The organism is Bdellovibrio bacteriovorus (genome assembly GCF_041888015.1).
Taxonomy (GTDB): domain Bacteria; phylum Bdellovibrionota; class Bdellovibrionia; order Bdellovibrionales; family Bdellovibrionaceae; genus Bdellovibrio.
In genome coordinates, this window is record NZ_CP168968.1 from 567,298 (window position 1) to 623,925 (window position 56,628).

The following is a 56,628-nucleotide window of genomic DNA, read 5'->3' on the forward strand; positions in this document are numbered from 1 at the left end:
CATCAAGCCAAATGTTTTGGGCCCAGACAGAATTCTGTAAGGGCCCATCAGTGAGTACCAGATTCCCGTGAACCGACTTAACGTCTTTAAGCTCTTCAAGAAGTTCTGGCAGAAATTTTTCAGGGGCAAGATACGCGATCATGCCGCCCTAGTTGCCACAGCCGGAGTCAGAAGTCCACGGTTGTCCCAGACTGTCATGCAGTCGGCCCAGAACTTCTCTTTAATTTTGATATCGCCAGGGCCCATTTTAACTTTTGGGAAATCCTGTTTGTCGAAATGCTCTGTAAACTGACTTTCGTTGCAGGCACGAACCACTTTCAACATCAGATTGAAGTGCGCCTCTGTGAAAGGCTTGTTGTCCACGAGCATTTTTCTGAGACCGCCCTCTGGAGTGTGCAGCAGGAAATTATAGAGGTTCGGTACATCATATTTTTGACTCATAGTGAGACTCCCTTTTTATGTTGGTTACCTCTCTATTATCGGATGCCCTTGAAGAGTTCTTAAACTCGGATCTGCGACTATGGTCGGGGAGATGACTGAACAATAATTTTTCAGTTTTCCCAGACTTTACCAAGATCCTGAAAACTAGACCTCAAAATGGTCTAGGACGTCTTTAGTCGCGCGACCTAGCTCCGATCTAGGAGGCATGAAAACACAAAAAAGCACAACCAACATCTTGCTAGGCCTTATCGTTACGACAACCCTTATTTCTCCGGCGGCACTCGCGATGGCGAAGAAACCGATCGACACCGGCAGCAACTCTGGCTCTTCCGGTTCCACGAAGCCACCGACTACGACTCCGCCAACAACACCGGCACCAGGTCCAGCCCCGACGCCTGCTCCAGGTCGTGAGCCTGCAGCGATCTCTGATTCCATAACTCCGGAAAACTTCGATGTGTTCACGGAAGTTTCTTACCCAGTGGGTGGTGTCGTGGATAACAACTATAAAAACTACCGCGAGCTTCTGCCAGTGCGTAACGCCCAGGAGGCTCACGCGACAGACGGTGCAGATCCACAACTGGATGGCAAAGATCGTTTCGCAGATCGTATCGCTTATGCTGTTGAATTGAAAATGCAGCCATCCAAAGCACAACTGGGTTATGTGGCGTCCTATTTCAATCTGAATAAAGATGTGAATACGTACCTGCCGAACAGTTTGATTTCACATCCATTGTGTAATGTGACTTCAGATACTTTGAACACGACTTTATCTGGTAAGAATATTCCTTCTGCGGCAACGATTAAAAAAATCAACACGTTCGCAGACATGATGAACGGCTATCGCCGTGAGGCTTTGTCCGGCAACCGTGAAGGCTACGTCAAAGCTTCCAAGTTGTGGTCCAAGTTCATGATGTGCTTGTCTTACATGGAGTCTTTGACAACAGCGGATACACAGAAGGCGAAAAATGTGGCAGCGAAATATGCTCCATCGGGCTATCGCCGTCCCGCAGGTGTGAACTTCTATGAAGATCCGTACCAGCCGGCAGAATCCCGCTTGAACATCGGTTTGTTCCAGTTCACTCCGGATGCGGGTGGTAATATCCAAGCTTGTATCCGTGAATGGAATCAGTTGTATCCAAGAAACACGATCAAAACGAATGCGTCCCAAGCAGATCTAATCCGCATTTTGGGAAGCTCCCTGCAGACTTTCAACGCCTTCTGTGCGGCAGCGAAAGTGACTGGCAGTTTTGCAGTGCAAGTGAATGCGACAAGCTCCAAGAACACGCATCCTTATAACGTAAAATCCAATGGTGCTTTGAAAGCTCCGGCAGAGCGTTGTGTGAGCCCGCACATGTCCGTAGGCCGCTCTTACAATCACTTCGGTCCATTCCAGAACACTTCTGGTTATACACTGGACACAATCGTCAGCTGCTCTTTGGCGGGTGACTAAGAATAAAGTTTGAAGATATGTGAAAAAAGAAAAAGCCCGCTTCTCAGCGGGCTTTTTTATTTTAGGCTTCCGTGGATTTCTGTCCGATCTCTTTCATCTGCTTGATCAGGCGCGTGAAGAAATCGTTGATCGAGTTCTTTTCGTCAGAACCGAACTCGGCCCAGAAGTTGTTGATGCGGCTTTGATACTCGGGAAGGATCGTCTGGGTTTGTGCCTTGCCTTTTTCCGTCAGCTTGATCACATATGAACGACCATCTTTTTCGTGCGTGGTTCTTTGTGCGATCTCGGCTTTTTCCAAGCTGTTGATCAGTCCGGAAATCGTGGCCTGAGTCACACCCACCATCTGCGCCAATTCGGATGGCATCAGTCCATCCGTGTACTTATTGAGCAGGATCATCAGCGTGAAGCGGCCGGAAGACAGGCTGTACTGGGAAAAGAATTTATCCAGATTGATTTCAAATTCCGTGGTGATTTTGCGCAAAAGAATGTGCGAATACCAAGCGTCAGGATTTACCTGAGGATACAAAACACCGGCTTCTTCCTGGATTGCTTCGCGGGAGGGAATCTCGGTTAAAAAAAGCTTGGCCATAAAACCTCCTAGAACTGTCAGCAAGCATATTCAAGTTACCTTATCAGTTTAATTAGGGGGCTCAGGCCAAGCAAGCAAAAGGACGCACGAAAAGCATAAGTTATCTCGCCTTTCTCCTCTGAAAAGGCGTTTATTTGCAGTTGAGAAGAAATAAAAAAAGGAAGAAGTGTGGAGCACTTCTTCCTCGGAAAAACAGGTGATATGTGAAGATCTCTTACTCTAGAGTGTAGACGATCACTTTTACGAAATCCTTGTCGTTCAAAGCTCTTTCCAAGCAAGCGCGGGAAGTGTCGAAAGAAGATGGAGCTTTAGGGCCAGAGAAAGTGATGAACACAACACCGTTCACAGCTTCGCCGTGAACTTGGCAACGCTCGTCCATCAATTTCAACAGACGGCCTTTGCTTACTGGGATTTCGCCATCCTTGACATACTTAATCGCACAAGAGAAGAAGCTTTGAGGTTTGTCAGTGGGACCTTCAACAGCTTTCAAGCAGGTGTTGTAAAGATCAGAGATTTCTCTTTCAACAGCGATAACATTTCCAACCTTGCGGTCAGCAGCTTGAGCAGAGAAAGCGACGAACAAAGACGCGATTGCAAAAAACATTTTCATAATAAGTCCTCCGTGATTAATGAAACATCAATAGCCTTTCACCTTTTATTCCGCTCTAAAAGCCTTTAGGCAGTGTGTCTAGGGCCTTTTTCGTGCGGAATCTGGTGGACTAGTTGCCTATTCGGTCTTTGATTTTATCAATTCCAGCTTGAGCGCACTGGTCGTCCAAAGGACCGCCTGGAGCACCGCCCACACCAATAGCACCAATGACGATACTGCCAGCTCGTATGGGAAGTCCCCCGCCGAGCAGAAGGAATCCGTCAATCTGCCCCAGATTTTGGGCGGCAGGATTGCTTTGAGATGTTGCAAGCATTGCCGAGGTGCCATTCTTGGCAGAGGCTGCTGTGTAGGCTTTGCGGCGACTGGCATCAATAGTGTGCGGACCTGCTCCATCGGCGCGAAAGAGCGCTTTGATGTCGCCTGCCTTATCGACGACGGTGGCGGCCACTTGGTAGCCCTTGGTGGCGCAATTAGCTACGGCCTCGCGAGCAGCTTCTTCGGCCAATGCCATTGAGATGGTGGCTTCAAACTTGAGGCCGGCTGTCGGTGTGGGGGCCGCAAAAGCAGAAGTGTTTGCAATAAAGAGTGAAACAAAAAGCAGAGAGGGCGAGATGTTCATAAGGTCTCCTAAGGTTGAAAGAAGATCTTAGAACTGGAAAACGGCCTGTCGCAAAGACAGGCGTGATGTTTTTAAACAGGATCAGGAATGGTGACGATCAGAGCGCGGTCTTTCATGACCACCATGGTGTGTTCAAACTGAGCAGTGCGATGATTTTTGCCGGAAACCAAAGTCCAATTGTCAGACTCTTCGTCGACAAAACGAGCTCCGGTAGAAACAAAGGGCTCAATCGTAATGACGTGACCTTCTTTAAGCTTGCGACGGTCGTCTTTGTCATAATAGCTCGCGATGAACTTGGGCTCTTCATGCAGACTGCGGCCGACACCGTGGCTGCCCAGATTTTCAATGACGGTGTAGCCGTGCGCTTTTGCAACCTTTTCGATGTTGTAGCCGATCACACTGATCAATTCGCCCGCTTTGACCGCTTTGATGGCTGTGTCCAGTGCCAGACGTGTGATCTTAAGAAGTTCTTCGTCTGCCTTCTTCCCAGGAGGAACTGTGAACGACCCCCCGTTATCGGCAAAATAGCCGCCGAGTTCGGCAGAGACGTCGATATTGATCAGGTCACCCTTCTGAATCTTCTTGGTGTCAGAAGGCACACCGTGGGCGACTTCATGATTCAGACTGATGCAGTTGTAGCCTGGGAAGTTGTAAACGGCCATGGGTCCGGACTTAGCACCATGCAGTTCCAAATATTTTCCACCCAGATTGTCGAGCTCTTTGGTGCTCATTCCAGGTTCGATTTTGCCCGCCATGTACTGAAGGCAGTTGGCGACAATCTTTCCGATTTTTTTAAGACCTTCCAGGTCGGCTTCCGTCTTTACGATCATGGTTCTGGGTTATACACTCATCCTTATGGAAAAAGCCAACGATCCCGTGCGTATTCTGAAAAAATCATCTGCGAGGAAACTTTTACCCGCTGTTTCCGAAAAAGATAATAAGGCCACTCGTGGTCGCAGTCTTCTGTTGGCGGGAAGCTCTGATTATCCCGGTGCGGGGGTGCTTGCTGCACATGGGGCTTTGCGCATGGGAAGCGGCTATGTGACTCTGGCGCAGAAAAATATTGCGGTGTCCTCGTTGAAGAATCCGGATTTTCTTCTGTTGGATTTGGCGAAGAAAGAATGGCAGTCACAAAAGTTTGATGCTGTTTTATGCGGCCCGGGTTTTGGCGTGAACTCTTTCACGGCGCAGATCATTCGTGAATTGAAAGAGCGAGGCATCAGTCATGTGATTCTGGATGCCGATGCCATCACGGTTTGTGCCGAAGAAAACTTGTTCCCTTTACCCCGCACCTGGATTGTCACGCCTCATGCCGGGGAGCTTGCCCGTTGTTTGGACGTATCTGCCGAAGAGATCTCAGCACATCGATATGAGTTTATTAAACTGGCGCAGGAGCTGTTTCAGTGTGTGGTTCTTTTAAAAGGGCATGGCACATTGGTAGCCAATGGTCGCCGGGTTTATGGGATTTCAACGGGAAATGCAGCCTTGGCGAAATCAGGGACCGGGGATGTGCTTTCAGGGGTTATTACGGCTTTAAGGGCTCAAGGGCTTTCTCCGACCCGGGCGGCTTTATTGGGGGCATATGTGCATGGCGCCACGGCGAACCTTTGGAAGGCCCAAAAAAAGGACCTTTTATCCATGATGGCCTCGGATGTAGTCGAAATGTTGCCTCAAGTCCTCTATAAGCTTCGTCAGGGCGGTTGAAAAATCTACTTGGCGCATTACATAACAAAAGCATGACTTTTCTTTTGGCTCCGGGGCGGGTACAAACTCTCGAAACTTTTGGGGGTTTTCATGGTTAAAGGGCTTTTGATCGGGTTTATTATGGGGATTTCTTTGGCATCCAATGCACAGACTTCTTCCACCACACTTTCCACTCCTTCTGTGGAATCCGGAACTCAAAAAACAACCACTTCTGTGGGGGATGTTCTAAAAAACAAAAAATTCGAAGACGATAAAGACATCACGGACTCTAAACTGAAAGCTGAATCCGGTTCCTTGTCCCGTTACTCTCTGAAGTTCTCTCTTTCTTACTTCGGCCCTCCAGTGGGAGATCTTTCCAGCAAAATGCAACCGAACCCAGATGGTTCTATTGGTGTGAATCAGGTTTCTTTGAGTGGCTCCATCAGCGGTCGTTACCGTTTGGATTCCAAAAGCGCGATCAGCGCCGGAACAGGTATCAATGCATTGACTCCATTCCACGGTGTTGAACGTACCGACGTAAAAACTCCATTTATCAGCTATGATCGCAATAATCGCATGGGTGATCTGCAAGTCAGAAACTCTTACGGAGCTTCCTGGACAACGGTTCCAAACTTCCGTGATGTGGGTCAGTACGCTTCTTTGTCTTACGATAACTCTTTGGTTTACAACCTTGGGAATTCCGGTTTCGCAGCGGGCTTGGACACAGGCTTGAGCGTTTTCCTTTATGAGCGTGGTTATGAGCCGAAAGACGGCAAAGCCTCCCGTTACCACCTGGGCTTCTATCCGCAGGTAAAGTACAACGTTTCTGACAAAATGAACGTTTACACTTCTGTGGCTATGAATTTCTGGAATCCACGCGCGCGTGATGGCGAGTGGGATCTTTTGAACAAAACTCTGAGCGGTCGCTTGGGGATGGGGTACGCTTTCAGCCGCGACATTTACTTCGCGCCGTACTTGAATTTCTATCCGAAAGATTTGAAAGCAGATTCTACAACTTTGAGCTTCTCGACAATCTTCTCTATTCTTTAAGAGTTGTCTCAAACTGAAAATTAAAAAAACCAGGGCGCCTTTTCGTCCTGGTTTTTTTATTTAATCACCAATTTAAAATCTACTGGCGTTATGGTGGCCCCGTACCGGTCAGGAGAGCCAATTCACGAATCTCCCTGTTCCAGATATACTCTTTACGTACTGTCTTGTTAGCCATTGAAGGCTCCTTTCGTGCAAGGTGAACCTCATTGGGTTCATAAGACTTATCGGCTGGACCTTGGGATAGTTGAGCACTTTTAATGGAAAAGTTTAAAAATATAGAACTGTGCAGATTTGAAACGGAAAATCTGTTTCTGATCGCGACGAAATTACTTTTGCAAGGCCTGAAGGCGCGTAAAAAGATTGAGTGTCATCATGTATGACAGTCCCCAAAGCGGGGGTTCGCGATCCAGGTACACGGCAGGAAGCTCAATGGACATGTTTTCGCGTTGTACTTTATAGATTGTTTGTCTTTGTGGATCTTGAATGTGTTTTAAAGGCACCCAAAAATAGTCGGCGACTTCGTTGGCATCCAGGGTGACGTTGAAACTTTGTTCGGTATAGAACACAAAAGGACGGATATAAAAATCCAGCAGTGTTCCGGCTTTGCGGGCTTGAACGTCATCCAGGCGGCCCAGCAGTTCTTGCGATTTTAGGTGGACGCCGATTTCTTCCATGGTTTCCCGGAAAGCGGCATCCAGATCGGTGACATCGAAGGCTTCGCGTTTGCCACCGGGAAATGCCAGTTGTCCTGACCAGCGGTCTTCGGGACGAATAGCTCTTTGGATAAAGCCCAGCTCCAGATTTTCTTCAGACTGTCCACGCAGGATCAGGGCAACGCACGCATGCGGGTCCATTTGCGGGGCCAGATCCAAAGGCTGATGGGCCGTGATGGCAGTTTGCAGAAGAGATCTTATAGAATCCATGGTCTTTTAAGGATACTCCCGGCAGGCCGGCCCAGCAAGGCCAGCCCGGGATCAGGAAGCTTTTCTGCGGGCCATAATAGCCCAGGAAATCATACAGATAATCGCCGCAAAGAAATAAGGTGCTCCCGGAATAGAAGGCACGCCTTCGGGTGGTGCTGAAAAGTGAGCAAACAACTTAGTTGTGACCAAAGGAGTGATGATGGCAGCCAGACTTGCCAGGCTGACCAGAGATCCTTGCAGTTCGCCTTGTTCCTGAGGAGGCGTGTTGTGACTGATCAAAGATTGCAAGGCGGGAGGTGCCACCCAGAAAATGGCAGAGCCCACCAGAATGACATACATCATCCATCCTTCGGTTGCTAAACCAAACAAAGCGAATGACACCGCATAACCAAAAGCGCCGATAACAACCGTGCGGTGTTCACCCAACTTCGGGATTACCAGACGTGTCAGCCAACCTTGCGCGATCGCAGAAAGAAGCCCGACGGCGGCCAGTGACAGCCCCACTTGAGAAGTCGTCCAATGGAAGCGGGTTTCGGTATATAAAGTCCAGATCGACGGATGTGTTTGCCCGCCTAACTGGAAGAAGAAGTAAACCAGCAATAGTGCCAGCAAATGTTTGGAACGGAAGACGGTCATCAGTGAGTGCAAGGGATTGGTTTTGCGTAAATCAATTTTACGGCGCATTTCCTGAGGCAGGGATTCTGGCAGGATGAAAAGTCCAAACAGGAAGTTCAGAAGATTCAATCCAGCCGCAGCCAGGAAGGGATACTGAGGGCCGAAATGACCCAGTAAACCTCCGATGGCGGGACCGATGATGAATCCCAAGCCGAAGGCAGCACCCACCATACCAAAGTTGGCAGAGCGGTTTTTATCGTCGCTGACGTCAGCAATATAGGCCATGGCCACGGTGATATTAGCCCCTGTCAGTCCGGCAATCACACGTCCGGCAAAAAGAATTCCCAATGTCGGGGCAAAGGCCATCAGGATATAGTCCAAGCCGGCCACCAGCAGCGATACCAAAAGAATGGATCGGCGACCAAAGCGGTCCGACAAGGCCCCCAGTAAAGGAGATGCCAAAAACTGCATCAGGGCATAGACCGAAATAAAATAACCGAAGTATTCTGAAACAGAAGTTTCACTGGAAACGAAACGGCGCATGATATCTGGCAAGGATGGAATCACCAATCCCAAGCCAATCATATCCAATGTTACCGTGATAAAAATAAACCAGATACCTGCTTTAGAGTTCTTCATAGCGCTCAGGCTAGAAGAGCGACATGAAATTGTCAGCAGCTCTTTTTTGCAGATTAATAAAAATTTACCTCTGTTCGTTACGAGGTATCCCATTGCGCAGCCGATCTGCTCTTGATAGCGTTGTGAGCATGGTTTTACACGAGCAGCTTCTTCAGATTTTGGCGTTTTTGGGTTTTTCTGTGGTTCTGGTGTCCTTGTTTCAAAAGCTGGGACTGGGAACTATCTTGGGCTATTTGGCAGCAGGTATTTTGATTGGCCCTCTGGGCTGGGGACTGATTTCTGATTTTCAGTTTGTTCAGAATATTGCAGAGTTCGGTGTCGTGTTTCTGCTGTTCCTGATCGGTCTGGAACTTCAACCCCGTAAGCTGTGGTCTTTGCGCAAAACCTTGATCGGCTTTGGTGGCTTGCAGATTCTTTTCTGTACGGTTGTCTTCACCATCATTGGATATCAGCTGGGTATCGCATGGGCCAGCGCTGCAGTTGTCGGCTTTGCCTTGTCTTTGTCCTCGACGGCATTTGCGTTGCAGTCTTTGGCGGAAAGAAAAGTTCTGAATACAGAATTTGGTCGTGCTTCTTTTGCGATCCTGCTGATGCAAGACGTGGTCGCCATTCCGGCCTTGGCGGTAATTCCAAGTTTGGGGTTGGTGGCGGCCAACACGCATTCGGTTAACTGGGGCGGAGCTATCGCCATCTTTATCGGCCTGGCCATTGGCAGTCGTGTTTTGATGGGCAGGTTTTTGCAGCTGGTTGCTGAAACACGCAGTCGTGAACTGTTTACTGGTGTCACCTTGTTGATTGTGATCGGGGTGGCCTTCTTGATGGAAAGCGTAGGCCTTTCGATGGCTTTAGGCGCTTTCTTGGCCGGGGTTCTTTTGTCTGAGTCAGAATATCGTCATGAACTTGAAGCCGATCTGGAGCCCTTCAAAGGCTTGCTGATGGGTCTGTTCTTTGTTTCTGTCGGTATGTCCGTGAAATTGTCTTTGCTGGTGCAGTTCCCGCTAATGATCCTGTCGCTGGTTGTGGGCTACATGGTCCTCAAAGGTCTTTTGATCTATGCTGTAGGTCGGATCATGAAGCTTCATTCGCAAGCTTCCAATAATTTGTCCGTGTATCTGGTGCAAGGCGGGGAGTTCGCGTTCGTTATTTTCGGAGTCGGACAAAGTGCACAAGTGATTTCGGCTGACTGGACACAGAGATTCACTTTGGTTGTGACACTGTCCATGATTGCCAGTCCGATTATCATTGTTCTGAATGAAAAGATCCAAGCCTGGATTGCCTGCAAGGCGCCTGCTCAAGGGGTCAAAGAGTACGACAAGTTTGAAGAAACCACCAATCCCGTTATTATTGCGGGCTTCGGCCGTTTTGGTCAGATCTTTGGTCGTATTCTTAGAACTCAGGACATTCCGTTTACGGCGATTGAGCACGATACCGAGCAGATCGAGTTGCTTCGCCGCTTTGGCAATAAAGTTTACTATGGCGATGCCGCCCGTAAAGAGATTTTGGAGGCGGCCGGGATCCGCAATGCCAAGTTTTTCATCTTGGCCGTGGATGATGTTGAAACTTCCAATCGCATCGCGCAGATTCTGAAAGAGGACTATCCGCATGTGCAGGTGTTTGCCCGTGCCCGCAATCGTCAGCACACATTTGATTTACTGGAGGCAGGCATCAAGTTCGTTCGCCGTGAAACTTTGGATTCCAGCATCAATCTGAGCGGTCAGCTTCTGGTTGCCATGGGGACTCCAGAAGCTCGGGCGCGCGCCATTATTGAACGCTTCCGTCGTCATGATGAGCTGATGTTATTAGAACAATATAAAGTCCGCCACGATCAGAAGAGCTTTATCGACGTGTCAAGACAGGCAGTTCAACAGTTGGCACAGGTTCTCAAGGAAGATGCAGAAAAAACCTATATCGAACCTCAGGTTGGGACCGAAGAACCACCTCATCTTTAGAATGAGCTAGTATTTGGGATTCATCAGCTTTAGTACATTTCCGTCGGGGTCCTCAAAAACAAGCATGTGACCCCAGTCTTCATCGGCCTCTCCAAGAATCCTTGCCCCTAATGATTCCAGCTTCTTTCTGTCTTCCGGGATGTTGTTGGATCTTAAAGTCAGTGTGGCACCTGCGTGAGCTCCGTGGCTGTCTCGGGGAACGGTGGGAATGGGATGGTCTTCCGGGTGCAGGCCAATACGAATACCGTGGCAATCCAAGGCGATCCAATATTCGCTTTCTTCAAGAAGTTTCATACCCAATCCTTCTGTATAAAACTTAGTGGCTCGTTTGGGTTGTGTGACACTGTAATAGACGTCCTGGATACCAGTAATCATCGAAAATCTCCCTGTCATGAAATCTTAGGTTGCCAGGAGTTGGCAGTCATCAAAGAATTGTTTCGGTCTGGTCAGAGTCTGAAAGTAAATAGGGAGCGGGAAGCGAATTTTTTAACCTTTTGAGGTCGTTATAGGGTCTTTCTAATAGGAATGGTTAGGAGGGCACGGATGCGCTTCTTGGTGGTTATGACGATTTTATTGTGGGCGGCTTTTTCCAAGGCCGAGGTTCAGAACTTTAACGGGATGATTCAGGAGGCTTCGTTGAGTGAGAAGATTTTGCGCAAGAGGCTTTTACGAATTTTAAATTCTCAGCAAGTGGCAGTGGCCGCTAACGAGCAAACCCCGGAGCAACTTCAAACAGAAAGCCCCTCCCAGGACTTTGAAGTTCGCTTGGTGCAGGCTCGACACTAGTTAAGAAAAATTGATAATATTTCCCCCAAACACCGCTGTCCCCCGGCGGTGTCTTTTTATTATCTGAAGATGTCTTTGTAAAAGGCGCGGTGGGGATTGATCTCGCTCACCTTGGTGACATCGAAATAAATCCGGCCAATTTCTCGTCCGTCGGTGGTCTCTACACTGATGCGCCAGCGGCCTTCTGAATAGTTCTGCTTTGATGCAAATCCTCGATATCCACCCTCGCGACCCCCTGCAATTGTCATGGGGATCTTGTCCGTGGTCTGCCAGCCTTGAACCGGGTCCTTGTAATACCAGTGCAGGATCACGGAATCACTAAAGCGAGCGGGGGAAAAGATCTGCGCAAAGAAGTAGATCTTGTCTTGAGGCTCAGCTTTGAAGTTCTGATCACCGCGCTGCCAAAACTGCCAGGATGGAGTTTCATAGGACAACACATAGGCTCCCTCGACCTTCTCAACGCTGTGATAAATGCCCATGTTCTGAATTGATAACGGCACTGGCGGAATCCAGCCCAGCAGATAGAACACCAAAAATAGAGCCAAGACTGTTCCCGAGGGAATGACCAGACTTTTTCTTAAGATGACCTCGTTCTGCACTTTCTTTTTTAGTAGCACATAGATTCCATACAGGGCACCTCCGGTCAGAGTCAGCGACAGGATGAAAGGCACCAGACCGACAAACCCTAAAGCGGTCGGAACCATCATGGAAAAGAAAGAAAACAGGCAGATGACGAACAAGCCGATTTTCAGATTGATCTCGCTTTCGCGAACTCGCTTGAGTTCGTTGGCGACCATCAGCCCCAGCAACAGCAGAATAAAGATCAAGGATGAAAAGAGCGAAGCACTTTTCAGGAAGAACAGGGAATAGACACTGAGCAGACTTCCCAGCAGGAAATGAACAGCCAGTTGACGGTACTCCCAGATTCGTTCCAGCTTACGGTGAATTGAAATAAAGCCATGGGACTTTAAGAAATCAAAATACAGGATGCTTCCCAGAATCAGCAGATAGACCACCTGCTGGGTAATGGCAACAGGGTCGTCGATATCAGAAAGTGTCCAGACATCAAAAAAGAAACCACCAAGGAAGAAGGCAATGTCGACCTTGATTTCATTTTCTTCGTAAAGCTTTAGCAGACGTTCTTTGAGCTGTGTCATGGGTCTAAGGGTAGCAGACTCTTGCCTATTGGCAAGGCTCCCTGATGACAGAGCTTTCATGAAGGGATCGTCATTTGTCTTCTTACAGAGATGGGCATATTTATGGCAGCTCATAAAAACAGGAGTCATTAATGAAAGCGTGGATCGGTCTGTGTATCCTTGGTATTGCGTGCGTGTCTCAAGCGGAAGAATCTCGTTCTTTTGAAAGAGTTGCTGCCGAAAGAGCTGTCATCAGTGTTGTTGTGGAGGATGCGCAATCAGTGCAGGCTCACGACTATGTTGACGGAAAAGAGAATGAAAAGTTCCTTAAGATGCTTTTAGACGATCCGCAATCCCGCCTGACAGATCTGCGTAAGTCCCTTGAAAACGAAAACTGCGAAGCTTCAGATCAAAGAAGCGATGGATGGGTGGAAGATTGTGGCGGCATTGAGCTTTCTTCTGGAGCACAGACCGCATTCGGCCGTGCAGGCTGGTTTGCGGCAGGGGCCCAATACACTTATTTTGTGGGCTTCCGTCACGTGGGCAACGGGGAATTCCTTAATTCGACCTATATGATTGTTCTTCATGAGGATGTTCAGGTCGAGATGCCAGAAGGACAGGTTACCGGGTCGGCAAAGGTGGTGAAGTCTTTGTCCCTGGGCCGGATCTTGCGCATCCCTGATCAGATTCGTATTTTGCCAATTAAATAGCAAATAAAGAAAGGCTCCCTCGGGAGCCTTTTCTATTTATACTTTTTTTACAAATTCGGACTTCAGGTTCATGGCGCCAAAGCCATCAATTTTGCAGGCGATATCATGGCCATCGCCGCCATCGACCAGTCGGATGTTTTTCACCTTGGTTCCAACTTTTACAACGGACGAAGATCCTTTCACTTTCAGATCTTTGATAACGGTGACAGTATCACCATCTTGAAGAACATTGCCGTTGGCATCCTTGATCACATTGGAAGTTTCTTCTGCAACTTCTTCTGCGTTCGCAGCGTGCGGGCTCCATTCGTGGGCGCACTCGGGGCAGACCCATAAATTGCCGTCTTGATAGATGTGTTCTGAATTGCATTTGGGACAGTTTGTTTGAGTACTCATGGGTATATCTAAAGCATATCAAGGTCGTTTTGGCCATCAATAACGGGACTCGTTACGCCGAGGTGGCGGCAAGATTTAGGAGCTTAAGTGTTCGATTTATCTCGATAAACCCCACTCTGGCGGCGACAATTTCGGGCTTTTTTTATGGCAGTTTAGGCAGTTGAGAGACTCCTTTGCATTTTAAGCCCTCCTGGGGTTGGCCGGATTCTTGGATAAATAAAGCATTACAGAGGTGCTATATGAAGCGTTTGGGAATCTTAGTCGGTTCGGTTCTTTTGGTGTCCGTGTCTGTGGCTGCTGCTCAGAGCAACACGCCGTCAGCTTCTACCTACGAAGAAGATATGGATCGCGCCTTCCAGGAAGAGGCCGCCCGTCGGGAAGCTGCTTACCAGGAAAAGCTTCGTAATTCCTCCAAAGGAACGCCTCAGAAGGCCAAGTACTTCGATTCCTATTTTTATTATAATACTGCTAAAACCGGGGCGAATCTGGATGTCTCTGCCTTTAGCATCAACGATGTCTTCAAAAACAGACCCGAGGATTACCGGGCGGCTGTTGAACTTTATAAGGCCGCTTCAGGCATGGACAATTCCATCTATTCCAAAGCTCTGTCTTATGAAGGCAGTCTTAGCCTTCTGTCTCGCGAAGCCATTGTATTAAGTCGTGATCAGAAGCTCTTGATTCTGTCCTTGTCGGGGTCCCATCTTTCCAAGTTCTATTCAGTGACAACTGAAAATCGTAATACGTCAGAAGAGATTTTCCGCAACGCCATGGCCAATGGAAACCAAGGTGGGATCTGTGGTGACATTCATAAGTACCTGGCGGGGCAGGCCCGGGCTTTGGGATTCACCGATGTTGGTATGCATACGGGAGTCTGGCAGAAAGATCAAAAAGGCAAAGATTCTGGTGGTCATTTTATCTATCACTTTAAAGATCCAAAAACAGGTCAGTACTATATTCAAAACTATTCCCAAGTGATCGCCACAGGTCAAAAGACCCAACAGAACATGCTTGAAGTCAGCAACCGTGTTCTGGGTCCATTGGTGGGCACTGTGTATGTAGAGGGTGCCAAGGGCAGCTACCATGCTTATCTGCCACAGACCTCTTTGTGGATCAAAGAGGGTCTGACGTCGATGGCCTATAAATCCACGGAGAGCTCAATCCTGCAACTGCGCATTGGCAATCACGACAATGCTGTGGGTGTTCAGGTGGTGAAAAAGTTTGAAGACAGTTCTTATGTGCGCGCCTTTATGTTGCACCAACAATACAATGCGGCCGAGGGCAGCTATCGTTTCTCTGGTATGGGTGTGTCAGGGCAAGCTGGTGGCAATATTGCCGTGAATTCCGTGGTGGAAGAAATCGGCCTGGTGGCTAAAGGCTATGCTGGTATCGGGCAGGTGGGTTCTCCGACTTTGAACCCGACAATGACCTGGAGTGAAAAAGAGCGCACCGTTCTTTTCCACGGTATGCAATTCACCGGAACGGCCCGCATCAATAAAACGACTGGAAAAGTGGAGCTGGAGCGTACCAATCTTGATGCAAATTTGCATGGTGGTGATGCCAGTGCGGCAGATCTGGTGGTGCGTGCGGGGATTGATCAGCGTGTTACTGACAATGTCAGCGCAAGTTACGAACGGTCCTTCCGTCGAGTGAAAGAAGGGCATTATTCCAGCAAAACGGAGTGGGTGACTGAGGCAGATAAGGTTTCCGTCGTTTTCGACAAACAGATTGGCAAAGTCTATCTGCTTGTGCGTGGCGAGATCTTCCTTTTTGAAGGCGTGGAAAGTGTGTCGGCAACAGCTTTGAAAAATACAGTTGAAGCCAGCTTCCCGGCCGGGCAATTGGGTCAGGTGTATGTGGCCTTTGATATGGCGAAGATCATGAGCAATAAGGAAAAAGATCCATTCTATGATATCCCGGCATCAAGCACTTTCCGTTTGGGATTGAAAAAGGACTTTGCAAAGTTTGTTCAAGCCGGGGCAGAAGTGTCCTATCAGCAGGGGCGCCGTACTTATCCGCTATATGACAAAGGCTTTACGCCGGGTCTGCAAGACGAGCGGGTGAACGATCGTCTGCGTGGCATGATCTGGGTGAACTTACGCTGGTAGATCACCCCAGGTCCGGCGGCTAGTGTTGGTAAGGTGGAGAAAAAATCTTATGCAGCTTGCCGGATTTTTGCATGTCCTGAATAGCGGCATTGATCTGCTCGATTTTCAGATCAGAATTCTTTGAAACGGCACACTTTACATCGACGGAATCAATTTCAAGTGGAGCTTTCTGCAGACGGGAATATTTACTTTCGTAGTACTTGTACTCCAGATTATTCAAAACAATAAAAGGGATTCTTTGGGCAAAAAGCTTTTCCAGATTTGCTGCACCAGAACCGGCGTCCTCTCTTTGCAGACTGCCGTTTTCGAAATAGGGCGTGAGTGCTGGATAGACAAAGTTTAGAACTGTGCCAATACGTTTACCTTTCAGGTTGTCCAAAGAACGAACTTTTGCTGCGGCCTTATCACTGCGAAGACTGACGATATAGTCGCTTTGACTGAAGATGGGTTGGCTCCAGTGATAGTGCTTGGCATATTCACCAGCCCAGAGTTCATTGTCATAGCAGACCATTTCGATTTGCCCTGATGCCAGACGGGAATCCAAACGCCCACGAGGCAGCAGTTCAAACGAGACGGGGCGGTGAATTCTTTTGGCGATTTCCCGGCCGATATCAAAGAACAACCCGCCGCGGACCGTAATCAGGTTGTTCCCAGTTTTATCAAAAAATACAAATGGAGGAGAATCATTGCTGTTCAAGCCATAGCTGAAGGACTTAGGCAGGGTGGCTGGATTGGAGTATCGTTCCAGAAGTTTTTGAAATACATTTTTTCGATGCAGGTTCGCAATAGCCCGGTTCAGGCGTGCCTCTGACAGGGAAGACTTGCGGGATAAAGAGCACTTGATTTCAGTCTTGTCGAAGTCAAACGTACTGCGCACCAGGCGGGGATGGAGAGACTTAAAGTAGATGTATTCCAACTCTCCAAGAATGATATATTGGACCCGGTCGTTCAAAAGTTTTTTTACACTGACCTCCACTGAGGAGCTATCAGATCTTTGCAGGTCCTTGCTTTTGAAGCGATCCTCAAGATCAGCATAGACATAGTTGTCCACGGTTCCGATAGTGACCCCTTTGATTTGCTCGGCACTTTCAAAAGTAATGGGCGCCGTGCTGACCAGAACATTAGAGTGGGAAAAAAGAGGCGAGCTCCATAAAGCCCCATCAGCGAACGCGTGGCGCCAGCGCGTGCTGTTGTGACAGATCAAATCCACTCGATTATCCACAATCTGCTTTGCAATACGCTTTCTGGGGACGGGCTCGATACTGTAGTCCTCACCAAGTTCATCGCCTATGGCGACAGAGACTTCATAAATAAGCCCCCCGGTGGGAATCGGGCTGCCATTATTGTCAAACTGATAGAGCAATGGCGGAGCATTGCTGGGGTTGAGCCCGAACTTGAGGCTGCCTGACGCAAATATCGGCATAAGCTGCACAATCACTGCCAGCAACAAATTCAGAAGGAGGCGGTCATTCTTCATGGTGCTTTTATACTCGGGAAGGCGGTCGGTTGTTGTCAAAATCATTTCAGGAACCATGTCAGGGGTTTAAACTTTTTTGTTGGAAAGCAAAAGGACATTTGATGTTATTCGAAGTGGGGGGCTTGCATGTTTCAAAAATTACTCAAGACATTGGGGTTAGTATTACCGCTTTTATCCAGTGCAGCCTTTGCAGAGACCTCTGGCAACCAATTTTATGAAGTGTCGAGTTCTGCGATGACTAAAACTCAGTTTCGCAGCACGGTTGCGACCGCCAGACGTCTTTTTTCCTATTTGGCTGAAAACAATGGACGTCGGTTGGAGTTCTTCACGGACTGGGATTCAGATTGGGCGCAGGCCTTTGCCCGAAGATGGGAATCCGATCAAATCCTGATTCATGGAGGCATCGCACGTATTCCCGGAGGAAATGTCGACTCCCTGGCGTTGTTGATATGCCATGAACTGGGGCATTTATATGGGGGGACGCCTTACAGCGACAGTCATAATTCATTGTCAGCAGAAGGACAGGCGGATTGGTGGGCAACCAAGGAATGCTGGCCGGTGATTGCGCCCGCTCTGAGTTCTGATGTGGATATTGGGGGCCGTGGGCAACGGGCTGCATTGGTCGCTACGGCTTTTTATGCCGCCAATCGGGGACTGAGTGCGCCGAAGGTTTCAACGCCCGATCCGAGCGAAGTGGGTAAAACGCTATTAACCCATCCGGAACCCCAATGTCGTTTGGATACTTATGTGGCAGGTCTTAAAGGACAAGAGCGCCCACGGTGTTGGTGGGCGCCAGAGTAAAACCTATTGTTCAGAGAAGTCTTCGATGGAATTTTCATCACGGAAATGGAATTTGAAATCCGGGCTGATGAAGATACCGCTGGAGATATAGCCTGAAGTGCAGTTGTCTTTCAGGAATCGGTCCATAGCCTCTTGATCGTCTTCCCAGTTGATATCGCAGCTTGCAACGTCATAGGCCGCGTGTTGAATCAGAGCATGGTAGGCCACGAATTCACCGGAAGCGGAGTAGTATTTGGTCAAAGCAGCCACTTCGATGTCGGTTTCAGAATTCAAAACATAGTCGCCTTCCAAAATGGTGTCATACCAGATATCGGATTCTTCGCGAGCGGCTTTCATCAGACCGGCAGTTTGTTTTGCGTTAAGGCTTTCGGGAGCCACATCAACCATTTTGATATTTTCAGTTTCAATGAGGGCGTAAACTTTTTTAATAAAAAGGTCTTCAGATTGAGAAGACGCCATGGCATTCAAAGAAAAAGCAGACAGGATCAGAACCAGCAAGAACTTCATAAAATACTCCGTGTTGAATGGAGCTTTTGTAGGCCGCAGGTCGGTATTTGTAAATTGCATCTCAAGAAAGTATATATTCTTTTTATGCATGTATAAAAAATGGACAGCCGGGGCTGCGACACCCCCCCAGGCTGACGGGCCATTAATTAATAGGCAAACCAGATATCTTTGATCAGCCCATCTTTGAATTCGTAGATGGCGACAACATGAGATCCACTGGGAACCACGGATTCTTCATCCAGGACTTTGTTGTTCAAGACTATGCGGCTTTTGAGTGTGCAATGCAGATCCGGTGTGCTTTTGAACTTGTCGTCGTAAATTTTGCGAAAAGACTCCATACCGACGCAGAAAGGGGCGTCTTGCCCCAGGCGGTAAGCTGTCACATCCTGATGATAGAAAGAACAGAACTTATCGATGTCGCGATTGTTATAGGCATCCAGTTGACCTTGAACTAAAGCGACTCGTTGTTCTGCATTCATTGGCGGGGTTCCTCGATCTTAAGTGTTTGATTTACAGCCGTAGGGCCCAGGGTTTGAACTTTCCCGGAAGGCCAGCGGACTTCCACCTTGGTAATGTCTTTTATCTGACCTAAACCAAAATGCAAAGTGGGATCATTCTGTTGGTTCATCGTACCAGTCACACCATCTTGTTGACGTAAGAAGACGCCGTTGCGGTGATAGACGCGAACCTGCGCGGCTACTGCCTGAGTGCCTGAGCGAGTTCCTTTCAGTTGAACACGCAGATAATTGCTTTCGTCTCTCATGATATTTTGCAGGACACGGATAGCGGGAGCTTCGCCATTGCGCAGGCGTCCGGATTGAACCAGATCCATTTTTCCGTCGTTGTTCAAGTCGGCCCAAGCGGCAGCGTAGCTGTCAAAGACGCGGGTGCCTTGGCCAGCACTGACATCCTTAAACTTGAAACCACCCAGGTTCTTGTAAAGAAGAGAGTATGAATAGGCCAGGTCGTAAACCTGACTGATGTACACATCCAGCAGGCCATCGTTGTCAAAGTCGGCAGAAGTCGTTTGTGCCCAGAGTTCGTCGCCTTTGTATTTGGAGAAGTCTCCAATCGGGCGATAGGGGATTCCTGATGCCGGACGAACATCATTCAGGCGATAGAACGGAGGTCCGCTGTTGCGGTAGATTTTGGAATCATCGCAAAGATAACCGCGTTGATCGAAAGTCCCTTTGCCATTGATGCCCACAAATTTATGTACCAGATTTGAAACCCAAAGATCCAGATTCCCATCGTTGTCGAAATCAGCCCAGATCGAGGCAATAGTGTGCCCATATTGCGGTCCATAGTACGCTTTGCGGGACTGGTCATAGAACTTCTTGGGGTTATGATCCCCTTGGATGTTCATGGCTGTTGCCTGATCCAGCATAGCCGGGCTTCCCAATGTATACAGGTTGTTGGGGCGTAGGCGGTAATTTGAGAAGTACGCTTCGATGGAGCCGTTGTTGTTATAATCCGCAACCGCAATGCCACGAAGATAGTTTGGATTCACGCGGAATACCACGGGGGTCGTCTCGACAAGACGCTTGCCTTTGACATTTGTATACATCTTCTGCGGAAGGAGTGGGTCGCCGAACTTCGGCTCACTGAATCCGGCAATGACGTCAATCCACCCATCTTTGTTCGTATCCACGATGGCCAGAGCATGAGCATGTTCCGGCAGGGCAAAACCTAATTCGCGGGAAGATTCGATGAACTTGCCACGAGCGACCTGCAGGAACACTTGTCCTTTTGTGGTCATGATATCCAGCAATCCGTTGTTATCCAGGTCCACAAACAGAGGGGAGCCCTTCATGTCGCGGATGCCAACCAGCTCAGTCACCTCAGAAAAGAGGATGTTGTTTCTGTTGCTGACATTTCTGAACAGCTTTCCACCAGCCAGCATGTCGACCCAGCCGTCATTGTCATAGTCACCAAACGCGATTGTGGTGGAATGCAGAACGGGAATGCCTGCCGAGGCCGTAATATCCTGAAATTGCGAAGCTGTGGAGCTGAGTTCTTCGGTATTTATTGGAGAGGACGGCAGCGTTCCTTCAGGGTTGGAAATCTTGAAGCCTAAAATGAAGAATCCCAGAACAAGCGGAGCACTGATAAAAAAGCGTTTCATTACTAAAGTCCCTTTGCTTCTAAATCTTGAACAGAAATAAGAGAGGATTGATTTTTAAACTTTTGCGGTGCCAGACAGAATCCAACTACCATCGCAGCAACATCTGACGGAGAGCGGAGCTGCTGGTCGGTTTTGAGCTTTTTGAAGTTGGCCACTTCCGGGAAGTCTTTCTTTTTAAATCCACGGATGGTCTGCTGCATCTGTGTATCCAGCACGCCGGGGCTGAAGTGGTAGATTTTTATTTTCTTGTTTTTGGATGTTTGCAGATCCAGAGCGGTGTTTTCGGTGAACATTTTCAAACCCGCTTTGGAAGAACAATACATCGACCAGCCTGCAATAGGGCGGAAGGCGGCGCCAGAGCCAATATTAAAGATCGTCAGCGGTTTTTTTTCTTCCGTCGCAAGACGACTGCAAACCTGGGATAACAAAACAGGAGAAATCAGGTTCGTCACCAGATGTGTGTTCATGTCTGCCATATCAAGGTCGGCTAACGAGCCTACCGGATTGATCAAGGCGGCATTGTTGATCAGGTGAATATGTTTGAACGAGGCGAGATCCAGATTTTCCAGAAGGGTTTCGATCTTTTTGATCGTCGCCAGTCCACGGCTGAAGTCAGCAGTCACATGTTTGAATTTGGATGATTTGAAAGTGGGACGAGAGCGCGACAGATTTAAAACCTGATGGCCCTGATCCAGAGCCTTAAGACAAATCTGTTCCCCCAGCCCCTTCGAGCCGCCAGTAACAATAAATAAATCCATATAGTTTAATTATGAATTTGCGCTTGTTATTCAGCAAGGCTGGGTCCGGAGAAAGGTCTAGGAATAGGAACAGTTCGTGGTCGAGGTTTTCTGGCCGCGGTTTCGACACTTCGCTAGAGCTTTCATTTGGAGGCCGCAAAGAGATGGAATATATGAGTGAGATATGAAGTTGCTGATTTTTTTGGTCTTAATTCTTGGCAGCGTAACCACACTGGGTGCTTTGAAGAAAGTCATCCTGGTCACAATGGAGGTTCCTCCATTTATGAGTCCCAAGCTGCCTGACCAAGGGGCTGCGATTTATGCTCTTCGTGAGGCGTTTCTGAGGGCCGGCTATGAGCTCGAAATGCGTTTTGTGCCGGTCCCACGAATGCGTCAGGTTGGGTTCGGGGACGACGGTGTGAATGGCTTCTTTCCGTCTTTTGTCGATGAAAAGTTTAATGAAAAGCTGGTTTTGTCAAAATTGTTTTATAGAACTCCCTGGGTGATTGTTGAAAGAAAAGATAAACCTATTATCTGGAAAGAAGCCCGGGATCTTCTGAAGTATAAAGGCGGAAATGTTGCTGGCTATGTTTTGAGATCGCAGGTGGCCGGTGCCTATAAAGACAATATGCACCGCCTAGAGACGGCGAAGAACGACTCGCTCAATATTCTGAAGTTGATCCACAAGCGTGTGGATTTTATTTTTATTGACCAGAATGCCTTCAAATTTATCTCGGCGACTCATCCGGAAATTGCACCATATGCCAACAAGCTTGCTATCAATCCAAATGTGGTGGCCTTAAACAGTTATGGCGTGGATTTTAAAGACAACAAAGCCAGCCGTAAAATTATGGATGATTTCAATGCTGTCGTGGATGAAAAAGAATTTACCGACTTGGTGTCCAGGTACATTGAGCGACAAGCAAGGCCTGAAGTCAGGCGGCCCAAGGGGATGAAATAAAGACTTTGGACATAAAAAAAGCCGACTTATTCAGTCAGCTTTTTAGTGGTTCTTAAGCTTAGAGATTTGGTGCCCCGCGAGGGACTTGAACCCCCACGCTTGCGCACTAGATCCTAAGTCTAGCGTGTCTGCCAATTTCACCAGCGGGGCAACACATCTCTAGGCTTAAGGAAGCACTATTGATAGCTTATGTCAGAGGCGGATTGCAAGCGGAAATTTCAAAAAAACGTCCGCTTGCCCTTAACTCAGCCTATTTCTCGCTGATCAATTTTTTGTAGTCTGGAGCTCTCATAAGGTTTGCGAGCTCTTTTTCAGTATCCATTTCGATACGAACCAACCAGCCTTCATTTACTGGGTCGTCGTTCAAAACAGATGGATCATCGCTTAGGGATGAGTTTACTTCGATTACAGTGCCGGAAACAGGGGCATAAAGGTCGCTCACGGCTTTAACAGACTCGATAACGCCGAAAGTTTGACCTTGAGTGATCTTTTGACCTTCTTCTGGAAGTTCAACGTAAACGACTTCACCCAATTGATCTTGAGCAAATTCAGTGATACCAACAGTTACGATGTTCTCGTCAACTTGAGCCCATTCGTGTTCTTTTGTGTAGTAATAGTCTTCAGGGATGTGAAATGCCATGTTCGGCTCCTTATTTCGTTACAAATGGGGTCTTGCAAACCACTGCTTTCACTTTGCGACCGCGGATGTCCAAAAGGAACTCGGTTCCTTCTTTAGCGTAAGCTACATCGATAAAAGCGATACCGATAGGTTCATCCAGGGTCGGGGAGTGTGTACCACTAGTTACCTTGCCGATTTCTTTGTTGTCAAAAGAAAATAGGCTGTAACCCTGACGAGGAATACCCTTCTCAAGCATCTTAAATCCCACAAGATTTTGGCTTAAACCGGCTTCTTTTTTGCCTACAATTTGGGCTTTATTGAAGAAGTCTTTTTTAGCGGGTTTAATCACCCAGCCAAGGCCGGCTTCATAGGGATTCGTTGTGTCATCAATCTCGTGACCGTACAGGGAATACTTCATTTCGGTTCTTAGAGTATCGCGGGCACCCAGGCCGATGCTCATTACGCCCAGATCTTTGCCTTTTTCCAGCAAAGTCATCCACAAATCCACCGTCCCGGCAGCATCGATAAAGACTTCGCAGCCTTTTTCGCCAGTATAACCCGTTGTTGCGATCATGATTTTGTGATTTTTGAACTGACCGACTTTCAAATTGAAAGGCTTCATTTCGCTGACTTTGATATCGAAAACACGGTCGCAAAGTTCCAAAGCTTTCGGGCCTTGGATCGCGATTTGACCCCAGTGGTCGGAATCGTCGGTGATATCGGCGCCCTTATTGTGTTTAGTCATCCAGGCAAAGTCTTTGTCTTTGTTGGAGGCATTGGCACAAACCAGGTAATCCGCATCTTTTTCCAGGCAATAAACGATAATATCGTCAACCAAGCCGCCCTGATCATTTGGCAGCAAAGTGTATTGAGCTTCGCCGACATTCAGCTTCGCCACATCGTTTGTCGTCAGCCATTCCAGGGTTTCCAGAGCTTTAGGGCCTTTGACACGAATTTCACCCATATGGGAAACGTCGAACAGACCGACGTTCGTGCGCACGTTGTTGTGTTCTTCACGAACACCCACGTACTGAACAGGCATATACCAACCGGCGAAATCGACCATGCGGCCGCCGAGCTTCTCATGTGTTTCTGCTAATGGAGTCTTTTTCATGCGCATGAATATCCCTTTCCCCGTGACATTCAGTCAACGAGGATTCTATCTTGCGACCCGATGTTCAAACTCTCTCGCCGCATGCAGCTTATTTTCGACCATCTTTTACCTGGAAAACCGGTTTGGGACTTTTGTTGCGACCACGGTTACTTGGGGCTGAATGCTTATGAAAGTGGGCAGTTTTCCGAGGTGCACTTTGTTGATCAGGTGCCCCATATCGTCGAGCAGTTGGAAAACCGATTTCAGGCCGAGTATTTTCGCGAAGACTCATTGGCTTTGGCGGCTTTTCATTCTCGCCCTGGGGAGGAATTGCAGCAGCCGGTGTCGGGCACGGTGGTCATCACAGGTGTCGGAGCGCATACCATCTTAAAAATTGTCCAGTCTTTGCTGGAAAACGGACTTCTCAGTGCTGACAGATTGATACTGGGGCCACAAAGAGATGAGCAATGGCTGTGTGATTTATTACGAAAGACCCTGCCAAACACTTTCAAGACGGACTGCGAAATGCTTTCCGTTGAGGAGCGAGGGCGAAATCGTAAGTTGTTGATATTTGATAAAATTCTGTAATGTTCGCGGGCTTTATGACGCGCCTCGAATGGCTAGATTAAATGTCTGTAAGACTGTGAACAAAATATTGATTATCAAGGGACCTGCACATAATTGTTGTCCTCATGCAGGATGTAAATAAAAACTCAGATTTTAGACAATTTCTTGAAGATGAATTGGCTCGCCGTAGCCAAAACTATCCCCGTTACTCTTTGCGTGCGTTTGCTCGTCACCTGGAAGTGGACTCGTCTTTCTTGTCCAAAATCCTGAACGGTAAGCGAACTGTGACAATGAGAACCATCCGTATGTTCGGGGAGCGTTTGAACCTGACTCCGGATGAACTTCAGCGTTTCGGCGAAATCAGCCGCGAAAAGAAAATGAAACGCAAGTTGGAACGTCTGCTGGAGAAAATGCCAAGCGAAGAGCGTGAGCACTCCACAATCACTATCAACGTGGATGAAGCTCGCCTGACTGAAGCTAAAGAGAAAATCAAAGGCTTCCGTCGTGAGTTGGCGCAATTCCTGGATGCAGGTGTTGTTCAAGGTAAGACATATCAGATTTCTGTATCCCTGATTCCAGTATCAGGCTACGTAACTGAGTAGTTTTCCGAATTCAAAAATAAAATTCGACTATGAACCGAGAGCCCGTAAAGCTCTCGGTTTTTTTATTTTCTGGAAAGCTGCTTCAGCTTGCGTGCCTGCCGACACTCCAGCACTGCCCCTGGCGGGTTATTGCACATCGAAGATTGGATTTGGAACCATCAGGCGGGGATAGGGAACGATATTGTTCAGGCGAGTGTCGTATTTAAAGACCAAATTCCCAACAGCGAACAGGGCCCACGGAGTAATCACAGATCCGCGGAATTCTCCATAATAACGACTGTGCACATTCTGGGCGTTGAGGCGAACGTGATCAAAGATCGTGGAAGTACGAAGGCTGTTCACCGTGCCCGCGCCCACTCGGCCAGGCTGTTCACCCCAGAACCCCGCCCAGTCCCAGCTATGGGCGCCATAGTTGGACATTTGGTATCCGTTCCAACGGCACATGGATTCATAGGCAACTACCGGGTTGATCAAGGTGCCACCATTGTTGACGACCTTTTCATCCAGCACGTGATCGTGGTTTGTAACCGGGCCCACCCAATTGTTGAATAGCTCTTTGGCAGAGTTGCATTTCCACGGATCTACCGAGGAATCGCAGGCCGCATAATTACCATTGGAAATATAAGCTCGGTCGAGATACTGAGCATGTTCTGGGCGCAGAGGGCAGCGCATCCATTCCCACGCGCCAGCATCGCCATTGGATTTGATGGTCAGGGCCCCTTCGGCGGCATCACGCAGACCTCCAGGGTTGGCAGCATTTGCAATTTTTTGTGCGTCTTCAAAGTTGTTCAAAGAACGGCGAACATAGCGGATGTCATACAAGCCGATGCCCATGTGGATGTTGCGAGAACTTGTGATCTGTAAGGTCGGGGAGGTCGCTCCACCGATGTACTGGATCGCGGTGCCGCGGTCGGTTTCAACAAAGATGTTTCCAGCGACATAAATAGAGCACCCCACGTCATCTGTTTGGATGTCGGGATTTTTCAGATAAAGCGTGCCGCTGATAATGATACTGCCATGGCAGACAATGGTTCCATTGTTGCGCACGAAGGAGCCATAGCCAAAGTTATGAATTTGCAGACCGCTGAGGGCAGGCTTTGAATTCGGACCTTTATAGACAAAGGCTGTGGTCCCGGCAGCCAGAGAACTGTCCAAGGCCAGAACTTCTGCATCAGAAGGTGCGCGGATTTTGATCGCGGACTTTAACTGCAGTCCACCTTGAACTTGTGGGTTTACAAGTTGTGGGGCTTTTGCGACCGGAACTGGATTCACTTGCAGGAAGCCATCGCCATCCATTTGGATCGTCCCTTGACTGTCGGTGATCGGAGCATAGTGATTCCAGCCATTTTGCAGGAAGCTGCGCAGGTTGATCGGACCCGAGTTGGGATTTCCCGTGGTCTGTTTGATAAAGTTTTTATCAGTGACCGTGATGTCAGGCATATAGATAGATCCAGTGACATTGAAAGGGATGACACTGTTGTCGTTGTGATAGACGTGAGAACCCGCCAGGTTAGCCACACCCAGAATGTTGCTGGCATTGCCGTAGTTGGCTTGGGAAATACCAAAGTCCGTCACGATGTCGGCCTGAATATTGGCGTGACACATAATACACGAAAGTTCTCGGCTGACGGCCAATGCGGGGTACATGCTCATGACGTAGTTATCGACATGCAGATTGAAATTCTTTGAATCAGAGCCCACCCCATCACTGACCGTGAAGGTTAACTGTGTACCATCGGTTGCAGAAGGATGTGCTGTTCCCATCTGTACCGCCAATGTCCCGGTGGTACCTGAAACACTGCAACTGGCAACATCCACATAGTAAGAGTCTGCTGTAGAACCCGTGCAGGTGAGAGCTTGAGGATCCGGGAAGGTGGCATCTCCCCCCGGAGACACGGTAAAGGTCAAATCGAAGATGGAATTGGCAAAACACTTGTTACCGCATTTTTCCAGCGCGGTACCGCCAGTTCCTGGCCATACCGTAATTGTCACAGGTTCATTCACAAAATCTACAGTCACAGCCACATCTGCGGTGACAGTGTGGGCAGTCGGCTGCACCTGATCGGCAAAACGCACTTTGATGTTACAAGGGCCCCCATGATGATCAGCACCGCTGTACCGGTTGAAGTAGTGGGCCGTAGGCGCATAAGTTAAAGCTCCGGTGGCGGCATCAATAGAAACCGTCCCGAAGTCCGAGCAGCGTGGGGCTGCCGCCGTGAGCAGACTGTAGGTACCAGCACCTTCCTCATCGGATTCAACCAAGGCATCGGCAAATAATTCAGTACTGGCGCTGTTGCGGTTCAGGCTGGCGGTTGCAGGAATCGTGAGACTTGGTGTTTTGGTATCCAGATTTACAGTGACAGAATTGCTGATGGTTAAATTGCCAGCTTGATCACGCACCCATATCACAAGGGAATGATTGCCATCGATCCCGGTGAGATTGACATTGTGGGCACCAGCCGCACAGGACATCCAAGCAGGATCATCCAGAGCCGGAGGAGTGGAGCTGTCTTGGACAAAGATCACTTGATGATAGGAATCCGGAGCTTGATTGTCGTCGTCACAGGAACTTAAGTCCACCGCCACCGGGTTGTCGGAGATTGATCCGTGAATCAAGGCGATGGCGGGAATTGAAGGCGCGGTTTGATCCAGAGTATAGGCCAAAGGATAAGGATAGCAGAATGTATTTCCGGCGGCATCTTCGGTAAGAACGCTCCAGGCATAGCTGCCTTCAGCGGGCAGAGCTTGTCCCAGTTCAAAGGAAAAATTCCCCGTGGATTCGTCAGCCGTCGAGTTCGCCAAAGTTTCGCCACTGCAGGTGATGGAATTAAATAATGTCACGATGGCTTTTGGTTCAGTCGTACCTGCAACAGAGGGGCGAGCCACGGGGCTGACAGAGGCTGGAAGAACTGTGGCAGTGTTAATGGTGGGAAGAATGTCGTCAAAGTGCACTTCAAAGGTCTCGGATTCGGAGGACTTCTCGCCTCGACTTCCGATAGCTATGCCAGCTGGCAATTGCATCGTAATACGACCCTGCAGCGTCGGAGTCAGCTCGATAATATATTCAGTTCCCGAGACGCGGGTGATATTTGAGATCGTGGCATTTTGAGCCTGGAACTGGTCGGCGTGAACAACGTCGGGAGCGCGGTTGAAATTGACCCGGACTTTCACAGGGGATTTGTTGGTGAAGTAGGCGGGGGAGTCAGCTCCGTATAAAGAGGCCATGAGTTCACCGTTGTGAACATTGGCTTTGATTGAGCAACCAGCGATCCAAATGCTGGCGCATATCCATACAATGAATTTTTCCATTACGTGCCGTGTATTCAAATTAAAACCCCAATGTATTATATATCGGCATGTTTACTCATATCTTAAGGCCTCTCTGTGGATGGAGGACTCGTAACTCTCATGTTTCATATTAAATCATCCGTCGGGGTGGGGGCGTGATATAATCAGCTTACAGGCGAAGGAGTTGTTTATTATGCGTCTGCTTTGGGTCGTAATGACTGTTCTGCTAATTTCCGCGCAGGCTTTCTCGAAGGAAGTCGTCGAGATGATTTCCCCTTACGACACACCTCCCTTCGTTTTGGACCTAAAAAAAGAAAAGGGTTTGGTTTTTGAGCTGGCAGCTTTTTTGACGGCGCGATCCGGCGGAAAATATGAGTTTAGGGTCGCAATTTTGCCCCGGGCGCGGTTGTTGAAAACCCTGGAAAAAAATGGAGTTGTAGCCGTTCCCTTGGTGGCTCCGAAGTGGTTTGAGGATGTGAGCGAAACCAAATATTTTTGGACCTCGGCCGTGATGGATGATGAAAATCTGCTGCTCTCATCACGGAAAAAGCCCGTTGAGTTTCGTGGCATGGAGTCTTTGAAAAATTTGAAAACCACTGTTGTCACCGGGCACAGTATGGAGGCGGTGGCCAAGCTGCAGCGTACAAGTGGTGTGCAAGCGCAGCCCACGAACTCTTTAAGCAATGGCCTGAAAATGCTGGCGCACGGACGGATTGACTTTGTGATTACGGGTCGCTTGATGGCGGAATACCTGATTCAGGATTTAAACCTGAGTCAGAGCATCTATATTTCTGACCGCTCGGTGGAACGGTTTGAACGAAAATTCCTTCTGTCAAAGGGTGCCGATAAGAACCTGCAAAAATGGCTGGAGAGTGAAGTTCAACGCTTGCGACGATCCGGCGAATGGAAGAAACTTTTGGGCAGCAAATTGGAACTACAGGATAGTCAGTTCCTGGTTCACCCGAAGTTCGTTGGAAACTTTTTGTAGATCCTGCGGCAGGTCTATCAATACCCCACGAGGAATTTCCTGCTCCAGTTTGTTCTTGTGCATCCAAGCTAAAAACTCACGATCCGGACCCCGACAGATCATCTGACGATCCTTGCCTTTTTCTTTCAAACGATCGCCGACAGCTCGGGCCGCGGCAATAGGGGCCGGGCGCGTTTTGCGCATCAGAAGATAGCTCATGGTCAGTGTGCGATTTTTCATCGGAAGTTCGGCTTCCAGATTCAGGAACCATTGAGGGGCTTTGAAATGCACGCGATCGTGACACCAGTCGGTTTTGGACTGAGTCAGCAATGGACAAGGGCCTTCGTGAGTGCATGGTGCCCAGACATGATAGCCCTTTTCCAGCAGCCTTTGGCGAAGCTGTAACAGCTTTCGACCATCTTGCTGGGTGGACGGCTCTACCAGCATCAGGGCTTCGCACTGATAGGCCCATTCCGGCAGATCGTTGAGTTCGGTTAAAGAGTAAGAGAATAAAGCCAGTGTTTTGCTGCCGTCCTTCATGCGACTCGCGCTGAAGGTGCGTTGCCAGTCCTGAGCGGGAAATTGGGGGAAATACTTTTCAATGATCTGTTGCGGCTCGGCCGCGCGCTCAATCAACTGATAGCTAAACTTGTGTCGTTCGTTCAGAGTGATGGACGCTGTCGCCAGGCCCGCTCCAAAATCAATGACTCGCTCCAGGCCAGTAAAGAAATCTCTTTTGTCTGCTTCTGCAAACAGTCCGGTCAAGCGGGTGGAATTCAGCGGCAGATAATAACAAAGATAAGCCACCTGAGCCCAGGATTCGTTCCAGGGTGTCGGGCTGTCGGGTTTGGTAATAAAGTAATCCGAAAGAGCCAGCACACATTTCGCCAGGGCCTTAGAGTCTTTGAGCGACAACTTGTGGGCGCTCAGGGCACGGTCGATGGATTCTTCAAATGAAGCAGGAAAGCTGAATTCTCTTTGCATGCAGGTATTCTAAAGCGAGGACAGGGTGTGAAGCAATTGTTCGACTGTGATTTTCTCCATACAGTGAAATTCTTCACAGTGGGTGCCATCACAGTGACTGCCGTCGGGGTTTACAGTTGGGGCTTCAAAAATATGAACCTGAGGTCCACGAGCCGCCCAACGTACAGGTTTTTGCACGCGCACATGCGGATAAATTCCCAAGACGGTGGCACCTAAAGACGCCGCCATATGGGCCACGCCCGTGCTAGGGACGACGACAGCTTTGGAATTCTTTAAGACGGTAAACAGCTCTGAAGCTTTTAGCAGTCCTTGCAGGCAGATAACGTTTGTGTCGTTCTTGAAAGTCGCCTTGATATCCGTCAGCCATTTTTCATCCGCAGCTGTTCCTGTCAGAACGACTTTGGTGTGGGGACTGACCTGCTTAATGAGCTCGATATAATTGGCGATCGGCCAGTTTAAAGCCGAGCCAGCCATGCCCGGGTGAACCACAATATAGCCATTAGCTGTCAGTTGATGCTTTTCCAGCAACGGCAGATTTGCCGGGGCCTCCAGCTTTAAAACCGGAGCCGTGTCTGTGCTGGTGTTGTCCAGGGCATGTTTCAGAACATCCAGATTGTATTCGGCTTCATGTTTGATGGCTAAACTGCGACGTTGGCGCAGGCCTTTATTCAAAAACAGGAAGCTGTGCCACTGTGACCGAACGCCAGCGCGAACCGGCACGCCCTCTGCCCACAAAGCATAGCTGACCCACCAAGGGGCCTGGAAGCTCACGGCCACATCCGGCTTGTACTCTTTCAGGAACGCACGAAGTTTTGGCAGGGAGGTTTTAGAGTCTTCTTTGGAAAGCTCCAGGTATTTTCTTGGGGGATTGGCATGATCGGGCACAAAGCCCAAGCCTTTAGCGATAACCCATTGCTGATTCCAGTCCTTTAAAAAGAAACCTGATCTACACACATGGTGCAGATCAGGTCGCCAATTTTGTCCAAGCGAATCAGCAGGACACGTTGCATTTTTTACGTGTACTCTTCGATGCTTGGGCAGGAACAGATAAGGTTGCGGTCGCCGTAAGCGTTATCCACACGGCCAACCACAGGCCAGAACTTGTTCACACGCAACCACTCAACCGGATAAACCGCTTCTTCACGAGAATACGGATGATTCCATTCCGGTTTCATCAGCATCTGTGCTGTGTGTGGAGCATTCTTTAGAGTGTTGTTTTCCTTGTCCATCTTGCCGGATTCAATAGCGCCGATTTCCTTACGGATAGTCACCATGGAATCAATGAAACGATCCACTTCTTTTTTGGATTCAGATTCTGTTGGCTCGATCATCAAAGTGCCCGCAACCGGGAAGCTCATGGTCGGAGCATGGAAACCGAAGTCCATCAAACGTTTTGCAACGTCCGTCACGTCAATGCCGGAAGTTTTCTTGATCTCGCGAACATCCACGATACATTCGTGCGCCACAAGCCCGTTTTTACCTTTGTAAAGAACAGGGTAGTGCGGCTCTAGTTTTTTCGCGATGTAGTTCGCGCTCAGGATGCTGACCAAAGTGGCTTTGCGAAGACCCTCTGCCCCCATCATTGTGATGTAAGCCCAAGAGATCGGTAAAATGCTGGCGTTGCCCCAAGGAGCTGACGTCACAGCCGAAATACCGTCTTTCGGACCAGCTTCAGGAACCATAGAGTGAGTCGGAAGGAACGGAGCCAAGTGGGCTGCCACACCGATCGGACCCACGCCCGGACCGCCACCGCCATGCGGGATGGAGAACGTCTTGTGCAAGTTCATGTGGGAAACGTCCGGACCGAATGTTCCTGGGCGGCACATACCGACCAAGGCATTCATGTTCGCGCCATCCATGTAAACCTGACCGCCGTTGTCGTGGATGATTTTGCAGATTTCCACGATACCTTCTTCAAACACACCGTGTGTGGAAGGGTAAGTGATCATCAGTGCTGCCAGGTTGTCTTTGTGCTGTTCGGCTTTGGCTTTTAGATCCGCAACGTCCACGTTACCTTGATCGTCACACGCCACAACCACAACTTCCATATTTACCAATGCTGCAGAAGCCGGATTGGTTCCGTGAGCGGAAGATGGAATCAGGCAGATATTGCGATGAGCCTGACCACGAGACTGGTGATATTTACGGATAACCAAAAGACCTGCATATTCACCTTGAGAACCTGCATTCGGCTGCAAGCTCACAGCAGCAAAGCCAGTGATGTCACAAAGTTTTTTCTCAAGGTCATGAATCATCTCAATCAGGCCTGTTGCCTGTGCTGTTGGTGCAAACGGATGAAGCTTGCCGATTTCCGGCCAGGAAACAGGCACAAGCTCCGTTGTTGCATTCAGCTTCATCGTGCATGAACCCAGTGGGATCATGGAATGAGTCAGGGTCAAATCCTTGTTCTGCAGGTGGTGGATGTAACGAAGGATCTCAGTCTCGCTGTGGTGAGAGTTAAATACGGAATGAGTCATGTAAGCAGAAGAACGAGTCAATGCCGCCGGCATAGCCACGTCACTCAAAGCTTCGTCGATGGACAAAGCCGTGAAGTTTGCTGTGTTGCCTGCGTTGAAGGCCGCCCAGATCATCTCAACATCTTCCAAAGAAGTTGTTTCATTCAAAGAGATGCCCAGTTTGTTGCCGCCGAAGTTGCGGAAGTTGATCTGCATTTTTTCAGCTTGTGCGATAATTGCAGTCGCTTTGTCGGTGGTGACAGTCAAAGTGTCAAAGAAAGATCCGGCCGCGACATTGTGGCCCAGCTTTTTCAAGCCTTCTGCCAAAATTGTAGTCAGACGCTGCACGCGTAAAGCAATTTTCTTAAGACCTTGTGGACCATGGTAAACAGCGTACATGGAAGCCATGTTCGCCAAAAGCACTTGGGCCGTACAGATGTTGGAAGTCGCTTTTTCACGGCGGATATGTTGTTCACGAGTTTGCAAAGCCAGACGCAAAGCCGCCTTGCCTTGAGAATCCACGCTCACACCCACCAAACGGCCCGGCATCAAACGCTTGTAAGCATCTTTGGTTGCCAGGTAACCAGCATGAGGACCACCGAAGCCCATTGGAACACCAAAGCGCTGAGAGTTACCCACAACCATGTCAGCACCCCATTCACCTGGAGGCGTCAACAAAGTCATTGCCAATAGATCACTGGAAGCCGTGACCAATGCACCGTGGTCTTTGTATTTTTTTGCAGTGGCAGAGTAGTCTTCGATAGTTCCATTGGTGTTTGGATACTGGAAGAACACGCCGAAGACCGGTTTTGCAAAATCATATTTCGCCGGATCCGCGATGATCATTTCAAAGCCCAAAGGTTCTGCACGTGTGCCCAGAACTTCGATCACATGCGGGTGCATGTCTGGAGAAACAACAAAAGCATTTGCTTTATTTTTGCAAAGAGAATGCGCCATGAACATCGCTTCAGCAGCGGCAGTTCCTTCATCCAACAATGAAGCGTTGGCGATTTCCATGCCGTTCAGATCCGCGATCATAGTTTGGAAGTTCAACAGAGCTTCCAAGCGGCCTTGGGAAATTTCCGGCTGATAAGGGGTATAAGCTGTGTACCACACTGGATTTTCAAAGATGTTTCTTTGAATCACAGTCGGAGTGATGGTGTCGTGGTAACCCATACCGATGTAGCTTTTGAAAACTTTGTTTTTGGAAACCATCTGCTTCAGATGATTCAACAGCCCGTATTCGGAAATACCCGAACCGACGTCCTCGTATTTGTGAGTCGCGCGGATTTGAGAAGGAATAACTTTGTCAGCCATTTGGTCCAAAGAGTTGAAGCCTAGAGTCTTCAACATCTCGTGGATGTCTGAATCAGTTGGACCAATATGACGGGGAATAAATTCGTTCTTGGAAGAAAGATCTGCAATTTTCATGAGCACCTCTGTAAAAGACGCCCCCGAGACTAGCACACCCCCTACCACTTCGTCAGATAACATTTTTGCTGCGTGGCTTCGTCATCGGTGCGTTGGGAGAGATGTGCTAATGCGAGGCGAAATGAGGCTATTTTAAGCCATTTTTTCAGCAGTGGCCCGATTTTTTTGCCCACGCACGAATATAAGCGTGGCAATCAGGCAAAAGCCGAGGCCGCCCAGACTGACGGCAGGCCATTGGCCCCAGCTCCACAGAGCCGAGCCGATATAAGACCCGAGACTTCCTCCAACAAAATAGAAGAAGATGTAGATGGTATTGAGGCGGGAATGAGCCTCTGGAGCAAAGTTGAAAATTCGGGATTGGTTGGAAATATGCGCCACCTGGATGCCCAAATCCAACAGCAGCACTCCCAGGACAATTCCAATCACCACTTTAGAGGAAATAGCCAGCAAAGCAAAAGCGGCCATGGCGCTGTAAAGCCCCATGCGAATTGTCGCGGCAGCCCCTTTTTTATCTGCATAACGCCCAGCCAGCGGAGCGGCCAAAGCGCCAATCATTCCCAGTGCCCCAAACAAGCCAATGGTTTTGGGTTCAAAATTAAAAGGTGCAGCTTCCAGCAGGAAAGTCAAAGTTGTCCAGAAAGCCGAAAAAGTTCCAAACAAAATGGCGCCCATCACAGCGGCTTCACGAATTGTGGGAAGCTCTTTGAACAAGCGTGCGGTGGAGGCCATAAGTTCTTTGTAGGTGCCCTTGAACGTCGGCTGAGACCTTGGCAGAACAAACTGACTGACGACGGAAAGAATCAGACTGACAGCGCCTGCGAAAATGAAAACAGTCTTCCAGCCGAAGTACTGCGCGATGAAGCCAGCCAGAGTGCGCGCCATCAGGGAGCCGATCAAAATTCCAGAGAGAACAATGCCCACGACCTTGCCGCGTTCCTCGGGTTTGGCCAGATTGGCGGCAAAAGGAATCAGGATGGATTGAGATACGTTGAAGAAACCCATCACGCAACTGATAGCGCAGAAAACACCCAGGGAAGGACTGAAGGGCAAGGCTATGGCCAGCAGGCCCGCAGCGGTCATTCCACCCTGGATCAGTTTACGGCGTTCAATCATGTCGCCCATGGGAACCAGGAACAAGATGCCCAAAGCATAGCCGATCAAAGTGAAAGCCGGAACCAAAGCCACCTTGGCTTCCGTTACACCGAATTCGCGCGCCAAAATTCCCAGCAAAGGCTGATTGTAGTACAGGTTGCCCACGACCAGAATGCAAGTCAGGGTCATAAAGAAAACTTGTGAACGCGAAAGGCCTTTTCCCATAGGCCCCTATAGGTAATTCATTTGAACCCTATATTCAATCAATAGATGTGAATGTGATTTATTGCCGCGACAGTATTGAGTCGCACTCTGATATCAGCTGTTTTACCGGCTTGCCTTTATGACAGGCGCGGCGCAGATCACGAATATGCTTCATCTTGCCGTCTTCGGCTTTAAGCCGTTCGACGTGATTTGCGAAACCATAAAACTCTGAAAGAAGTGTGCCCTGAATTTCGGCGGTGATTAAAAGTTTGTCCGTGGTGCTGGCGCCTTCGGGTCTTTCCTGTTGTGCCTTCAAGCGATCAATCTTTTTCATGATCTTCTGCGCAGGCTGTATCAGGTGATAGATGCGTCCGATGTCGTCCATCAGCAGGCGGAACTCGGGGTCTTGCAGGGCGCGGGTACCCTCGCTGCGCAGATACTTTTCCAGATAGGCCACGCGGTCCGTCTTCAGTTGCTCCTTATCCATGGCACTGGCATCGCATAAAGATGGACACAAGGGCGGCATAGAGACCTTTTCCAGTTGTTGCATCAGATGGGACATTTGCGCGCTGGTTTCCATGAAAGATCGAGACGTATTAAAAGCGCTGCGGAAGTTTTCTTTGGAAGACTCTGGGATGAGTTCGTTGGCCGGGGATGCTTCAGGGGATTTCAGCTCTGGAGTCAAAGAAGCTTTGGCCACAGGATAAGGTTTTTTCTGAACCGGGGAGGCCGATGGATTTTGTGTCAGATAGTCCACCGCATAGTATGTGACCGCGCCGATGCCCACAAAAGCGCAGGTCACCAGACCTAGCACAAAGAAGGCAAAGTATTTAAGGGCACTGCGCAGAAATCTCATAGGGTGAAAATTAACAAAAAGGCCTGTCGCTGTCAGCTTCTATTGATCCCGTTCGCTGGGTTCACCGCCCACGGTCTCGTCCGGGGAGGGCAAAGCTTTCAAATTACGGCGATTGGCTTCTGCCGTCACAGACCGGGGCGAGTTTTTATACAGATATCCGAACAGACCTCGGGCCTGACGAACAATATTGGCATCCTTAACGATCACGATTTGCTCGTTGTTGTTTTCAGCGTTTTCGCTTGGATTGAACGAAGTTCCCAGAACCGCCACGGAATCTTCCGGGAAAATGAAAACCTTGTGGTGAATCTTGGACGTTGTTTTCACAGCACTTCCATCTTCCAGGCGGAAATGACGTTCGCCATAGATCGCCGGAGCCGTTCTGATTTTATCCTGCAAATCGGTAACACCGGCAGGACCCAAAGTTTGCAGAATAGGAGCTTCACCATCAGTCAGATACTTTCCGGAAGTAAGATCCTTCTTTAAGCCCGACAGCAGAAGGAAAGCACTCCATTCGCGCATGGCAAATGGCGTGTCACCCACAGAGCGGAAATCAAAATGCCCTTTTTCCTGCATGTCGCGGGCGGCACGTTCCAAAAGTGCATTTTGAATTTGCTTTGAAGAAAACGCAAAGTGCACAGCTTCGATGGAACCTTTGGTATTTTGGATCAAAGGAACGTAGATGCTTTTATTTACATCGCCTTCGCCGCCATTCGGAGAGAAGGACAAAACGATGTACGGAGCTTCTTCGTTGGGCTTTTGCTTTTCGCCGAAAATCTTGTAACTGCCGCTGATCGGGTACTGACTTTGACCACGGATTTTATACTCCAAAGTTTTTTTCAGTTCGGCCTTGGTTGCTTGTGCGGGCAAAGATCCCAGAATCAACAAAGCATGATTGGCATTCGGGATGGAATATTCGGTGCGCTTTTCTTTGGGCAGATCCACCAGATCACCTTCAGGTCCAATGCAGCTTTGTGTGAAGTTTCCGGACAGGAACAACACAGCAGCCTTGGGACCAAATGGATCGCGCAGAATAATTTTCTGATGGTTCAAGCCGACTGAACGAACAGCCACAGTTTTAAAGTTTTCACTTTCTAAAGTCGCCAGATCATCAAAGATGGCTTTGACTTCCGGGCGCGCGGTGATGGTTCCGGCGTCGATACCACCGGTGATCTTCACACCTTTTTTAAGGTGTTGGTTTTTAAGGGCCTCTGCGATGACTTTCAAATCGAAATCAAAAACATTGTACCAGATTTCCTGTTCCGCACCGCGAATGAAGTCGATGACCACTTTGCGCAGATCATCGCCAGGCAGAACGCGGCTTTTGGGATCTGTGGCATCTTTCAAGTGAGGATGATTGACGAACAGGCGCATGGAGCGATAGCCGGGGGCTCCGCCGGGAAGGTCCATTTTCAATGGTTGTGACGGGCTTTCATAGGCTGCCAGTTGGGCCGCGAAAGCAGGCGTCTGAATAACAGCCTTCAACTGGGCTTTAATGTCCTTTAGGGCGGCCGTATAGGCTTCCGGAGATTCAGCTTGAGATTCTTTCAAGCGACTGACGGTTTGCTCAAGGATGCGGATGTATTCTGGATTCTTTTTCAGAAGGAAAACGATCTGACTTTGAGTCAGGGGATTTTTCTGCTGAAGGACGGATTCATTCAGGGCCTTATACAGGTCCTTTTGGGTCATGGCCTTGAAGGTGACATCGAAAATACGGGCATAGTCATAAGAGTCTGCCCAAGTCGGGGTGACCAGAAGCTGAAGGGCAAACAAACTAAAGAATAATAACTTCTTAACCATTCTCTGAAATACAGCAAGGACCCTGCCTTTTCGAGAATGGCTTATATTTGATATGGGCGTGCAAGGGTGTTGGGGGTGGGCCCAAAACTGTCACCCTTGCCGGGAAAGGGACTTACTTAGATCGCCAGGCGGCAGGCTGTTTCCATCAGGATTTCACGGCTCCACAGGGTCCACTTGATCTCGTCATCTTCCGTTCTTAAAACGCCATCGGCATAGGTGCGAGACACGTTGATTTCATAGACTTCGATAAAGAATTTGGAAGCCCCTAGGTCGCGGACGCTGACTTTGTAGTTTCCATACTCGCCAAAGACGACGCTTTTACCCAGAATGGTGGTCACTTTTGTGTCAGCGATCACGTCGTTGTTAACCTTCAAGTTGCAGAAAAGATCCTGTGCTTGAGCCGCAGCTCCGGACAGAAGAACAGCCAAAGAAATCAATAGGTGTTTCATAATATTTCCCCCTGAAAAACGTTCGAACATAATTATGCTCTCAGGGCGCAAGAAGAACTGTCCACAGTTTATCGTGGAACAAGACTTGAGACTCGACCTCTTTGTGTGTCTTGCGATACGCTATACAGCATGACGGTCGATAAACACTTCCTAGCTCCAGAGCATACGGCGGTTCGTGTGGCCTTGTGGCGCGCACTGCATGTACAGATTGATCCCCCACCTCATGTCTTTTCTGACGTGATCGGGGAAAAACTTGTCCCTGAAGAAAACTGGCGCAGTCGTCAGGATATGAACCCGGATTTTTCCAAAGGGATGCGGGCTTCCATCGTGGGACGAGCCCGCTTGATTGAGGACCTTGTGGAAGAACAAGCTCGCTTGGGAGTCACCCAGTATGTGATTCTGGGGGCGGGCTTGGACACCTTTGCCCAACGTCGTCCTGAACTGGCGGAAAAAATGCAAATTTTTGAGGTGGACCAGCCGGGTCCGCAGGCTTGGAAGCAGACGCGACTGGCTGAAGCCGGCTTTACCATGCCAGAGTCATTGCATTTTGTGCCCGTGGATTTTGAAGCCGGACAGTCGTGGTCGGAACAGTTGTTGGCAGCAGGATTTGATCCGACAAAACCTGCGGTGATTGTTTCCACGGGTGTGTCCATGTATCTGACCAAGGAAACAAATATGACGACCTTGCAGCAGATGGCGAAGCTCGCGGCAGGTTCCACATTTGCGATGACTTTTATGCTGGGGCTGGATTTGTTAGAACCGCAGGAAAAGGGTGTCATGGAGTTTGTGATGAAAAGAACCGCCGAGGCGGGGACTCCGTTTTTAAGCCTTTTTGCTCCCGACGAAATTGTGGGGATGGCGAAACAGGCGGGCTTTAGAAAAACCCAGTATGTGTCTGGTGCGGATATTTATCAGCGCTATTTTGCCAGCCGATCAGACGGATTAAATGCGGGCAACGCCGAAGCCTTCCTGCTGGCGATGACTTAAAGGCTTTAGTGGGAAAATAAAAAAAGGGAAGGTTTTTGCACCTTCCCTTTTTTGTAACCTTTAAATGCCGGCAGAAGCTTATTTCTTCTTGGCAACTTTCTTAGTCGTTTTACGAGCAACAGCTTTTTTAGTTGTCGCTTTCTTTGTCGTTGCAGCTTTTGCTTTTGGAGCTGCTTTTTTAGAAGAAGCTTTTTTCGTCGTTTGTTTTTTGAACAAAGACTTTTCAAGCTTGGACTTTTGAACAATCGCTTTCTTTTTGTAAGCCTGAATGTTTTTTTCCAAGTCGTCAGCGGATTTTTTGATTTTAGAAATAGTGCTGTTCACTTCTTTTTCCAATTTTGCTTCGGAAACAGAAAGAACTTTTACGATCTCCTGATACTTCTTCCAGGCAAGTTCGATCTTGTCGTCTTTTTCCTGATCGAAACGGCCTTTAAGCTCCGCTTCTTTCTTTTTGATCTCGTCGCTTAGCTTTTGAAAGCTTTCAAGAAGGTTTTGCACATTTTTGTTACCAGAAAGATTTTCAAGAATTTTTTGGAAAGCTGCAGATGCCACAACGGACTCCTTTGTTTACATTCCCAACATACACCGCTCAGAGGGGATTTCCTAGCCCCTCAAGCCTATTTTGACGTAAAATTAATTGTTTCCAGCCAGACTTCGCGTTGAGCAGAGAATTGGCCCGAGAACTTCTCCAACCCCTTTTCGCGCATTTTCATGGCGAATTCTGACATGTAGGTCTTCATCGCCTCTTCATCTTTGATCGTGTAAACGATCTTCACGTCTTTGCTGGAGGCTTCCATGTTGCCGCCTTTTCTTAAGCAAAGTTCCGCCTTTACGAAGCCAGGTAGAGCAAGTACTTCACTGATGTGTTCGTTTTTGAGCCAATCAACGTACTCACCATAAACTTCGTGTCTAACAGAGATGTGAACAATATAAGTAACCATGTCGCCCCTTAAAGAGTGAATTTAAAGTCCTTGATTAGCATGCCCGGAATTTTTTTGCCACCTAAAGCACGGCTTTCATAAGTGGAAACCTGAGGATCGATCTCTTGGAAATCGGTCACAGCAACAAGATTGGCGCCCAGACAGTCAAAAAGAGTCTCGTCAAAGCGCAAATCTGCGATCGGCGCCACGATTTCCCCATTTTCCACCCAGAAGCACGCATAGCGGGTCATTCCGGTGATACGCGCATTCAGGCGGTCCGACCAGTTTAGATAGTGCAGGTTCGACAGATAAAGACCTGTTCCCAGTTCTTTCAGGATATCGTCCTTTTTCAGTGTGCCGGGCATAATCTCCATCGCCCGTGGACCTTCACCGCTGTCCCCAGCATTGCTGAGGGCTCCGTATTCTTTGGCGGAGCGGCTGCTGATCAGGAAGCTTTGCAGTTGTCCGGCTTTGATCAGATCCAGAGTTTCCGGAGCCAGCTCACCCAAAGAGTTGTACTGATGAGTCAGTCCCATGCCGAAGTTTTCACGCAAGTTGAAGAAAGGCGACAGAGTGCGCTCTTTGTCGGCGAGACGTTGCAGGGCGCTGGCTCCTTGCTTGTACGCATTAAAGCTCAAGGCCCCCCAGGCAAACATCGTGGAAAGCTCAGCCACAGCTCCAGGCGCCAGATAAGTGCGGTAAGCCCCTGGTTGCAGAACTTTCTTCGGACGATCCATCAGGCTCAGTTGGTTCTTGGCTTGCGCCAGGTTTTCCTCAAAAGCCTTCTGATCCCAGTTTGTACCGGCATAGATGGACTTTACGGCCTTTTCGCCCAAGTAAAGGGAATAATCCACGAAGAAGTTTTCTGTCGCGAACCAGTGACTTTGTCCTTGAGAATTTTTATTGGCAGAAATGATGGGTCCCGCGCAGTAAAGACCCGCAAGGTCCGTTCCTGCTGCCGGAGTGGTGATGGCCTTGATCACATCTTCATCGGCCAGTAAAAAGCCCTTGAAGGTGCTGTCACTGGTGCCGTTGTTCGTGACTGGAACCTGATAGGGATCTTCAGGAAGCAGATCGCATTCTTGACGGGCTTGTTCCAACCAGAAGTCCGCACGTTTTTTGTCTTCTTCGATTTCGCCGGTGATGGAGAAAGTGATGTTGGCGGTTTTTTTATCTTTTTGCAGTTGCAGGCTTAAAGAGCGCTGTTCAACGTGCGTGTTCTGGCGGACTTTGTTGCCGTTGAAACGCACGAACAGGGATTCTTCGGCGTGAAGATTCACCAAAGCCTCTTCGCCTTTTTTCAGATTTCCCAAAAGATGATCAGCCACAGCGTTGAAATCGACTTTTGTTTTTTCAGTAAAATTCATGCTCATCTCCTAAGCTCCGAAAACTTCAACGTTGCCAAACAGGCAGTAAGGATTGGTGTGACCCACGCGGATGACCTGATTCGGTTCACCCTTGCCGCAGAACGGAGATCCAAAGGTCTCGCGCACTTCGCTGACCGCCTTCAGGTTGTTCCAGAACTTCACGGTCGTGCCACGATAGTTTGGATTCTTCACCGTCTTTGTCAGTTTGCCGTTTTCAATCAGCTTTCCGTATTCGCAGCCGAATTGGAATTTATTGCGATAATCATCAATGGACCAGGACTTGTTCGCCTGCATGAACACGCCACGTTCAACGGAAGCAATCATATCTTCCAGTTTGGAAGTGCCCGGTTCCAGGTTGATGTTGGCCATACGATCAATCGGTGCACGATTCCACGAGGACGAACGGAAGTTGGCAACGCCCGGCAGGTTCAGACGGGACTGGGATTCAAGGCCGCCCAGGCCACGCATCAGCAAGCCATCGTGAATCAAAAACTCTTTGGTGGCCTTGTGACCGGAATCATCAAACGCATAAGATGCCATCGCATCGGACACGGTCGGATCGAAGGTCACATTCATCAGTTGGGAGCCGTACTGAAGTTTTCCGAAGTCTTCCGGCTTTACGAAGCTCCATCCGGCGTAGTTTCTTTCATCACCCAAAATGCGATCGTATTCCAGCGGGTGACCGATGGACTCATGCACTTGCAAAGTCATTTGGTCCGGAGCCAGCAACAAGTCCATGGCTGTGTCCGGGCAGTTTTCCGCTGAAAGAAGTTCGACAGCTTCGTCAGCCAGCTTTTTTGAACGGTCGATGATCGAAGCCCGGTCAAACACCTCAGCTCCGATTTGCAGGCAGCGCGCCAGGCCGCCGCTGTCGGAGCGAGTTTGCATTTCACCACCGGCTCCGGCCGTTGCCGAGAAATCGGTGCTGACGATAGAAAAACGCTGTTCAAAGTCTGAACCACTGGAGGTGACAGTGTGGAAGTGAGTTTCCACGATCATGGCCGTGGCTGAACGACTGACGATCTTGTCAGAAACATTCATGGCACGAGTGGCATCGACAAAAATATCCGAAATTTCTTTGGCAGAAAAAGAATCCAAAGATTTTACCACCGGAGAGCTGTATTTGCCCTCGGCCGTTGGACGGTGTTCTGCGCTGAAAGAGTGAACCTTGTGCAAGGCCGCAGCTTTGGCGATGGATACGGCTTTGTGCAAAGCCCGTTTGATACCGTTTTCACTCAGGTCACTGGTGCCAGCAAAACCGAAGTGTCCGTCCACAAGAACCTCGACCATGACCCCTTGATCGAAAGAGATGTGATTGCGATCTGGTTTTTCATCGCGCACGGTGCGGAAGGTGGTTTTTTCAGTCACGTGACGCAAACTGATCCAGTCAGCCGCCCCTTTCAGGGAGTTCATGGTTCTTTCAAGGTGAAGCATCCACAGTCCTTTTTTGAATAGTTAAATGGAATTAAGCACTTCCATAGCGGAAGCGGGGCAAAAATACAACCCCAGAGGGAGAAGGTGAAAAAAGGGGTCAAAATGTTCTGGCAAGGCGTTTGCTTTATATAAATCCAAGGAGGTCACTGGTGCCATAAGGAACCAGTTCATGGCCAAACAAGAAGGGGGAGATTATGAGAGTATTTCTAGCGGCAATGGCAACAGGTTTCATGATGATGGTTGTTCACCTCAATGCCGAGGCCGCGACCTTGGAAGCTCCCAGTTGCAGAATGCAAAGCGAAGGTCTTTTTGACGGAGCTTGGGTGAAGCACCGTATCGTAGTGAACGAAGATGTCATTTACGGCGCGAATGACCTGGATTCTATCCTGTCCCAGCTTGATTCCTTGCGTGATCAGGGCCTTTGCCGCTAAAGTGGCAGGGCTTTGAATCGGAATGAATACTTAACCCAGATTTGGCCCGCTTATCCCGCAATGCCTGACAATGCTCAGGCGGCCGGGCGCATTTATCAAATCGAACGGGAAGACGGCGGCCTGAAACTGACCCTTCACCGTGATTCCAAAATACACAAAATTCACTTTGAAAAAGCCCCGCCTTATTCCGAACACCTGATTGAAGGTGATTTGGTGGCTGTGATTTCTGGCGATGAACTGATGTTATTGGCTCCTCAACGTCAGTCGTTGCCGAATCGTTCCTGGAATAAAGAACTGACAACACAGTGGGGCCTTTACCTGAAGGCTTTGCGGGCTTTTTTCGTCGATCAGGGCTTTGTAGAGCTAAAAACCCCCAGTCTGGTTGTGTGCCCGGGAACGGAGCCCAGTCTGGATGTGTTTTCGACTGAACTGAAAGTGGGTTCAAGAAAACAAAAGCTATTTTTGCCCACCAGTCCTGAATTGCATTTGAAAAAAGCTTTGGCCTTGGGGGCTGAAAAGATCTTTGAGCTGGCACCGTGTTTCCGTAACGGTGAGGTGACGGAACGTCATCAGCCGGAGTTTTTGATGTTGGAGTGGTATCGAGCCTACGCCAACCTGACTTTAATCAAAGAAGACATGATTTCACTGGTGCAGACTTTGGCGAAGGCTTTGGGTGTTCCTGTCCCGAAAGCCGTGCGCTCGTACTCTGTGGCCGAACTTTTTAAAATGCACTGTGGTTTTGATTTGAAACCGGACACCTCAAAAGACGAACTGAAAGCTTTGGCAGAAAAATGCGGCGTCGATGTTCGCAGCGCTGAAAGCATTGATGATTATTTTTTCCTGATCTTTATGGATAAGATTGAAACTCAGTTGCCAGCGGATGAACTTATCTTCGTGGAAAAATATCCTCCGTATCAGGCGGCCTTGGCGCGATTGACCTCGGACGGTTGGGGTGACCGCTTTGAGGCTTACTGGAAAGGTCTTGAGTTGTGCAATGCCTTCCATGAACTGAATGATCCCGAAGTTCAGCGTTTGCGTTCTGCCGAGGACTTGCAGAAAAAAAACGAAATGAAGAAAGAAGAGATCTCTCTGGACCCGGAGTTCTTCCAGTGTCTGGAGGCGGGGATGCCTCCGTCCGGGGGGATTGCTTTAGGGGTGGAACGTCTTTTCATGGCTTTGACCAATATCTCGGACATCTCATCTTTGCGTCTTTTCCCTCTTTGAGACGCCTCTTGTTTTGCGTCTGAAATGACGTGGAACAGAGCGGAGCAATTACGAATTATCCTTTGGAAATGTAGTTAAAGATTCAACATGTTAAGGCCGTAAAGTTCTACATGGGAACAATTACGGAACGTTTTGGAATGATATGCTCCATTCTTATCGGAATGGCTTCCGTGGCCTCGGCCACACCTGCGACCTTGAACTATCAAGGGCGAATAGTAAAATCGGACGGGACTCCACTGGAGTTTAATAACGTCAGCTTCGCCTTTGAAATCACCAATGCCAGTGGTTCCTGCATCTTCTATCGTGAACAGCGTGATGGTGTGAACATGCAGGGCTCCAAGGGGGTCTTTGATATCGCCATTGGCGAAGGCACGAAACTTTATCCCAGTACGGCGAACTATGGTCTTCGTGATGTGTTTAATAACTCGCTGGAACACACTTGCTCTGGTGTGGCGACGCCTTACACTCCTGGCATAGATGAAGTGCGCGTGCTGAAAGTGCAATTCCATGATGGTGTGGGATGGAAGGCAATCACTCCTAATAACATCATTCGTTCTGTTCCTTTTGCCAGCTATTCGTATTCATCTTCAAAATTGGGTGACAAACTTCCAACCGATTTTGTCTTAAAGACATCTTTCAATTCGTGTGCGACCGGACAGTACCTCACTTATGATGGAACAAATTTCCTTTGTAAAAACGATGCGGGCGGCGCAGGGATGGTGGCAGATATCGCTGTCACCGGGCCGTACTTAAGTAAAAGTGGCACGGCTTCATTGCCAACGGTGTCGGCGGTCGTGGGTGCAACAGCGGGAACTTTGGCTGCTGGTGATGACAGTCGTTTCTTGAATGCTGAAAAAATCCGTGGCGTGAATATCAGCGCCACGGCTGCGACCCCAGGACAGGTTTTAAAACTGAATGGATCAAATACTTGGGAGCCTGTGACCTTAAGCTCTTCCGATATTTCGGGACTGGATACCAGTTTGGGAGACAAGCTCTCTTCGGCGGTTCTACCTGCGGCGGCTTGTACGGCGGGACAGGCGGTGGTGTTTGTGACTCCGGCCAACAAGTTTGAATGTCAGACTTTGACGATTGCAGAAACACAGATTTCAGGTTCGATTTCCGGAGCTAAGATTTCCGGCGATATCTCTGGCAAAGCCAGTGGTATAACCGGAGTCCTTCCGGTTTCCCAAGGGGGAACGGGAAGTGGGACGGCACTTAACAACAACCGTCTGATGATTTCCATTGCTGGAAAAATTGTTGAAGCCCCTGCTTTGGAAGATGGTCAGATTTTGATTGGTAAAACAGGGGATGCTCCGCAGGCAGCGCTTTTGAGTGCGGGCAGTGGTGTGAGTATCAATAATGGTCCCGGTGGTATCACGATCAGTGCCACGGGAACAGGCGGGACGATCACGTCCGTCAATCCGGGCACAGGTCTTTCCGGAGGAGGTTCTTCCGGAGCTGTCACTTTGAGTTTGGCTAACACGACTGTCGCCGCAGGAACTTATGGAACTGCGACGAAAGTTCCACAGTTTGCGGTGGATGCGCAAGGGCGCTTGACAGCCGTGACTGAAGTGACCATTTCAGGTGTTGCGCCTGCGGGAACTGCTGGTGGTGATTTGGATGGAACCTATCCAAATCCCGACGTGGTGAAGCTACGTGGAAAAGCGATTTCAGCGACGGCACCCACAACTGCCGGGCAATTGCTTCGCTATGATGGGGCTCAGTATGTACCCAACTTCTTAAGCCTTGCTGATATTCGTTCAACGGTGACACCGGGAAATACAATCTTACCGGGTTCTTCGTGTGCCGCGGATAAGACTTTGAACTGGTCTTCTTTGACGGACACTTTCACGTGTCAGAATATTTCCATCACAGAATCCAATATCTCGGGAACCATTGCCTCTGGCAAAGTGAACTTTGGCACACAGACGGCGAAGACCTTTTTTGCAGCACCTGCTGGGGCCAGCGGGGCGCCTTCGTTTAGAACAATCGCGGCTGCGGATCTTCCGGCGGGCGCTTACGACAGCAGCTACTTCAAGCTGGGGGGCAATGCCTTCGGGGCTGTTGCAAACATTGGAACCACGGATGCGCAAAATCTGCAATTTGTGACGGACGGAACCGCTCGCATGGCTTTGACGACGGCAGGACGCTTGGGAATTGGCACAACGAATCCCTCATCAGGGTTGAGTCTGGTCAATGACGGGGTCGGGGACGCGAATGATGATATTGGTATCTTCACTTATTCTGCGACAAACACACCGGCTTTGATTATGAACCGATCTCATGGAACTGCGGCGGCACCTGCTGTGATGCCTGCTGGAAGTCTGACGGGATCCATTCAGTCACGGGCTTATAACGGTGCAGGTTTTGTCGAAGCCGCGGGCTTGCGTGCTTATGCCGAGACGGTTTGGGATAGCACGACTCCAAGTACGATCAACGGGGCCTTGGGTATAGTGACCATGACCGGTGCTTCTGCTACAGAAAAAATGCGTGTGACTTCGCAAGGCTTTGTCGGTGTCGGCGTTTCTGTTCCGATCAAGCATGTTCATATTCAAAAAGATCAAGCCCTGGATACAGCTTTATTAATTCGTAATGCCAGTGTTGCTGACGGAGCGGCGAGCGCTATTGATGTTGAAACCGATGGCGCAGGGGCCCAGTTGATTTCCTATGGCACGGGCATGACCGGAACTTGGGGTGCCTCCAGTATTCCGAAGGCGGACTCGGTGATGCTGCGAACTTACACGACCTCTCCGGCAGCGAATTTTGGAGTGGGAACTGGCAGCGCGCACCCGTTGCATTTGGTGACGGATGATACGCCGCGAATGACGGTCACCGGGACAGGAATGATTGGGGTGGGTTTGACAGGGCCACTGACCAAGTTCACGGTCGCGGATTTATATCTGGGAACCACTGCGGATAACACGGGACTGGGGATTTCCGTTTACGGATCAGCCAATGACTTTGGTGGTCTGACTTTGTGGGATCGCGATGGGGATCCAAACACTACAAACGATGGTGATACCACACTTTATTTTGGCGATGATCCGACCGACAATCTGCGCTTTGCCTATAAGCAATCGGGCGTTGCGATGTCGGAAAAAATGCGTTTGACCAGCACGGGTTATTTGGGAATTGGGACAAATAATCCCACGGCTCCTTTGCATGTATCATCGAATGCACAATATACTTCCATCATTAATGCCAACACCGCCGCCGGAGGCCAGCAGTGGAGATGGCTGTCTTCTTCCACGGCCGCTCCGCTGGGAGCAAACTCCATGTGTTTTGCCGTCGGGGTTTGTTACTTCAGTCTTTACACCACCGGGAATGCGACATTGACGGGAACGTTGACTCAGTCTTCGGATCTGCGTTTTAAAAAAGACATAGTCGAGGTTGATGGCGCTTTGAATGACATTCTGAATCTGCGAGGCGTGACTTATTACTGGAAAGACGAAAACAAAGACCAAAGCAAGCAGATGGGGTTGATTGCACAGGAAGTGGAAAAAGTCTTCCCGGAAGTTGTGGAAACCGATGCCAGCGGCTACAAGTCTGTGGCCTATCAGAATCTGGTGGCACCATTGATTGAAGCAATTAAAGAACTTCATGCAAAGTGGTTGGGTGATTCGCAGGAAATACGCAATGAGTTGTCCCAGCAGAAACGTGAAGTCGCCTCTTTGAAAGAGGAAAATAAGCGTCTCAAAGTGAAAGTCGAAGAAATTGCGGTCATTAAGAAGGCTCTTTGTGACAAGGATGCCGACCTTGCCTTCTGCAAAGAGGAAAAGTAAGGTCCCCGATATAAGATAATATCTGGACCTTCGGCGAACTGAAGGTCCTTCCATAGTTCACCATCACTCATTGATTATCCTAAGACAGTTGACTCACTCTTCAGTGAGGGTTGCAATAAAGTCTGTAGGATTTAGAGTGATGAAAAAAACCATAGTTTTCCTGATTCTGATATTCGTTTCTGTCTCGTGCAGAGCTGCGACTTATTCATTTGCTGACTGTTTGGAAATTCTGAAAAAGAACAATGCTGAACTGATTTCGGCAGAACAGAACCTGCAATCTGTACAGTCCCAGATGAGGGCTTTGTACGGCAACTATTTGCCGCAGATCTCTGCCAATCTGGGATATCAAAAAGGGGAAACGGATATGCTGGACAATGAGGGGTATTCTGCGACCTTGAATGCCACCCAGAATCTTTTCAATGGTTTTTCTGACAGCGCCCGGATTTCTGAAGCAGAAGGCAAGGTCAAGGTTGCTGAAGCCAACCTGCGTACAGTGAAAGCCAAATTAAGTTATGACTTGAAATCCATCTTTGCCAGTGTGGTGTATGCTCAGGATTCTTTGAAACTTTCCAAAAGCATCCAAAAACGCCGCGCTGACAATCTGAATATGGTGGAACTGCGCTTTCAAAGTGGCCGGGAAAACAGAGGTTCGGTTCTTTTATCCAAGGCTTATTTGAAGCAGGCGCAATTGGATGTTTTAAAGGCGGAAAATCTTTATCAGACTTCGCACAGTTCTTTGATTCGCGTTCTGGGTTTGGCTCCGGATGAGGTCATCGAAGTGCAGGGACGAGTTCCTGAAAATACACCATCGGCGGCCACACCTGCTTTTGGAAGTCTGGCCCGGCAAACACCGGGGGCTTTGCAAGCACAAGGACAGATTCAAAGTGCTGAGGCGAGTTTGAAAAACTCCCGTTCGGAGTTTTTACCCTCTTTGGATCTTTCGGGATCTGTGGGTAAAACCGGAGAAGACTTTTTCCCGGATCGGGATCGCTGGAGTGTCGGAGCCACGTTGTCGTGGTCGCTATTTTCGGGTGGTAAGGATTACTTCACGCAAAAAAGTGCGTTTGCACAAAAGCTGGTAGCGGAAAATAACTGGAAGAATTCCGAGCTGGAACTGATCGCCCAATTGCGCCAAGCCTTTGCAGAATACACGGAATCCGTGGAGCAGGTGAAAGTCAGTGATGCCTTTGTGGAAGCCGGGGCTGTTCGGGCTGAAATCGGACGTAGCAAATACAATAACGGCCTTTCCAGTTTTGATGACTGGGATAAAATTGAAAACGATCTGATTTCCTATCAGAAAGATCAGACACTGAAACGTCGTGACCGGGTTGTGGCAGAAGCCAACTGGGAAAAAACTCAAGGTGTGGGGGTTCTGCAATGACATCATCCAAGAAAATCATCTTCTCTGCTGTCGTGGTGATCATTCTGGCCGGGGGCGGATACTACTTCTGGAACAAAGAAAAAGCCCAGACTCCGAAATATCGTGAGATCCCGGTCACTACCGGTGATCTGGAAATCACAATTCTGGCGACGGGAACCGTGCAGCCCAAAAACCGTTTGGAAATCAAAGCGCCTGTTGCCGGTCGCATTGAACAGATTCTGGTAAAAGAAGGGCAGCAGATCCGCAAAGGACAGATTCTGGCGTGGATGAGTTCCACCGAACGTGCAGCCATGTTGGATGCCGCTCGTGCCCAGGGGGCAGAAGAATACAAAAAATGGTCCGAGCTTTATCTGGCAACTCCGGTGATGGCGCCGATTTCAGGAACTTTGATTCTGAAAAATGTCGAGCCAGGCCAGACCTTTACGACCACGGACGCCATCTTTGTGATGTCAGATCGTCTGACCGTGAAAGCTCAGGTGGATGAAACGGACATTGCGCAGATCAAGTTGAAAGCCAAGGCCACGATTGTTCTGGATGCCTATCCGCAAAGTCCCTTGCCTGCAACGGTGGATCAAATTGCCTTTGATGCAACGACGGTGAACAGCGTGACGACCTATCTGGTCGATGTGATTCCCGTTGAAACCCCTGACTTCATGCGAAGCGGGATGACGGCCAACGTGACTTTTAATATCGCTGCAAAGAAGGACGTTCTGATTGTGCCAAGTGAAGCCCTGCGAGTCAGTGAAGGGCGCACCATGATTCTGGTGAAGAAGCCCAATTCCAAAGAGGGCGTGATGCGCGAAATCCGCACCGGAATTACAGACGGTAAAAACACGGAAGTTGTCGAGGGGCTGGATGAATCTGACACCATATTGGCGACGGAATTCAGACTGGGAGACAAGGCTGCACAGGGGACAAATCCCTTCGGGCCACCGTCACGTTCCCGTCAAAGAAGTGGAAGCGGGCAACGCTCTGGTGGGCCAGGTGGACCATGATTCAAATCAAGGACATTCGCAAATCCTATAAAATGGGTGATCAAACTGTGGATGTGCTAAAGGGCATCAGTCTACAGATTGAGCGGGGGGATTTTGTGGCTATCATGGGGCCTTCTGGCTCTGGTAAGTCCACCTTGATGCATATTCTGGGTTTGCTGGATATTCCCACCAGTGGTTCATACAATCTGAACGGTCGTGAGGTCGCAAGTCTTAGTGAAGATGAGCTGGCCGTGGTTCGCCGTGAAGAAGTCGGATTTATTTTCCAGCAGTTCAACCTTTTACCCCGAATGGAAGCCTGGCAAAACGTGTCTTTGCCACTGATCTACAGCGAAGACGGTTTTGACTTTGAAAAAGGGCAGGAACTGCTGGGAAAAGTGGGACTGGCCGACAGAATTCATCACAAGTCCAACGAACTTTCCGGGGGACAACAGCAAAGAGTCGCCATTGCGCGGTCGTTGATTAATAATCCGCAGATTGTTTTTGCCGATGAGCCGACGGGGAATCTGGATTCGAAAAGTGAAAAAGAAATCATGGATATTCTGCGCCAGCTTAATGCGCAGGGAATCACTGTCATTATAGTCACGCACGAAGAGGAAATTGGTCATCAAGCCAAGCGCCTGATCCGTCTGCGTGACGGAGTGATTCAGTCGGATGAAAGACTTCAATCGCTAAGTTCTTCACCCATTGAAAAGAAACCGCGTGAACCCCGTGCCGCTAAGTTTCCCGTGCGCGAAATGTTAGAGCATCTTCATCAGGGCTTTCAAACTCTGGCGGCGAACAAGGTCCGCTCGGGCCTTTCCATGCTGGGGATTCTGATCGGGGTGGCCGCGGTTGTCGGCATGCTGGCTTTGGGAACCGGAGCGCGACAGTCGATTGAAAAGCAATTGTCTTCCTTGGGTTCAAACTTACTGGTTCTGCGCGCGGGCAATGTGCGTGTGGGTGGTGTGGTTCAGGAATCCGGCGTGCGCATTCGCATCACTCTGGATGATGTGGCGACTATCAAAAATCAAATTCGCACGATCAAGGATGTTTCGCCTTCGTCGTCCGGTCGCGGACAGATCACTTATTTGAATAAGAACTGGAACACTTCGGTGATGGGGGTGGCTCCGGCTTATGAGCAAATGCGTTCCAGCACTCCGATCTATGGGCGTTTTTTCTCGGAAGAAGAAAATCAGCGCCGGGCTTTGGTGGCAGTTATTGGAACCACGGTGGCGCGCGAGCTGTTTGGTGAAAAATCCCCTATCGGTGAAATGATTAAAATCAACAAGGTCAACTTCCGTGTGATCGGCGTTCTACCTGAAAAAGGCGCGGCAGGGCCGCAGGATCAGGATGATCGGATCCTGGTTCCGGTGGTTTCAGCGATGTATCGTCTGTTCGGAAAGAACTATGTGGACTCAGTGGATATTGAAGTTCGCGACGCCAAGGATATTCCCGATGTACAGGATTCTTTGCAGGAGCTGATGAACAAACGCCATCGTGTTCCGGTGTCAGCGCAAGGTGATGCCTTTAACGTCTTTAACATGGCGGACATTCAGCAGGCCTTGAATTCCACCAGTCAGACCATGTCGATGTTGCTGGCATCCATCGCGGCGATTTCTCTGGTCGTCGGCGGTATTGGAATCATGAACATCATGCTGGTTTCTGTGACGGAAAGAACCAAGGAAATTGGTCTGCGCAAGGCCATAGGTGCCCGCCGCCGTGATATTCTGCTGCAATTCCTGGCGGAATCCATCGTGGTCAGCGTGTGCGGCGGCTTATTAGGAATCGCTTTGGGAGTGGGCTTCTCACTCTTCATTTCCAAAGTGGTCGGATGGACCACAGTGGTTTCACCGTCTTCCGTCTTGTTGTCTTTTGGATTCTCAGCCCTGATCGGAATCGTCTTCGGTAGCTATCCAGCATCGAAAGCCTCGAAACTGCATCCCATAGAAGCCCTCCGCTACGAGTAAAAACGGGTAAAAAAAGGTTCCCGGTTCTTTTTTGGGTCCATGCTGCGTTAAACGCGCTGTAGACCCGAAAAAGAACCAGGAACCTTTTTCAAAAAGGGAATCTTGACTGTTTTATTTGAGGGGGCTCCGTTAGAAAGGGGCATCTTTTTTAAATTCTAACGGAGGTTCCCATATGAAAGGTCTTTTGATTGCTGCTTTGGTGTTTGTTTCTGCTCCTGCATTTGCCGGAAAAATGAAAGAGATCTACACCATGACCAACGAAAGTGTTTATGACGTTTTGGGTTTTGATGAAGGAATCGCCGCTATCGAAGGTCACAAATTTGTAAGTGTTGCCGGAGCTGATTTGGCTGTGCAAACCACAGTTCGTGCTTACAACGGAAAATCTTATACTTGCGTGACGACTTTTGTGGATTCTGAATACTTCTATCAAGTGAACTACACGACTTGTAAGTAATCTGCTTCATTCGCAGAAAATAAAAAAGGGAGCTGCTAAAGCTCCCTTTCTTTATTCCTGGCCGTCGTCCGGGCCACCGTTGATATCTTCTTTTAACTCTTTACCGACTTTGAAGAACGGCAATTTCTTTTCATCAACGTTGATGATTTCACCCGTGCGAGGGTTACGTCCTTTGTAAGCACCGTATTGACGATTCACAAAGGAACCAAAACCACGGATTTCGATACGGTCATCGCGCATCAAAGCTTCAACCATAGAATCAAAAATGGTGTTCACTACGGTTTCTGCTTTTACACGGGTGATGCCCGCTTTTTCAGAGATTAAATTAATCAAATCCGCTTTTGTCATGTTCTCGCGTCCTTCAGAACTTCCAAGATCTCAACTGACCTACTTAAAGTATTGATAACACTCTCGATTATACAGAAGAGAAGGGGGCTGACTACCACTTTTCAATGATTTAACTCAATGCTTCTTATACAAGCCCGTATTGAGCAGGATTTTACGGTAAGCATCAAGGACTGACTGGACCATTTTCGGGGTGTCAAACAGGTCAACGACCTTCTGGCGGGCCCTTTCACCGATTTCTTCTGCTGGCATTGTGCCGGAAAAGATCTCTACCAGCAAATTACTCATAGAGTCGACATCGGCCGGCCTTAAAAGGAAGCCGTCACGGCCATCTTCAATGATATTGGCAATTGGGGACACTTCCGAACCCAAAACGACCTTTTTTTGAGCCATGGCCTCTAGGGTGGAGGGCTCAAACCCGGTGGTACGCGATCCCATATTCACGAAAACATCGCCCAAAACGATATAATCTTCCAGTTCCCCGGTGGGAACCGCACCTGTCATAATCACGCGATTGCCCAGGGCCAGATTTAGCACCTGAAATTCAATGTCTTTGAACTTCGGACCGTTGCCGACCAGTAAAAGATAACTTCCTGGTTTTTTGATGGCGACTTTTTCAAAAGCCCGCAGCAAAGGAATCACTTCCTGCACTTCGGTCATGTCCGTGATCGACACGGCCACATGGGCGTTTTCAGGAATGCCCAGCTTTTTTCTAAGTTCCAGAGACTTTTCTTTTGGATTTAAATCCCCCAGTTCAATGCCATAAGGCACCGTGTAGGTATGGAAATCCGGATACAAATAGTATCTTTCCAGAATGATTCTTTGCTGGGGATTGGTGACAAAAATCCCATCGGCGGTTGAAAGCAACTGACGGTCACCGCCATAGTAGGTGGTCAGGAATTTATAGGCCGTGGCGATTCCAGTGGTCAGCATACTGCTTAAGGTTTCCTGCTTCATTGCCAGAATGGCAAAAAGCTGGGACATCTGAGTCGCCTCCACATCGTAGGCCATGGCGACATTGAGGTTTTTCTTGCGAGTGCCAACGCGATAGCCGGATTTGTCGATACTGTGAAGAATATGAAACGGATCTTCTTTATGCAGTTGTGCAAACTTCTGACGAACCGCCATTTGAAAGCTTAAGTGCGAAAGATTTTTTTCGCCTTCATACAGATAGTGAACTTTCACGCCGTCACGAAATACTTCGGGCTTTTTCATGGCTGAGCTGGCAGCAAGAACGGTGACTTTGTGTCCTTCACGAGCCAAGCCCTTGGCGATAGGCCACAAGAAACCATGGTCGGTCGCGCGACTGAGAATCGGAAAGCGATGGGATGTCAGGCAGATATTAAGTGTTTCCGGCAGGCGGGACTTTTTGACCATGTCCTATCTTAGATGATTCAAGGCCTTGTTGTACAGACGATTGAGTTCATTCATCGAAGAGTCGATCAGATGGCGGTCTTCAGCCAGTTTTTCAGACAGGGATTCCGGCAGTTTCAGATGGCTTTTGGCCAAAAGTTTGATGAGGTCTTTTTGCAACTGACCGTGATTCAGAACCCAGCAGTTCACGGTGTTTTTCCAAAGATCGGAATGCACACTGGTCTGGCGCGAGTCCAGAATCAATACGGCCTGAGACTGAATTGCGCGCAGATAGTACTCCGTCATTTCAACGGGGGTGAACTGTTGTCCTGCGAGCATCAAAGCCGTGCTTTTTTGAAGAAGGTTCTGAGTCAAAGAGGCAGACAGAGGTCCAGTCAGAATCCAGCGATCACCACATTGGAACTCGTTCATCCAGGCCGCGAATTTTTTGCGATCACGCAGGGACCAGTGGGAATAGGTTCCCCACAGGGCCACTTTATACTTTTGTGCAACCGTGCGCAGACGGATGAAGCTTTCCGATTCCGGATTGAAGCGAGGTTCATTGAAGGGAATCACGACATAAGGTTTCTGCGCCAAAGTTTCCAGTAAATGCAGTTCACTGCTGTCGATGGCTTCTTCTGTCGGAGGAGTCGCTTTAAGATCCAGAACCGGCGGCAGAATCCCACGCCCTTGACGGTTGGAACGAACATCCAGTCCACGCAGTAATCCCAAAGCTTCAACCGTGGGGCATGTGATGATGTCACTTTCCTCGATCAGATAGCGGACCGGATTTCTGCGACTGAGGCCTTTTCGGATATTCAAAAGAGACGTCGTCAAAACACAAGTGGGATGAGATTTTGCGAAAGTCGAAAGCACCATTTGTGCGGGACTCATGCGGTCTTCATCCAAAAGGACATGCAGGATCTGTGGTTGCAGGCCGAAAAGACCCGGGATGATGCGGATGCCTTCCAGAAAGCTCCATTTTTTGAAATAACCCATGAACTCGATGCCGCTGGTGTCGCGGGGGGCTTCGCCGTAACTGGTCAGCAGAACCACTTCATGCTGTTGCGCCTTCAGAGCTTGTGCAAGCTGCCAGGAAGTCGCATTCACATGTTTGCTCACCAGTATTATTTTCGCCATTCAAGTCCTAAAGCTTTGTAGATCTTATGTAAGATCTTGCGGTTGGCTTCCGGAATATTGCGGTGTTTGAGTTCTTCCGGATGAATCCATTCCAGCATCATGTGATGCTTGGCACGGGGTTCGCCTTTCCAGTATAGGATTTCATAAAATAATATGAG

54 protein-coding genes and 1 tRNA gene (2 of these 55 cut by a window edge) are annotated in these 56,628 nt (G+C 49.0%); 20 read left to right on the forward strand and 35 right to left on the reverse strand.

Annotated elements, in window-relative coordinates; all coding sequences use genetic code 11:
• Positions 1-142, reverse strand: the 5' portion of a protein-coding gene (locus ACES2G_RS02845) for an SAM-dependent methyltransferase (RefSeq protein ID WP_374001266.1). 758 nt of this gene lie to the left of the window's left edge; 142 of the gene's 900 nt are visible here — the first part of the coding sequence; the start codon lies at positions 140-142; its stop codon lies beyond the left edge, outside the window.
• On the reverse strand, positions 139-441 hold the full coding sequence (locus ACES2G_RS02850; protein WP_347358998.1) for a hypothetical protein: 303 nt from the start codon (positions 439-441) through the stop codon (positions 139-141). The genes ACES2G_RS02845 and ACES2G_RS02850 overlap by 4 nt, the downstream gene beginning before the upstream one ends.
• Before the next feature lie 205 nt (positions 442-646).
• Between ACES2G_RS02850 and ACES2G_RS02855 the strand changes: the two genes are divergently transcribed.
• The gene (locus ACES2G_RS02855; RefSeq protein ID WP_374001268.1) at positions 647-1,891 is read left to right on the forward strand and encodes a hypothetical protein; all 1,245 of its coding nucleotides are present in this window, start codon (positions 647-649) and stop codon (positions 1,889-1,891) included.
• 61 nt (positions 1,892-1,952) lie between these two features.
• Here ACES2G_RS02855 and ACES2G_RS02860 read toward each other — a convergent pair whose 3' ends face one another.
• From ACES2G_RS02860 to map, 4 genes are all read right to left on the reverse strand, one after another.
• Positions 1,953-2,480 (reverse strand): MarR family transcriptional regulator, encoded by a 528-nt coding sequence (locus ACES2G_RS02860; protein WP_347359157.1) that lies wholly within the window; start codon positions 2,478-2,480, stop codon positions 1,953-1,955.
• Between the two features lie 214 nt (positions 2,481-2,694).
• Positions 2,695-3,090 (reverse strand): hypothetical protein, encoded by a 396-nt coding sequence (locus tag ACES2G_RS02865; RefSeq protein WP_374001269.1) that lies wholly within the window; start codon positions 3,088-3,090, stop codon positions 2,695-2,697.
• Between the two features lie 109 nt (positions 3,091-3,199).
• Entirely contained in the window at positions 3,200-3,709 is a 510-nt protein-coding gene (locus ACES2G_RS02870) for a heme-binding protein (protein ID WP_347359155.1), read from the reverse strand.
• 71 nt (positions 3,710-3,780) lie between these two features.
• On the reverse strand, positions 3,781-4,539 hold the full coding sequence (gene map, locus ACES2G_RS02875) for a type I methionyl aminopeptidase (RefSeq protein ID WP_374001270.1): 759 nt from the start codon (positions 4,537-4,539) through the stop codon (positions 3,781-3,783).
• A gap of 25 nt (positions 4,540-4,564) precedes the next feature.
• Here map and ACES2G_RS02880 point away from each other — a divergent pair, with 25 nt between their 5' ends.
• The gene (locus tag ACES2G_RS02880) at positions 4,565-5,413 is read left to right on the forward strand and encodes an NAD(P)H-hydrate dehydratase (protein WP_374001271.1); all 849 of its coding nucleotides are present in this window, start codon (positions 4,565-4,567) and stop codon (positions 5,411-5,413) included.
• Positions 5,414-5,503: 90 nt separating this feature from the next.
• Positions 5,504-6,442: a hypothetical protein gene (locus ACES2G_RS02885; protein ID WP_347359152.1), complete on the forward strand. Its 939-nt coding sequence runs from the start codon at positions 5,504-5,506 to the stop codon at positions 6,440-6,442.
• Between the two features lie 326 nt (positions 6,443-6,768).
• Here ACES2G_RS02885 and ACES2G_RS02890 read toward each other — a convergent pair whose 3' ends face one another.
• The gene (locus tag ACES2G_RS02890) at positions 6,769-7,365 is read right to left on the reverse strand and encodes a CoA pyrophosphatase (RefSeq protein ID WP_374001272.1); all 597 of its coding nucleotides are present in this window, start codon (positions 7,363-7,365) and stop codon (positions 6,769-6,771) included.
• 51 nt (positions 7,366-7,416) lie between these two features.
• On the reverse strand, positions 7,417-8,619 hold the full coding sequence (locus ACES2G_RS02895; protein ID WP_374001273.1) for a TCR/Tet family MFS transporter: 1,203 nt from the start codon (positions 8,617-8,619) through the stop codon (positions 7,417-7,419).
• A gap of 128 nt (positions 8,620-8,747) precedes the next feature.
• Here ACES2G_RS02895 and ACES2G_RS02900 point away from each other — a divergent pair, with 128 nt between their 5' ends.
• On the forward strand, positions 8,748-10,568 hold the full coding sequence (locus ACES2G_RS02900) for a monovalent cation:proton antiporter-2 (CPA2) family protein (protein WP_374001882.1): 1,821 nt from the start codon (positions 8,748-8,750) through the stop codon (positions 10,566-10,568).
• 6 nt (positions 10,569-10,574) lie between these two features.
• Here ACES2G_RS02900 and ACES2G_RS02905 read toward each other — a convergent pair whose 3' ends face one another.
• The gene (locus ACES2G_RS02905; protein ID WP_347359148.1) at positions 10,575-10,943 is read right to left on the reverse strand and encodes a VOC family protein; all 369 of its coding nucleotides are present in this window, start codon (positions 10,941-10,943) and stop codon (positions 10,575-10,577) included.
• A 168-nt stretch (positions 10,944-11,111) separates the two neighbouring features.
• Between ACES2G_RS02905 and ACES2G_RS02910 the strand changes: the two genes are divergently transcribed.
• A complete protein-coding gene (locus ACES2G_RS02910; protein WP_347359147.1) occupies positions 11,112-11,354 on the forward strand; it encodes a hypothetical protein in 243 nt (80 codons plus the stop codon).
• 59 nt (positions 11,355-11,413) lie between these two features.
• On the opposite strand, the gene ACES2G_RS02915 is transcribed toward ACES2G_RS02910, so the two are convergent.
• The gene (locus ACES2G_RS02915) at positions 11,414-12,511 is read right to left on the reverse strand and encodes a DUF2914 domain-containing protein (RefSeq protein ID WP_374001274.1); all 1,098 of its coding nucleotides are present in this window, start codon (positions 12,509-12,511) and stop codon (positions 11,414-11,416) included.
• Positions 12,512-12,642: 131 nt separating this feature from the next.
• Here ACES2G_RS02915 and ACES2G_RS02920 point away from each other — a divergent pair, with 131 nt between their 5' ends.
• Positions 12,643-13,200, forward strand: coding sequence for a hypothetical protein (locus tag ACES2G_RS02920; protein WP_374001275.1), 558 nt, complete (start codon positions 12,643-12,645; stop codon positions 13,198-13,200).
• 36 nt (positions 13,201-13,236) lie between these two features.
• Here ACES2G_RS02920 and ACES2G_RS02925 read toward each other — a convergent pair whose 3' ends face one another.
• Entirely contained in the window at positions 13,237-13,593 is a 357-nt protein-coding gene (locus ACES2G_RS02925) for a zinc ribbon domain-containing protein YjdM (protein ID WP_347359144.1), read from the reverse strand.
• A gap of 239 nt (positions 13,594-13,832) precedes the next feature.
• Here ACES2G_RS02925 and ACES2G_RS02930 point away from each other — a divergent pair, with 239 nt between their 5' ends.
• The gene (locus ACES2G_RS02930) at positions 13,833-15,698 is read left to right on the forward strand and encodes a hypothetical protein (RefSeq protein WP_347359143.1); all 1,866 of its coding nucleotides are present in this window, start codon (positions 13,833-13,835) and stop codon (positions 15,696-15,698) included.
• A gap of 19 nt (positions 15,699-15,717) precedes the next feature.
• On the opposite strand, the gene ACES2G_RS02935 is transcribed toward ACES2G_RS02930, so the two are convergent.
• Positions 15,718-17,220, reverse strand: a complete 1,503-nt coding sequence (locus ACES2G_RS02935; RefSeq protein WP_374001276.1) for a substrate-binding periplasmic protein — start codon at positions 17,218-17,220, stop codon at positions 15,718-15,720.
• A gap of 81 nt (positions 17,221-17,301) precedes the next feature.
• Between ACES2G_RS02935 and ACES2G_RS02940 the strand changes: the two genes are divergently transcribed.
• Entirely contained in the window at positions 17,302-17,976 is a 675-nt protein-coding gene (locus ACES2G_RS02940) for a hypothetical protein (RefSeq protein WP_347359141.1), read from the forward strand.
• Positions 17,977-17,979: 3 nt separating this feature from the next.
• Here the strand turns inward: ACES2G_RS02940 and ACES2G_RS02945 are convergent, their stop codons facing one another.
• The 4 genes from ACES2G_RS02945 to ACES2G_RS02960 form a co-directional block, all read right to left on the reverse strand.
• Entirely contained in the window at positions 17,980-18,483 is a 504-nt protein-coding gene (locus ACES2G_RS02945; RefSeq protein ID WP_347359140.1) for a hypothetical protein, read from the reverse strand.
• A 146-nt stretch (positions 18,484-18,629) separates the two neighbouring features.
• Entirely contained in the window at positions 18,630-18,962 is a 333-nt protein-coding gene (locus ACES2G_RS02950) for a nuclear transport factor 2 family protein (protein ID WP_374001277.1), read from the reverse strand.
• Positions 18,959-20,608 (reverse strand): CRTAC1 family protein, encoded by a 1,650-nt coding sequence (locus tag ACES2G_RS02955; RefSeq protein ID WP_374001279.1) that lies wholly within the window; start codon positions 20,606-20,608, stop codon positions 18,959-18,961. Before ACES2G_RS02955 ends, ACES2G_RS02950 begins: the two co-directional genes overlap by 4 nt.
• A 2-nt stretch (positions 20,609-20,610) precedes the next feature.
• Positions 20,611-21,366 carry an SDR family NAD(P)-dependent oxidoreductase gene (locus tag ACES2G_RS02960; RefSeq protein ID WP_374001282.1) on the reverse strand — a complete coding sequence of 252 codons (756 nt, stop codon included), beginning with the start codon at positions 21,364-21,366 and terminating at the stop codon, positions 20,611-20,613.
• A 163-nt stretch (positions 21,367-21,529) separates the two neighbouring features.
• Here ACES2G_RS02960 and ACES2G_RS02965 point away from each other — a divergent pair, with 163 nt between their 5' ends.
• Positions 21,530-22,306, forward strand: a complete 777-nt coding sequence (locus tag ACES2G_RS02965; protein WP_374001283.1) for a hypothetical protein — start codon at positions 21,530-21,532, stop codon at positions 22,304-22,306.
• 67 nt (positions 22,307-22,373) lie between these two features.
• On the opposite strand, the gene ACES2G_RS02970 is transcribed toward ACES2G_RS02965, so the two are convergent.
• From ACES2G_RS02970 to gcvT, 3 genes are all read right to left on the reverse strand, one after another.
• A tRNA-Leu gene (locus tag ACES2G_RS02970) sits at positions 22,374-22,456 on the reverse strand.
• 100 nt (positions 22,457-22,556) lie between these two features.
• Positions 22,557-22,946: a glycine cleavage system protein GcvH gene (gene gcvH / locus ACES2G_RS02975; RefSeq protein ID WP_374001284.1), complete on the reverse strand. Its 390-nt coding sequence runs from the start codon at positions 22,944-22,946 to the stop codon at positions 22,557-22,559.
• Between the two features lie 10 nt (positions 22,947-22,956).
• Positions 22,957-24,045: a glycine cleavage system aminomethyltransferase GcvT gene (gcvT, locus tag ACES2G_RS02980; protein ID WP_347359637.1), complete on the reverse strand. Its 1,089-nt coding sequence runs from the start codon at positions 24,043-24,045 to the stop codon at positions 22,957-22,959.
• Between the two features lie 54 nt (positions 24,046-24,099).
• Here gcvT and ACES2G_RS02985 point away from each other — a divergent pair, with 54 nt between their 5' ends.
• On the forward strand, positions 24,100-24,606 hold the full coding sequence (locus ACES2G_RS02985) for an SAM-dependent methyltransferase (RefSeq protein ID WP_374001285.1): 507 nt from the start codon (positions 24,100-24,102) through the stop codon (positions 24,604-24,606).
• A 155-nt stretch (positions 24,607-24,761) separates the two neighbouring features.
• Complete coding sequence (locus ACES2G_RS02990; protein ID WP_262553503.1) at positions 24,762-25,187, forward strand: DUF4423 domain-containing protein; 426 nt, start codon at positions 24,762-24,764, stop codon at positions 25,185-25,187.
• Between the two features lie 126 nt (positions 25,188-25,313).
• On the opposite strand, the gene ACES2G_RS02995 is transcribed toward ACES2G_RS02990, so the two are convergent.
• Positions 25,314-28,496 carry an Ig-like domain-containing protein gene (locus tag ACES2G_RS02995; RefSeq protein ID WP_374001286.1) on the reverse strand — a complete coding sequence of 1,061 codons (3,183 nt, stop codon included), beginning with the start codon at positions 28,494-28,496 and terminating at the stop codon, positions 25,314-25,316.
• A gap of 172 nt (positions 28,497-28,668) precedes the next feature.
• Here ACES2G_RS02995 and ACES2G_RS03000 point away from each other — a divergent pair, with 172 nt between their 5' ends.
• Entirely contained in the window at positions 28,669-29,463 is a 795-nt protein-coding gene (locus tag ACES2G_RS03000) for a substrate-binding periplasmic protein (RefSeq protein WP_374001288.1), read from the forward strand.
• On the opposite strand, the gene ACES2G_RS03005 is transcribed toward ACES2G_RS03000, so the two are convergent.
• From ACES2G_RS03005 to ACES2G_RS03035, 7 genes are all read right to left on the reverse strand, one after another.
• Positions 29,410-30,426 carry a small ribosomal subunit Rsm22 family protein gene (locus tag ACES2G_RS03005; RefSeq protein WP_347359312.1) on the reverse strand — a complete coding sequence of 339 codons (1,017 nt, stop codon included), beginning with the start codon at positions 30,424-30,426 and terminating at the stop codon, positions 29,410-29,412. The two genes, ACES2G_RS03000 and ACES2G_RS03005, sit on opposite strands and share 54 nt — an antisense overlap.
• Before the next feature lie 9 nt (positions 30,427-30,435).
• Entirely contained in the window at positions 30,436-31,380 is a 945-nt protein-coding gene (locus ACES2G_RS03010; protein ID WP_374001289.1) for a glycosyltransferase family 9 protein, read from the reverse strand.
• Positions 31,381-31,439: 59 nt separating this feature from the next.
• Positions 31,440-34,313 (reverse strand): aminomethyl-transferring glycine dehydrogenase, encoded by a 2,874-nt coding sequence (gene gcvP / locus ACES2G_RS03015; protein ID WP_374001290.1) that lies wholly within the window; start codon positions 34,311-34,313, stop codon positions 31,440-31,442.
• A 132-nt stretch (positions 34,314-34,445) separates the two neighbouring features.
• Positions 34,446-35,630, reverse strand: a complete 1,185-nt coding sequence (locus ACES2G_RS03020) for an MFS transporter (protein ID WP_374001292.1) — start codon at positions 35,628-35,630, stop codon at positions 34,446-34,448.
• 58 nt (positions 35,631-35,688) lie between these two features.
• Positions 35,689-36,465, reverse strand: a complete 777-nt coding sequence (locus ACES2G_RS03025; RefSeq protein WP_374001293.1) for a hypothetical protein — start codon at positions 36,463-36,465, stop codon at positions 35,689-35,691.
• Positions 36,466-36,504: 39 nt separating this feature from the next.
• The gene (locus ACES2G_RS03030; RefSeq protein WP_374001294.1) at positions 36,505-38,262 is read right to left on the reverse strand and encodes a hypothetical protein; all 1,758 of its coding nucleotides are present in this window, start codon (positions 38,260-38,262) and stop codon (positions 36,505-36,507) included.
• Between the two features lie 116 nt (positions 38,263-38,378).
• The gene (locus ACES2G_RS03035) at positions 38,379-38,711 is read right to left on the reverse strand and encodes a hypothetical protein (protein WP_347359318.1); all 333 of its coding nucleotides are present in this window, start codon (positions 38,709-38,711) and stop codon (positions 38,379-38,381) included.
• A 129-nt stretch (positions 38,712-38,840) separates the two neighbouring features.
• Between ACES2G_RS03035 and ACES2G_RS03040 the strand changes: the two genes are divergently transcribed.
• The gene (locus ACES2G_RS03040; RefSeq protein WP_374001295.1) at positions 38,841-39,698 is read left to right on the forward strand and encodes a class I SAM-dependent methyltransferase; all 858 of its coding nucleotides are present in this window, start codon (positions 38,841-38,843) and stop codon (positions 39,696-39,698) included.
• 78 nt (positions 39,699-39,776) lie between these two features.
• On the opposite strand, the gene ACES2G_RS03045 is transcribed toward ACES2G_RS03040, so the two are convergent.
• From ACES2G_RS03045 to ACES2G_RS03060, 4 genes are all read right to left on the reverse strand, one after another.
• Positions 39,777-40,250, reverse strand: coding sequence for an actin-binding protein (locus ACES2G_RS03045; protein WP_347359320.1), 474 nt, complete (start codon positions 40,248-40,250; stop codon positions 39,777-39,779).
• 65 nt (positions 40,251-40,315) lie between these two features.
• On the reverse strand, positions 40,316-40,639 hold the full coding sequence (locus ACES2G_RS03050) for a DUF4286 family protein (protein WP_347359321.1): 324 nt from the start codon (positions 40,637-40,639) through the stop codon (positions 40,316-40,318).
• A gap of 8 nt (positions 40,640-40,647) precedes the next feature.
• Positions 40,648-41,985, reverse strand: a complete 1,338-nt coding sequence (locus ACES2G_RS03055) for a metallopeptidase TldD-related protein (RefSeq protein WP_347359322.1) — start codon at positions 41,983-41,985, stop codon at positions 40,648-40,650.
• A gap of 9 nt (positions 41,986-41,994) precedes the next feature.
• Positions 41,995-43,419, reverse strand: a complete 1,425-nt coding sequence (locus ACES2G_RS03060) for a TldD/PmbA family protein (protein ID WP_374001297.1) — start codon at positions 43,417-43,419, stop codon at positions 41,995-41,997.
• A 194-nt stretch (positions 43,420-43,613) separates the two neighbouring features.
• Between ACES2G_RS03060 and ACES2G_RS03065 the strand changes: the two genes are divergently transcribed.
• From ACES2G_RS03065 to ACES2G_RS03095, 7 genes are all read left to right on the forward strand, one after another.
• On the forward strand, positions 43,614-43,850 hold the full coding sequence (locus ACES2G_RS03065) for a hypothetical protein (RefSeq protein WP_374001298.1): 237 nt from the start codon (positions 43,614-43,616) through the stop codon (positions 43,848-43,850).
• Positions 43,851-43,862: 12 nt separating this feature from the next.
• Positions 43,863-45,074 (forward strand): EF-P lysine aminoacylase EpmA, encoded by a 1,212-nt coding sequence (gene epmA, locus ACES2G_RS03070; RefSeq protein ID WP_374001300.1) that lies wholly within the window; start codon positions 43,863-43,865, stop codon positions 45,072-45,074.
• A gap of 110 nt (positions 45,075-45,184) precedes the next feature.
• Positions 45,185-48,856 (forward strand): tail fiber domain-containing protein, encoded by a 3,672-nt coding sequence (locus tag ACES2G_RS03075; protein WP_374001302.1) that lies wholly within the window; start codon positions 45,185-45,187, stop codon positions 48,854-48,856.
• 139 nt (positions 48,857-48,995) lie between these two features.
• Complete coding sequence (locus tag ACES2G_RS03080; protein ID WP_374001303.1) at positions 48,996-50,237, forward strand: TolC family protein; 1,242 nt, start codon at positions 48,996-48,998, stop codon at positions 50,235-50,237.
• The gene (locus ACES2G_RS03085) at positions 50,234-51,232 is read left to right on the forward strand and encodes an efflux RND transporter periplasmic adaptor subunit (RefSeq protein ID WP_374001306.1); all 999 of its coding nucleotides are present in this window, start codon (positions 50,234-50,236) and stop codon (positions 51,230-51,232) included. Before ACES2G_RS03080 ends, ACES2G_RS03085 begins: the two co-directional genes overlap by 4 nt.
• On the forward strand, positions 51,229-53,178 hold the full coding sequence (locus ACES2G_RS03090; RefSeq protein WP_374001308.1) for an ABC transporter permease: 1,950 nt from the start codon (positions 51,229-51,231) through the stop codon (positions 53,176-53,178). The genes ACES2G_RS03085 and ACES2G_RS03090 overlap by 4 nt, the downstream gene beginning before the upstream one ends.
• Before the next feature lie 172 nt (positions 53,179-53,350).
• Positions 53,351-53,632, forward strand: a complete 282-nt coding sequence (locus tag ACES2G_RS03095) for a hypothetical protein (RefSeq protein ID WP_374001310.1) — start codon at positions 53,351-53,353, stop codon at positions 53,630-53,632.
• A gap of 51 nt (positions 53,633-53,683) precedes the next feature.
• Here ACES2G_RS03095 and ACES2G_RS03100 read toward each other — a convergent pair whose 3' ends face one another.
• From ACES2G_RS03100 to mutT, 4 genes are all read right to left on the reverse strand, one after another.
• A complete protein-coding gene (locus tag ACES2G_RS03100) occupies positions 53,684-53,980 on the reverse strand; it encodes an HU family DNA-binding protein (RefSeq protein ID WP_262553466.1) in 297 nt (98 codons plus the stop codon).
• 114 nt (positions 53,981-54,094) lie between these two features.
• Positions 54,095-55,354 carry a glycosyltransferase family 4 protein gene (locus tag ACES2G_RS03105; protein WP_347359376.1) on the reverse strand — a complete coding sequence of 420 codons (1,260 nt, stop codon included), beginning with the start codon at positions 55,352-55,354 and terminating at the stop codon, positions 54,095-54,097.
• A 3-nt stretch (positions 55,355-55,357) separates the two neighbouring features.
• The gene (locus ACES2G_RS03110; RefSeq protein ID WP_347359377.1) at positions 55,358-56,470 is read right to left on the reverse strand and encodes a hypothetical protein; all 1,113 of its coding nucleotides are present in this window, start codon (positions 56,468-56,470) and stop codon (positions 55,358-55,360) included.
• Positions 56,458-56,628: the final stretch of an 8-oxo-dGTP diphosphatase MutT gene (gene mutT, locus ACES2G_RS03115; protein WP_347359378.1), read on the reverse strand. 291 nt of this gene lie beyond the right edge of the window; only the last 171 of its 462 coding nucleotides appear in the window; its start codon lies off the right edge, out of view; the stop codon is at positions 56,458-56,460. Before mutT ends, ACES2G_RS03110 begins: the two co-directional genes overlap by 13 nt.

Excerpts from the sequence above, each read along its gene's own strand:
- ACES2G_RS02850 (WP_347358998.1), bottom strand. The coding sequence starts at position 441 with ATGAGTCAAAAATATGATGTACCGAACCTCTATAATTTCCTGCTGCAC.
- ACES2G_RS02855 (WP_374001268.1), top strand. The coding sequence starts at position 647 with ATGAAAACACAAAAAAGCACAACCAACATCTTGCTAGGCCTTATCGTT.
- ACES2G_RS02860 (WP_347359157.1), bottom strand. The coding sequence starts at position 2,480 with ATGGCCAAGCTTTTTTTAACCGAGATTCCCTCCCGCGAAGCAATCCAG.
- ACES2G_RS02865 (WP_374001269.1), bottom strand. The coding sequence starts at position 3,090 with ATGAAAATGTTTTTTGCAATCGCGTCTTTGTTCGTCGCTTTCTCTGCT.
- ACES2G_RS02870 (WP_347359155.1), bottom strand. The coding sequence starts at position 3,709 with ATGAACATCTCGCCCTCTCTGCTTTTTGTTTCACTCTTTATTGCAAAC.
- map (WP_374001270.1), bottom strand. The coding sequence starts at position 4,539 with ATGATCGTAAAGACGGAAGCCGACCTGGAAGGTCTTAAAAAAATCGGA.
- ACES2G_RS02880 (WP_374001271.1), top strand. The coding sequence starts at position 4,565 with ATGGAAAAAGCCAACGATCCCGTGCGTATTCTGAAAAAATCATCTGCG.
- ACES2G_RS02885 (WP_347359152.1), top strand. The coding sequence starts at position 5,504 with ATGGTTAAAGGGCTTTTGATCGGGTTTATTATGGGGATTTCTTTGGCA.
- ACES2G_RS02890 (WP_374001272.1), bottom strand. The coding sequence starts at position 7,365 with ATGGATTCTATAAGATCTCTTCTGCAAACTGCCATCACGGCCCATCAG.
- ACES2G_RS02895 (WP_374001273.1), bottom strand. The coding sequence starts at position 8,619 with ATGAAGAACTCTAAAGCAGGTATCTGGTTTATTTTTATCACGGTAACA.
- ACES2G_RS02900 (WP_374001882.1), top strand. The coding sequence starts at position 8,748 with ATGGTTTTACACGAGCAGCTTCTTCAGATTTTGGCGTTTTTGGGTTTT.
- ACES2G_RS02905 (WP_347359148.1), bottom strand. The coding sequence starts at position 10,943 with ATGATTACTGGTATCCAGGACGTCTATTACAGTGTCACACAACCCAAA.
- ACES2G_RS02910 (WP_347359147.1), top strand. The coding sequence starts at position 11,112 with ATGCGCTTCTTGGTGGTTATGACGATTTTATTGTGGGCGGCTTTTTCC.
- ACES2G_RS02915 (WP_374001274.1), bottom strand. The coding sequence starts at position 12,511 with ATGACACAGCTCAAAGAACGTCTGCTAAAGCTTTACGAAGAAAATGAA.
- ACES2G_RS02920 (WP_374001275.1), top strand. The coding sequence starts at position 12,643 with ATGAAAGCGTGGATCGGTCTGTGTATCCTTGGTATTGCGTGCGTGTCT.
- ACES2G_RS02925 (WP_347359144.1), bottom strand. The coding sequence starts at position 13,593 with ATGAGTACTCAAACAAACTGTCCCAAATGCAATTCAGAACACATCTAT.
- ACES2G_RS02930 (WP_347359143.1), top strand. The coding sequence starts at position 13,833 with ATGAAGCGTTTGGGAATCTTAGTCGGTTCGGTTCTTTTGGTGTCCGTG.
- ACES2G_RS02935 (WP_374001276.1), bottom strand. The coding sequence starts at position 17,220 with ATGATTTTGACAACAACCGACCGCCTTCCCGAGTATAAAAGCACCATG.
- ACES2G_RS02940 (WP_347359141.1), top strand. The coding sequence starts at position 17,302 with ATGTTTCAAAAATTACTCAAGACATTGGGGTTAGTATTACCGCTTTTA.
- ACES2G_RS02945 (WP_347359140.1), bottom strand. The coding sequence starts at position 18,483 with ATGAAGTTCTTGCTGGTTCTGATCCTGTCTGCTTTTTCTTTGAATGCC.
- ACES2G_RS02950 (WP_374001277.1), bottom strand. The coding sequence starts at position 18,962 with ATGAATGCAGAACAACGAGTCGCTTTAGTTCAAGGTCAACTGGATGCC.
- ACES2G_RS02955 (WP_374001279.1), bottom strand. The coding sequence starts at position 20,608 with ATGAAACGCTTTTTTATCAGTGCTCCGCTTGTTCTGGGATTCTTCATT.
- ACES2G_RS02960 (WP_374001282.1), bottom strand. The coding sequence starts at position 21,366 with ATGGATTTATTTATTGTTACTGGCGGCTCGAAGGGGCTGGGGGAACAG.
- ACES2G_RS02965 (WP_374001283.1), top strand. The coding sequence starts at position 21,530 with ATGAAGTTGCTGATTTTTTTGGTCTTAATTCTTGGCAGCGTAACCACA.
- gcvH (WP_374001284.1), bottom strand. The coding sequence starts at position 22,946 with ATGGCATTTCACATCCCTGAAGACTATTACTACACAAAAGAACACGAA.
- gcvT (WP_347359637.1), bottom strand. The coding sequence starts at position 24,045 with ATGCGCATGAAAAAGACTCCATTAGCAGAAACACATGAGAAGCTCGGC.
- ACES2G_RS02985 (WP_374001285.1), top strand. The coding sequence starts at position 24,100 with ATGTTCAAACTCTCTCGCCGCATGCAGCTTATTTTCGACCATCTTTTA.
- ACES2G_RS02995 (WP_374001286.1), bottom strand. The coding sequence starts at position 28,496 with ATGGAAAAATTCATTGTATGGATATGCGCCAGCATTTGGATCGCTGGT.
- ACES2G_RS03000 (WP_374001288.1), top strand. The coding sequence starts at position 28,669 with ATGCGTCTGCTTTGGGTCGTAATGACTGTTCTGCTAATTTCCGCGCAG.
- ACES2G_RS03005 (WP_347359312.1), bottom strand. The coding sequence starts at position 30,426 with ATGCAAAGAGAATTCAGCTTTCCTGCTTCATTTGAAGAATCCATCGAC.
- gcvP (WP_374001290.1), bottom strand. The coding sequence starts at position 34,313 with ATGAAAATTGCAGATCTTTCTTCCAAGAACGAATTTATTCCCCGTCAT.
- ACES2G_RS03020 (WP_374001292.1), bottom strand. The coding sequence starts at position 35,630 with ATGGGAAAAGGCCTTTCGCGTTCACAAGTTTTCTTTATGACCCTGACT.
- ACES2G_RS03025 (WP_374001293.1), bottom strand. The coding sequence starts at position 36,465 with ATGAGATTTCTGCGCAGTGCCCTTAAATACTTTGCCTTCTTTGTGCTA.
- ACES2G_RS03030 (WP_374001294.1), bottom strand. The coding sequence starts at position 38,262 with ATGGTTAAGAAGTTATTATTCTTTAGTTTGTTTGCCCTTCAGCTTCTG.
- ACES2G_RS03035 (WP_347359318.1), bottom strand. The coding sequence starts at position 38,711 with ATGAAACACCTATTGATTTCTTTGGCTGTTCTTCTGTCCGGAGCTGCG.
- ACES2G_RS03040 (WP_374001295.1), top strand. The coding sequence starts at position 38,841 with ATGACGGTCGATAAACACTTCCTAGCTCCAGAGCATACGGCGGTTCGT.
- ACES2G_RS03050 (WP_347359321.1), bottom strand. The coding sequence starts at position 40,639 with ATGGTTACTTATATTGTTCACATCTCTGTTAGACACGAAGTTTATGGT.
- ACES2G_RS03055 (WP_347359322.1), bottom strand. The coding sequence starts at position 41,985 with ATGAATTTTACTGAAAAAACAAAAGTCGATTTCAACGCTGTGGCTGAT.
- ACES2G_RS03060 (WP_374001297.1), bottom strand. The coding sequence starts at position 43,419 with ATGCTTCACCTTGAAAGAACCATGAACTCCCTGAAAGGGGCGGCTGAC.
- ACES2G_RS03065 (WP_374001298.1), top strand. The coding sequence starts at position 43,614 with ATGAGAGTATTTCTAGCGGCAATGGCAACAGGTTTCATGATGATGGTT.
- ACES2G_RS03075 (WP_374001302.1), top strand. The coding sequence starts at position 45,185 with ATGGGAACAATTACGGAACGTTTTGGAATGATATGCTCCATTCTTATC.
- ACES2G_RS03080 (WP_374001303.1), top strand. The coding sequence starts at position 48,996 with ATGAAAAAAACCATAGTTTTCCTGATTCTGATATTCGTTTCTGTCTCG.
- ACES2G_RS03085 (WP_374001306.1), top strand. The coding sequence starts at position 50,234 with ATGACATCATCCAAGAAAATCATCTTCTCTGCTGTCGTGGTGATCATT.
- ACES2G_RS03090 (WP_374001308.1), top strand. The coding sequence starts at position 51,229 with ATGATTCAAATCAAGGACATTCGCAAATCCTATAAAATGGGTGATCAA.
- ACES2G_RS03095 (WP_374001310.1), top strand. The coding sequence starts at position 53,351 with ATGAAAGGTCTTTTGATTGCTGCTTTGGTGTTTGTTTCTGCTCCTGCA.
- ACES2G_RS03100 (WP_262553466.1), bottom strand. The coding sequence starts at position 53,980 with ATGACAAAAGCGGATTTGATTAATTTAATCTCTGAAAAAGCGGGCATC.
- ACES2G_RS03105 (WP_347359376.1), bottom strand. The coding sequence starts at position 55,354 with ATGGTCAAAAAGTCCCGCCTGCCGGAAACACTTAATATCTGCCTGACA.
- ACES2G_RS03110 (WP_347359377.1), bottom strand. The coding sequence starts at position 56,470 with ATGGCGAAAATAATACTGGTGAGCAAACATGTGAATGCGACTTCCTGG.